Annotated in this window: 34 protein-coding genes and 1 rRNA gene; 18 read left to right on the forward strand and 17 right to left on the reverse strand. The window is 68.2% G+C overall.

Going from position 1 to position 43,368, the window contains the following annotated elements:
- The 9 genes from VD964_RS23885 to pseI form a co-directional block, all read right to left on the reverse strand.
- The coding region (locus VD964_RS23885; RefSeq protein ID WP_414637253.1) for a flagellin at nucleotides 1-894 on the reverse strand (894 nt) is incomplete at its 3' end.
- A 203-nt stretch (nucleotides 895-1,097) separates the two neighbouring features.
- Nucleotides 1,098-2,156 carry a ketoacyl-ACP synthase III gene (locus VD964_RS23890; RefSeq protein ID WP_324870993.1) on the reverse strand — a complete coding sequence of 353 codons (1,059 nt, stop codon included), beginning with the start codon at nucleotides 2,154-2,156 and terminating at the stop codon, nucleotides 1,098-1,100.
- 56 nt (nucleotides 2,157-2,212) lie between these two features.
- Entirely contained in the window at nucleotides 2,213-2,986 is a 774-nt protein-coding gene (locus VD964_RS23895) for an SDR family NAD(P)-dependent oxidoreductase (RefSeq protein ID WP_324870994.1), read from the reverse strand.
- Nucleotides 2,983-4,161 carry an AMP-binding protein gene (locus VD964_RS23900; protein WP_324870995.1) on the reverse strand — a complete coding sequence of 393 codons (1,179 nt, stop codon included), beginning with the start codon at nucleotides 4,159-4,161 and terminating at the stop codon, nucleotides 2,983-2,985. The genes VD964_RS23895 and VD964_RS23900 overlap by 4 nt, the downstream gene beginning before the upstream one ends.
- Nucleotides 4,158-4,436, reverse strand: coding sequence for an acyl carrier protein (locus VD964_RS23905; protein WP_324870996.1), 279 nt, complete (start codon nucleotides 4,434-4,436; stop codon nucleotides 4,158-4,160). The genes VD964_RS23900 and VD964_RS23905 overlap by 4 nt, the downstream gene beginning before the upstream one ends.
- Before the next feature lie 6 nt (nucleotides 4,437-4,442).
- Nucleotides 4,443-5,288: an alpha/beta fold hydrolase gene (locus VD964_RS23910; protein ID WP_324870997.1), complete on the reverse strand. Its 846-nt coding sequence runs from the start codon at nucleotides 5,286-5,288 to the stop codon at nucleotides 4,443-4,445.
- Between the two features lie 3 nt (nucleotides 5,289-5,291).
- On the reverse strand, nucleotides 5,292-5,525 hold the full coding sequence (locus VD964_RS23915) for an acyl carrier protein (protein ID WP_149228899.1): 234 nt from the start codon (nucleotides 5,523-5,525) through the stop codon (nucleotides 5,292-5,294).
- Nucleotides 5,526-5,635: 110 nt separating this feature from the next.
- Nucleotides 5,636-6,382 (reverse strand): glycosyltransferase family protein, encoded by a 747-nt coding sequence (locus VD964_RS23920; protein WP_324870998.1) that lies wholly within the window; start codon nucleotides 6,380-6,382, stop codon nucleotides 5,636-5,638.
- Nucleotides 6,375-7,430, reverse strand: coding sequence for a pseudaminic acid synthase (pseI, locus tag VD964_RS23925; protein ID WP_324871023.1), 1,056 nt, complete (start codon nucleotides 7,428-7,430; stop codon nucleotides 6,375-6,377). Before pseI ends, VD964_RS23920 begins: the two co-directional genes overlap by 8 nt.
- A 333-nt stretch (nucleotides 7,431-7,763) precedes the next feature.
- Between pseI and VD964_RS23930 the strand changes: the two genes are divergently transcribed.
- Nucleotides 7,764-7,982 carry a hypothetical protein gene (locus VD964_RS23930; RefSeq protein WP_324870999.1) on the forward strand — a complete coding sequence of 73 codons (219 nt, stop codon included), beginning with the start codon at nucleotides 7,764-7,766 and terminating at the stop codon, nucleotides 7,980-7,982.
- Between the two features lie 15 nt (nucleotides 7,983-7,997).
- On the opposite strand, the gene VD964_RS23935 is transcribed toward VD964_RS23930, so the two are convergent.
- The 4 genes from VD964_RS23935 to VD964_RS23950 form a co-directional block, all read right to left on the reverse strand.
- Nucleotides 7,998-9,293: a pentapeptide repeat-containing protein gene (locus VD964_RS23935; RefSeq protein ID WP_324871000.1), complete on the reverse strand. Its 1,296-nt coding sequence runs from the start codon at nucleotides 9,291-9,293 to the stop codon at nucleotides 7,998-8,000.
- Between the two features lie 61 nt (nucleotides 9,294-9,354).
- Nucleotides 9,355-11,628: a hybrid sensor histidine kinase/response regulator gene (locus tag VD964_RS23940; RefSeq protein WP_324871001.1), complete on the reverse strand. Its 2,274-nt coding sequence runs from the start codon at nucleotides 11,626-11,628 to the stop codon at nucleotides 9,355-9,357.
- A 542-nt stretch (nucleotides 11,629-12,170) separates the two neighbouring features.
- Nucleotides 12,171-12,515 (reverse strand): hypothetical protein, encoded by a 345-nt coding sequence (locus tag VD964_RS23945; protein WP_324871002.1) that lies wholly within the window; start codon nucleotides 12,513-12,515, stop codon nucleotides 12,171-12,173.
- Nucleotides 12,516-12,534: 19 nt separating this feature from the next.
- A complete protein-coding gene (locus tag VD964_RS23950) occupies nucleotides 12,535-13,239 on the reverse strand; it encodes a helix-turn-helix domain-containing protein (RefSeq protein ID WP_324871003.1) in 705 nt (234 codons plus the stop codon).
- Between VD964_RS23950 and gpmA the strand changes: the two genes are divergently transcribed.
- Complete coding sequence (gpmA, locus tag VD964_RS23955) at nucleotides 13,238-13,996, forward strand: 2,3-diphosphoglycerate-dependent phosphoglycerate mutase (RefSeq protein WP_324871004.1); 759 nt, start codon at nucleotides 13,238-13,240, stop codon at nucleotides 13,994-13,996. The two genes, VD964_RS23950 and gpmA, sit on opposite strands and share 2 nt — an antisense overlap.
- 88 nt (nucleotides 13,997-14,084) lie before the next feature.
- Here gpmA and VD964_RS23960 read toward each other — a convergent pair whose 3' ends face one another.
- Entirely contained in the window at nucleotides 14,085-16,385 is a 2,301-nt protein-coding gene (locus tag VD964_RS23960; RefSeq protein ID WP_324871005.1) for a helicase-related protein, read from the reverse strand.
- 408 nt (nucleotides 16,386-16,793) lie between these two features.
- Here VD964_RS23960 and VD964_RS23965 point away from each other — a divergent pair, with 408 nt between their 5' ends.
- The 5 genes from VD964_RS23965 to VD964_RS23985 all read left to right on the forward strand — a co-directional run bounded on the left by VD964_RS23965 (nucleotide 16,794) and on the right by VD964_RS23985 (nucleotide 25,261).
- A complete protein-coding gene (locus VD964_RS23965; RefSeq protein WP_324871006.1) occupies nucleotides 16,794-17,618 on the forward strand; it encodes a WecB/TagA/CpsF family glycosyltransferase in 825 nt (274 codons plus the stop codon).
- A 3-nt stretch (nucleotides 17,619-17,621) separates the two neighbouring features.
- Nucleotides 17,622-19,964: a polysaccharide biosynthesis tyrosine autokinase gene (locus VD964_RS23970; RefSeq protein WP_324871007.1), complete on the forward strand. Its 2,343-nt coding sequence runs from the start codon at nucleotides 17,622-17,624 to the stop codon at nucleotides 19,962-19,964.
- Between the two features lie 141 nt (nucleotides 19,965-20,105).
- Complete coding sequence (locus VD964_RS23975; RefSeq protein WP_324871008.1) at nucleotides 20,106-21,389, forward strand: endo-1,4-beta-xylanase; 1,284 nt, start codon at nucleotides 20,106-20,108, stop codon at nucleotides 21,387-21,389.
- Nucleotides 21,390-21,557: 168 nt separating this feature from the next.
- On the forward strand, nucleotides 21,558-22,523 hold the full coding sequence (locus VD964_RS23980) for a class I SAM-dependent methyltransferase (RefSeq protein WP_324871009.1): 966 nt from the start codon (nucleotides 21,558-21,560) through the stop codon (nucleotides 22,521-22,523).
- A gap of 221 nt (nucleotides 22,524-22,744) precedes the next feature.
- A complete protein-coding gene (locus VD964_RS23985; RefSeq protein WP_324871010.1) occupies nucleotides 22,745-25,261 on the forward strand; it encodes a cellulase family glycosylhydrolase in 2,517 nt (838 codons plus the stop codon).
- A gap of 89 nt (nucleotides 25,262-25,350) precedes the next feature.
- On the opposite strand, the gene VD964_RS23990 is transcribed toward VD964_RS23985, so the two are convergent.
- On the reverse strand, nucleotides 25,351-25,998 hold the full coding sequence (locus VD964_RS23990) for a serine acetyltransferase (protein WP_324871011.1): 648 nt from the start codon (nucleotides 25,996-25,998) through the stop codon (nucleotides 25,351-25,353).
- 33 nt (nucleotides 25,999-26,031) lie between these two features.
- The gene (locus VD964_RS23995; RefSeq protein WP_324871012.1) at nucleotides 26,032-27,510 is read right to left on the reverse strand and encodes a lipopolysaccharide biosynthesis protein; all 1,479 of its coding nucleotides are present in this window, start codon (nucleotides 27,508-27,510) and stop codon (nucleotides 26,032-26,034) included.
- A gap of 850 nt (nucleotides 27,511-28,360) precedes the next feature.
- Here VD964_RS23995 and VD964_RS24000 point away from each other — a divergent pair.
- From VD964_RS24000 to VD964_RS24050, 11 genes are all read left to right on the forward strand, one after another.
- Complete coding sequence (locus tag VD964_RS24000; RefSeq protein ID WP_324871013.1) at nucleotides 28,361-29,812, forward strand: exopolysaccharide biosynthesis polyprenyl glycosylphosphotransferase; 1,452 nt, start codon at nucleotides 28,361-28,363, stop codon at nucleotides 29,810-29,812.
- Between the two features lie 272 nt (nucleotides 29,813-30,084).
- Complete coding sequence (locus VD964_RS24005; protein WP_324871014.1) at nucleotides 30,085-31,413, forward strand: O-antigen ligase family protein; 1,329 nt, start codon at nucleotides 30,085-30,087, stop codon at nucleotides 31,411-31,413.
- Between the two features lie 88 nt (nucleotides 31,414-31,501).
- The gene (locus tag VD964_RS24010) at nucleotides 31,502-32,533 is read left to right on the forward strand and encodes a glycosyltransferase family 2 protein (RefSeq protein ID WP_324871015.1); all 1,032 of its coding nucleotides are present in this window, start codon (nucleotides 31,502-31,504) and stop codon (nucleotides 32,531-32,533) included.
- Nucleotides 32,534-32,557: 24 nt separating this feature from the next.
- Entirely contained in the window at nucleotides 32,558-33,760 is a 1,203-nt protein-coding gene (locus tag VD964_RS24015) for a glycosyltransferase family 4 protein (RefSeq protein WP_324871016.1), read from the forward strand.
- A 378-nt stretch (nucleotides 33,761-34,138) separates the two neighbouring features.
- Nucleotides 34,139-35,308, forward strand: a complete 1,170-nt coding sequence (locus VD964_RS24020; protein ID WP_324871017.1) for a glycosyltransferase family 4 protein — start codon at nucleotides 34,139-34,141, stop codon at nucleotides 35,306-35,308.
- Between the two features lie 86 nt (nucleotides 35,309-35,394).
- On the forward strand, nucleotides 35,395-36,327 hold the full coding sequence (locus VD964_RS24025; protein ID WP_324871018.1) for a polysaccharide deacetylase family protein: 933 nt from the start codon (nucleotides 35,395-35,397) through the stop codon (nucleotides 36,325-36,327).
- Between the two features lie 331 nt (nucleotides 36,328-36,658).
- Nucleotides 36,659-36,952: an acyl carrier protein gene (locus VD964_RS24030; RefSeq protein ID WP_014188245.1), complete on the forward strand. Its 294-nt coding sequence runs from the start codon at nucleotides 36,659-36,661 to the stop codon at nucleotides 36,950-36,952.
- A gap of 37 nt (nucleotides 36,953-36,989) precedes the next feature.
- Complete coding sequence (locus VD964_RS24035) at nucleotides 36,990-38,771, forward strand: class I adenylate-forming enzyme family protein (RefSeq protein WP_324871019.1); 1,782 nt, start codon at nucleotides 36,990-36,992, stop codon at nucleotides 38,769-38,771.
- Between the two features lie 80 nt (nucleotides 38,772-38,851).
- Nucleotides 38,852-40,891 (forward strand): asparagine synthase (glutamine-hydrolyzing), encoded by a 2,040-nt coding sequence (asnB, locus tag VD964_RS24040; RefSeq protein WP_324871020.1) that lies wholly within the window; start codon nucleotides 38,852-38,854, stop codon nucleotides 40,889-40,891.
- A 55-nt stretch (nucleotides 40,892-40,946) separates the two neighbouring features.
- Nucleotides 40,947-41,951 (forward strand): NAD(+) synthase, encoded by a 1,005-nt coding sequence (gene nadE, locus VD964_RS24045; RefSeq protein ID WP_324871021.1) that lies wholly within the window; start codon nucleotides 40,947-40,949, stop codon nucleotides 41,949-41,951.
- Entirely contained in the window at nucleotides 41,948-43,054 is a 1,107-nt protein-coding gene (locus VD964_RS24050; protein ID WP_324871022.1) for a GNAT family N-acetyltransferase, read from the forward strand. The genes nadE and VD964_RS24050 overlap by 4 nt, the downstream gene beginning before the upstream one ends.
- A gap of 174 nt (nucleotides 43,055-43,228) precedes the next feature.
- Here VD964_RS24050 and VD964_RS24055 read toward each other — a convergent pair.
- Nucleotides 43,229-43,368: ribosomal RNA gene (locus VD964_RS24055) — 23S ribosomal RNA — on the reverse strand; the annotation flags it as partial.

Raw genomic sequence — 43,368 nt, forward strand, 5'->3', positions numbered from 1 at the left:
GCTGAAGGTCTGGCCTTCGACCGTGATGCTGAAGATGTCGCCTTCTTCGACGGTGCCCTTGACGTTCACACCCGATGTCTGCGGGTTGCCAGCCGTGGCGGGCGTCGCCAGGTTGGTCGTCATCGTCTGGGTGTTGTCGAAGTAGGAGATCGTGCGGCTTTCGTTGCCGTCCGACACGATGAAGTCGCGGGTGCGGCCGTTGGCGCCGCGGACTTCGATCTGGACGCCGGAGAAGCTGCCCGACGTGCTGGACATCGTGCCCGACAGCTTCAGGCCGGTCAGGCCATGGGCGTTCTCGGCCTTGCCGATGTCGGCGGTCTTGCCCTCGATCGAGCCGTCGCCCTGGATGCGGATCGAATAGGTATCGGCCCGCTGGACGTTGGTGACGCGGGCGTTGTCGACGCCGGTGATGGTGTTGACGGCGGCACGGGACTCGCTGGTGCTGTCCATGCTCATGCCGTTGCCGGCGATCAGGTTCTTGCCGCCGTAACCGCTGTCGGCGGCCAGCTTGTCGATCTGCCCGCGCAGCGTGTTGAACTGGGCGGCCAGCGACTTGCGGGTGGCCACGGAGGCGGCGTCGTTACCCAGTGCGGCGTAGGCCGCGGTGGTCAGGCCCTTGGCCTGGTCCACCATGGAGTCGATCGAGCTCAGGCCCTTGTCGGCGGCCTGGATGGTGCTGATCGACTGGCCCATCGCGTCCTTCAGCGACGTCAGGTCGCCGGCGCGCTGGTTCAGGCCCTTGGCCGAGAAGAAGGCGGTCGGGCCGTCGAGGGCGGTGTTGACCTTGTTGCCCGTCGACAGGATGTTCTGCTTCTTGTTGATCTGTTCCTGCGTGCTCTGCAGCTGCAGCAGGTTGGTCCGCATGGAAGCGGAGAGGGTAACGTTGCCAGCCATGGTAGCCACTCCTTTTGGAGGATCAAAGTCCGGCGGCACCCCTCTTTGGAGGCGCCGATTGCCGGAAGGGGACTAATTCCCCCTGCCAAAGGGGTAGGCAAGAAGCGGGCCAGTTCAAATTTGCCGGGGTTCCTTGGTAATCCGTACCGGTAGGCAGAAAAGCACCCGGCAAAATTTGCCGACCTCCCGGCAGAATCTGCCGGTCAGGCGGCAGGGCTTGCCGGGGCGGCAGATTCTGCCGGGTATTTCCTGCCGGGCAGGACAACCGTTTCGCACATCGCGAGCGGCCCGACGGCGATTGCGGCACTGCCCCAGGACCAGCCGACGCCAAAGCCCGACAGCAGCAGCCGGCACGTCCCCGCCGCAAGCTGCGTCGCCAGCGCGCCGGCGATCGCCAGTGGGATGGAGGCGGAACTGGTGTTGCCGACATCCCGCAACGCCACCACGGTTCGGTCGGCCGGCACCCCGAGCTTTTGGCCGAGATGGCGGATCATCTGCGCGTTGGCCTGATGCAGGACGAGGTGGTCGACCGCCTCCATCGTCCAGCCGGCGGTATCGAGCGCAGCCCGCAAGCTGCCGGGCACTTCGCGCAGGGTGAAGGCGAAGACCTGGGTTCCGTCCATGAACAGGCGCGCCGGCCGGTCGGGACGGCGCATCGCCCCGCCCTCCGCCGTCAGGTAGGGAGCGCCGGCACCGTCGCTGCCGAGGTCGAACGCCATCGGCGCCGCGGTGCCGTCCAACTCCAGAGCGGTCGCGGCGGCGCCGTCGCCGAACAGCGGCGCAACCGCACGGTCGTCCGGATCGACCAGACGGGACGTGGTATCGCCGACCAGCAGAAGCGCCCGCCGCCCGGCGGCCTTCAGCAGCCCCGCCACGGTCCACAGCCCATAGACGAAGCCGGAACAGCCATGGGTGAGGTCCAGCACGGCGGCCCCCTTCCGCAGCCCCAGCCGCCGATGCAGGAGCGATGCGGTGCCGGGAAGCATGTGATCGTGGGTCTGGGTCACCAGAACCAGCAGATCGATGCTGCCGGGCTCCCAGCCCAGCCCGTCGAGCAGACGGCGCGCCGCGGCTTCGGCAAGATCGCTGGTGCATTGGCCGGGGGCGGCGATCCGCCGTTCCTCGATGCCGGTGGCGGCGGCGATCCGGCGCGCCGCGTCCTCGCCGAAGCGGCGGGCGAGGTCGTCGACCGTCTCGCGCCCTTCCGGCACGCAGCCGACGATGCCGCGCACGCACACTCCGTCGATCCGGCTGGCGACCATCTCCGCCTCTCCCCTGTCACTTGCGGCTGTCACCCACGGCCTGAACCGGCCACGCCTCAGCAGGTGATGCCGCCGTCCACCGTAAGGGTCTGTCCCGTGATGAAACCGCCGCCGTCGCCCAGCAGGAACCGGACCAGCGGCACCACGTCCGCCGCGGTGCCGAGCCGGCCGAGCGGCGTGCGGCGCACGATCTGGTCGCGCTGCCCGTCCGACAGGGTGCCCGACATTTCGGTGTCGAGATAGCCCGGCGCCACCGAATTGACGGTGATCGCCCGCCGTCCGACCTCGCGCGCCAGCGCCCGCGTCAGGCCGTCGAGACCCGCCTTCGACGCCGAATAGGCCGCCAGCCCGACATAGCCGCGCTGCCCGATGATGGAGGAGACGTTGACGATCCGTCCACCCTTCGCACCGGCGCCGCGCTCCACCAGCTTGGCGCGCAGGAAGGCGCGGGCGGCCTGGAGCGCTCCGGTCAGGTTGGTCTGGATCACCGCCTCGGCATCCACCTCCGGGAAGGTCGCCAGCACGCCTTCGCGCGCGATCCCGGCATTGTTGACCAGCCCCCACAGCGGCGAAGCGCCGCCCCAGGCGACGGTGGCGTCGAAGAAGGCGCGCACCTCGTCGCCCTCGCCGATGCGGCAGGACCGCCAGAACAGGTCGGGGCCGGCCAGCCGCTCCAACGCTTCGGAGGACGACCGGCTGCAGGTGGAAACCCGGTAGCCGTCGGCCAGCAGCGCCTCCACCAGCGCAAGGCCGAGGCCGCGGCTGCCCCCGGTGACGATGACGTGACGCTTCGGTTCCATAAATGCGGCTGCGGCTGCGGGCGCGGTCATGCGGCTCCCTTTCGGCTTTTCTTGCCCGCCGCACTCAGCGGGATATGGTCGGCGAAGGTCAGGGCGCGCGGGCGCGCGGCCGGCGGCAGGTCGGCGGTCGCCGCGCGCAAGGCGGCACGCAGGGCCTCCCCGTCGACACCCGGCGCCGGCACGATGGTGGCGGTCAGGAGATGGCCGGTGATCGGGCTCGGCACCGCCGACACGGCGGCATCGGCCACCCCGCCGACAGCCAGCAGCCGGCGCTCCACCGCTTCGGGCGAGACCTTCACCCCGCCGACATTGACCAGCCCATCGAGCCGGCCGGCGAACAGCACGCGGCCGTCCTGCCGTTCCACCAGATCGCCGGTGGACAGCCAGCCTTCCGCATTGGCGATGCCCGGTGCCGCACGCGGGCTGCGCACCTCCAGCACGCCATCCGCGATGCGCAGGGCAAGCCCGTCCGGAGCCTCCTCCAACCAAGCCGCCGGGAAGCCGGCGCGGCCATCGGCGACGGCGAACAGCGCCCCCGCCTCGGTCGAGGCGTAGATATGGCGCAGGCGCGCGCCGGGAAAGCGCTCCGCCAACCGGTCGAGCAGCGGCTGGTCCGCCGCCTCCCCGCCCAGCGTCACCGCCCGGAGCGGCAATTCGGCATCGCCCAGCGCCATCAAGAAGGCGCGCCAGAAGCTCGGCGTACCGCTGACATGGGTCACGGCATGGCGCCGCGCCGCCTCCGCCAAGCCGGTGATGCCGCTGGACGCTCGGGGAGGCACGGCGATCAGCGACGCCCCGGCCGCAGCCGCGGTCAGCACCACCTGCAGGCCGGCGAAGGCGCCCGGATCATAGGTCAGCAACCAGCGCGCGCCCTCCTCCGCCACGCCGCGCAGTCGGCCGCGCAGACGGTCGAAGTCGTGGCACAGGCGCTTGGGCGTCCCGGTGGTGCCTGAGCTTTCCAGCGTGACGGAGAACCCCTGCCCCTGCTGCCAGCCGTCCGGATCAGCGGCACCGCGGGCCAGCAGCAGCCCCCGGCCCGCCTCCTCGGCGGCGGCCAGGGCCGCCAGCACGCGCGACGGCCGGTCGGCCTGCACCACGCCGCCCGCCGGCACCGCCAGCCCGGCAAGCTCCGGCCAGCCGAACCGCTCTTCCCCCTCGATCAGGCGGAAGGCGGGATGGATCCAGGCGGGGCGGCGCCCGGTCATGCCGGGACGGCGTAGAGAGCCACCAGTTCTCCGACCGTGGTGAACTGGCGGAAGCCTTCGCGGAAGGGATCCTGGCCGGTCCGCTGCTCCAGCACCACCAGCAGCGTCGCAAGGTCGAGGGAGTCGATGGGAAGGCCGCCATCGAGGAACCGGCTGTCGGCGGTCAGCGGCGGCAGCACCTCCCCCTTGTCGGCGGCGATGCGGCCGAGTTCCTCGGCGATCAGGGCGAAGATGGGGCTGGCGGCAGGATGGTTGGCGGCGGGATGGTGGGTCATGGAAGCTCAGCTCTGGCTGGGGGCATCGTCGCAGCCGTCGAGGAAGGCCCGGATCGCGGCGGTCACCGGACTGGCGGCTTCGATGTGCGGCAGGTGTCCGGCGGTGTCGAAGACCCTGAACGGGGCGCCCGGCGGCAGCCGGTCGGCGGGCGGCAGCGGGATGATCCCGTCGGCGCGGCCCCACAGGACTTGGATCGGCATCGGGTAGGCGCTCCAGTCCACCGGCGGGCCGCCACCGTCGGCGTGGGCGGCGAAGGAGACGTCAATGATCCGTTCCAGCCCTGCCCGGCGGACCGGGTCGGCACCCTGCGCGTACAGCACCTCGCCGAAGCGCGGAATCAGCGGCGACGGGCCGGCGAACAGGCGCGCCGCGCAGGCCCGCCCCTCCTCCACATCGGCCGGCGCGATGGCCCGCCTGAGGAAGCCGAGGTCGAAGGGTGTACCCAGTCCGGCGCTGGCCAGCAGGGTGAGGCTCGCCACCCGGTCCGGCGCCAGGAGGGCAAGCTCGCGCCCCACGTAACCGCCCATCGAATGGCCGATCACGTGCACGCGCGCCAGTTCCAGCGCATCGAGGAATTCGACCAGCCAAGGGGCGAAGTCGGAAACCCGGCCGCTGCCCACGTCGGGGGTGGAACCGCCATGGCCCGGCAGGTCCACCGCAACCGCACGCCGCCGGGACGACAGGGCCGACAAGTTGAACTGCCAAGTCAACCGGTCGCCGCCGAAGCCGTGCAGAAGCAGGACGGGCACGCCGCCGCTGCCGACCGACAGGTAGGCCGCCGGACCGCCGGCGACGGTGGCGACACCGGCGCGCAGGCGGCTGCCTTCCGAAACGGGCTTGGAAACAGGCACCGGTCAGGCCGCGACCGGGGCACCCGCCAGGGCCAGCAGATCGGCGACCGTCTTGGCCTTGGCCAGCTTCTCGCCTTCCACCACCACGCCGGTCTTCTCGTCGACCAGCGCGATGAAGCTGATGACGGCCAGCGAATCCCAGGCCTCCAGTGATTCCAGGGCCTCGTCGCCGGTCAGCGTGCCGGGATCCAGTTCAAGCATCTCGTCAAGAGCGAGCAGGAAGTCTTTGCGATCCATAAGCTGATCTCCTTGATGGGCCTAGTGTAGCCGGATCGGTGGGTTCCGGTGGTGGGTTCCGGTGGTGGGTTCCGGTTGGGCAGCCCCTTCTTCCGGACGGGCGTGTCTCGTCAGTGCAGCGTCTTTTGCCGGACCGCACGGTTGATGTCCATCCAATCGGGGTGGTCGCGAAGCAGTTTGCAACAATCCTGCCAGCCGAAGGCGGGATTGGAGGGCAGCAGAGCCTCGAGAATGCGGCGGACCAGCTCATAGTCGGCGGGCTCGTCGACGCACCAGCGCTGGTCGGGCGGCTCGACCGGCTCGACCGGCACCAGTGCGGTCCCCAGGCGGAAACGCTCCGGACGGCGGTAGATATAGGGGGTGACATGCTCCCGCTCGGCCGGATCGGTGGCGTTGGCTGCCGCCTCGTCCAGCAGGCGGCGCGGGAAGACCTCCGCATCCAGTCCGCGCGGATACCGGGTGCTGTCGATCGACAGATAGTCCAGCGACGGATCGTCGCGGAAGGCGGCGATGAGGCGGCCGACCAGCACCGGATCGATCAGCGGGCAGTCGGCGGTGACCCGCACCACCTGATCCGCCCGCGCCAGAGCCGCCGCACCGGCGAATCGGCCCAGCACATCCTGCTCGTCGCCCCGGAAGACCGCGACGCCCAGGCTCTCGGCGCACTCCGCCACCGGGTCGTCGGTGGCGTTCACCGTCGTCGCCAGCACCACGGCATCCAGGCCGGGCGTCCGGGACAACCGGTCCAGATGGTGGGCCAGCAGCGGCCGGCCGGCGGCCGGCATCAGCACCTTCCCCGGCAGGCGGGTGGAGGTCATGCGGGCCTGCGATATCGCGACGACGCGCGGCTTATCCATGCGGATCCTCTCCTCGCGGCGCCAGCATGTCCCAGCCCAGCGGCTCCCCCCGGCGCAAGCGGCGGGCAGCACACCGGCCCAGCACGTCGGGCAGGTGTTTCGGCGCCATGCCGAAGCCGGGCCGGATGGAGCGGACATTGGCGGCGGTCAGCGGCTCCCCCGCCTCGACGTCGGCGACGACATAGAGCGAGCGGCGATAGTCGCGCCCACCGGCCTCGCTGGGCTTCACCGTGTAGTCGACCCGGCCCATGGCGGCGGTCGCCGTACGGACGGCCTCGGCCATCGCCTTGAATTCCGCCGGCTCCAGGGAAAAGGCGCTGTCTACACCGCCGTCGGCGCGCGACAGGGTGAAGTGCTTTTCGATCACCGAGGCGCCCATCACGGCGGCGGCGACCGGCACGGCGATGCCCTGGCTGTGGTCCGACAGGCCGGCGGTGATGCCGCCGAAACATTCCGCCAGATGCGGGATCGTCCAGAGATTGCAGTCCTCCGGCGGCGTGGGATAGCCGCTGACACAATGCAGCAGGGCCAGCGGCACGTCGCCGGCGGCCGTCACCGCCTCCTCGATCTCGCCAAGCGTGGCGAGGCCGGTGGACATGATCAGCGGTTTGCCCGACCGCGCGGCGCGGCGGATCAGCGGCAGATCGATCAGCTCGAAGGACGCGATCTTGAAAGCGGGCGCGTCCAGTTCCTCCAGCAGTTCGACGGCGGTCTCGTCGAAGGGGGAGCTGAAGATGGTCAGCCCCAGCGCCCGCGCCCGCTCGAACAGCGGGGCATGCCACTCCCACGGGGTGTGCGCCTCGCGGTAGAGGTCGTGCAGGGTGCGTCCGTCCCACAACCCGCCCTCCAGCCGGAAACCGGGACCGTCATGGGCGATGGTGATGGTGTCGGCCGTGTAGGTCTGCAGCTTGACCGCATCGGCCCCCGCCTCCTTCGCGGCCTCCACCAGCGCCAGGGCCCGGCCCAGGTCGCCGTTGTGGTTGCCCGACATCTCCGCGATCAGATAGGGCGGATGACCCCGCCCGATCGGCCGGCCGGCGATGGACATGGGGGGCCGGGCCATTGAAGGATCGGCCTTGGGGGGATGGGCGGAGCCAGTGTTCGGCAAGGGTCGGCTTTCCAACGGGATACGGGGCGTACTGGATCAGTCTTCCATGAAAACGTGAAGGAAGGTTAATTCGTGCCGGCGCGTTCGGCGCGCAACAGCGCCCGCACCTCCTCAGCCCTCCCGTGTGTACTGCCGCCGCCCGCGGCCATGCAAGCGGGCCTTGCCGGAACGCGAGAGCACCCCTCTCATTGTGCGGCGCAGCAGAAGACGTTGCGCCGCAAGCAGGAATGCGACACACTCGCCAAAGACCACAATTTTATAATGGATGTTCCCATGGCTGGTTTCGACAGCGCCGCCGGCCCTGCCGGCGTGGTGACCGGACTGATCGAGAAGGCGGCGGCGGAGTTGGACGCGATGTCCGATGCGGCAGGGGAGATCGCTCCTGAAGTCGGGGATCTCACCGGCATTCTGGTGGAGGCGCAGCGCGTCGCCGACCGCGCCGCGCTGGAACTGCGCCGGCTGGCCCGGAAGGTGACGCGCGCGACGGCCTGATGCCGCGCAAGCCGCCTACAGCTTCAGACCGGCAACCCCATCCAGGATCGCCCCCTCGGCCAGCGATCGGCGCTCCAGCTTGGCGCCGAACAGCTTGGCGCCGGTAAGATCCGTGCGGGCGAGGTCGCAGCCGCGCAGGTTGGCGAAGGACAGATCGGCGTTGCCCAAGTTGACCGAACGCAGGCAGGCGCCGCTGAGGTCGGCGTAGCGCAGCTTGGCCCCCGACAGGTCGGCGGGGCGGGAGCGCTGCTCGTCGAACACCAGAGGCCGAAGGTTGACGTTGCGCAGGTTGGCGTTGTTCAGCTTCGCATGCCGCAGGCTGATGCCACGCAGGTCGCCGTCGGCAAGGCTGGCGCCGCGCATGTCCGCCTTGTCCAACACCGCCGCCTGCAATTGAACGCCCGACAGGTCCAGGCCGTAGAGCGTCGCCCCCTGCGCCCGCAGCATGGTCAGGCACAGGTGGGCCAGCGACGGCGCATGACGCAGGTCGAAGCCCGACAGGTCAAGCATCGCTCCCTGTGCCCCGCTCGACCCCACCCATGCCATGTGGTCGGCCAGCAGATCCTCCAGTGACCGCCCGAGTTCCGCCACCACGCGGCCGACGGGCTTGTCCGTGAGCGCTTCCTCCATGTCGGCATCGGTCAGGTCGGTCATCACCATGGTGGCGCCGGTCAGCACGGCCCCGCGCAGGCAGGCGCCGCGCAGGTCGGCGCCGGACAGGTCGGCGCCCTCCATGTTGGAACCGGTGAAATTGGCGCCGCGCATGGTGGCCCGCACCAGCTTGCAGCCGCGCATCACCGCGTCGGAAAAATCGGTGTGGATCGCCATGATCCCCGACATCCGGGCGTTGGTCAGGTTGGCGCCGGACAGGTCCGCGCCATCGGCTTCCGCCGGGCTGGTGTCGATCTGCACCATGTGCAGATGGCCGGACCGGTCCTTCTCGGCCAGGGAACCGTCGCGCAGATCCGCCTCGAACAGGTTGGCGCCGACCAGGATGGCGCCGCGCAGACAGGCGCCGCGCAGGTCGGCCTTGATCAGGCTGGCGCCGTCGAAATTCGCCTGCCGCAGATCGGCGACGAAGAAGGAGGCGCAGTCCAGCCGCGCCCCCGCCAGGTTGGCGCCGCGCAGGCCGGCCCCGACGAAATCCGCATGGGCAAGGTCGCGGCCCGACAGATCGAGCCCGGACAGATCGCAGAAGGACAGGTTGGCGCGCGCACCGCCTACCCGGGCATTGCGGAACATCTCGTGCCGCCGCACTGCCTGATCGAGTTGCGTCTGGTCGAGACGCTTGAGAGTGCGATTCTGCACCATGGCCCCATGAACTCCCTTTCCGGCACCAGTTTGGCAGCGTCCGGCTTCAGAAAGGGTTAATTCAGGCCACCGACTGGTCTTCCAGCGTCTGTTCGCCGCCGTCGGCCGGCCGGCCGGCCGGCCGTTCGGACAGGATTGCGGCGATGGCGTCCCGCAGATCGTCCGGCGTCACCGGCTTGTGCAGCAGGCGGCAGCCGGTCGCCACCGCGTCGCGGATGCGCTCCGGCGCGGTATCGCCGGTCAGGATCAGGCCCGGAACGGCACGGCCCAGCCGCTCGCCGACTTTCGTCACCGTCTGGACGCCGGTGTACCGGCCGGGAAGGCGGAAGTCGCTGACGATCATGTCCGGGTTCGGCATTTCGGGCACCTCCCCGGCACTTCCCGCGAACAGGGATAGCGCCGCCTCGCCGTCGACCGCTTCGATCACGCGGTGCCCCCAGCTTTCCAGCAGCAGGCGCACGGCGTCGCGCTGGACCGGATCATCCTCCACCACCAGGATCAGCCGGTCGCCGGTTTCGGCCGGGGCGGCTTCCTGAACCATCACCTGCGCCTGCAGCCGCTCGGTTCCCACCACCGGCGCATTGACGGCAAAGACGGAACCGCGGCCGGGAAGCGACCGCACCTCCACCGCATGGCCCAGCAGCGCCGCCTTGCGCCGCACCTTTGCAAGGCCGAGGCCGAGCCCCTGCCGACGGTCGCGCTCGGGATTGCCGAGCTGCACGAAGTCCTCGAAGATGTTGTCCAGCTGTTCGGCCGGAATGCCGGGGCCGGTGTCCCACACCTCGATGCGCAGCCAGCGCCCCCGATGCCGGCAACCGATGGTGACGCGCCCGGCGTCGGTGAAGCGGATGGCGTTGCGCACCAGATCGCCCAGCATGCGGGTCAGCAGCGTCCGGTCGGTGCGGATCACCATCCGCGCCGGGATCGCGCGCAGCACCAACCCCTTTTCCGCCGCCATCCCGCGGAACTCGTTCGCCAGATCCTCGAGCACGGCAGAGACCGGCACGTCGGCCAGCTGCGGCCGCACCACGCCGGCATCGAGCGTCGCCACTTCCAGCAAGGCATGCAGCAGCTTTTCCCCGGCATCCAGCGCCTCGCCCATCTTCTCGGCGATTCCGCGGTCGCGGGGGTCGGCCAGGCGTTCCATCAGAATGTGATGAAACAGCCGTAACGCCTGGAAAGGCTGTCGTAAATCGTGATTGGCGGCGGACAGGAAGCGGCCCTTGGCCTGGTTCGCCCGCTCCTTCTCCTCCAGCGCCCGGCTCAACTTCAGATTGGCGGAGCTGAGGGCGGCCGTGCGCTCCTCCACGCGCTGCTCGAGCTGAACGTTCGCCAGTTCCAACTGGGCGTTCGCCTCGGTCAGCGCATGGCGGGCGGCGGCCTCGCGCCGCAGGCTGGCCACCCCCAGCAGGGACAGTCCGGCAAGCGCCGCGACACCGGCGACGATGACCACCAGTCCCCGTTTCAACCGGGTATACCACGGAGCCAGCACGGCCGGCCGCGGGATCGCCACCGCCGACAGGACCGGCAGGCGCGTCATCCGCTTCAGGCCGAGGACCGACCGCTCCCCACCGACCGTCCACTCCGCCTCCACCCGCTCCGCCCCCGGCTCCAGCCGGGGCAATATGCCGAGCGACCCGGCAGACTCGCCGGCGAGCCGCACGCCGTCCGGACGGTACAGCCCGACCACGCGCTGGGTGTCGTCGGCGAAGGCGTTCAGCACGGGAGTCAGGGCCGACACCGGCACCGCGACCAGCAGCGCGCCGTCGAGAGCGCCCGTCACGCCGTGGATGCGGCGGGCAAGGAGAATGGAGGGCTGGCCGGCCATGTGACCGGCCGCCGACTGGATCGCATGCTCCTCATCCGGGGGCAAGGGACGGACCAGCAGGGACAGGCCGTCGGCGGTCTCGGGCTCCGCGAAGGCGACGGAGTGGCCGAACTGCACCGACCCATCGGCGCCGATCAGGGTCATGCGGCCGAATCGTTCGACCGCCATCGCTTCGGCAAGGCTGCGCTCGGCCCAGGCCGCAATGCCGCGGCCATCCATGCGGCCGGCGACGCGCTCCAGCAGATTGACGCTCGATTCCAGCACGCCGCGCGCATGGCTGTCGAACAGGACCGCGGCCTGGCGCGCGTCCCGTTCGGACCGCTCAAGCGTATCCTGGTAATCGAGCACCGTCACGGTGGCCCAGGAAGCGGTTCCCAGCAGCGCCAGCGTCGTGCACAGAACGGTCAGCAGCGCACGGGGGGAAGAGGCGATCCGGCGTAGAAGCGTGGAAGAGCGCCGCTGACTGTCGGCGGCACCCTCGGGAGATGGCATGCGGAGGTCGGACATTCGATGTGATGACCCGACCCGGTCAGGCCGGCGCCGGCAGGACCGGCGGAGCCTGCCGGCGCTGCCTCGGCAGCAACGGCTTCGGGTGCGGAAAAGTCATCAGGGAGCGGTCCTCGACAATGGCGTGGGCAGGCTGCGATCCGATCTGGATCAACAATCAAAGGTTCAGCTGAAGAAAACCGATCCCGACAAGGTGAAGCTTACGTTCTCTCGAATGTTCGACAGCCAAGCCGGCAGAGCGTCACCCATTGGTCGAATGCTTTCGGAACAATAGCTTAGCTCTACCGGACCAGGGAACAATATCACACGAAGAAATGCAGTGCGATCCACCTTGGCGACTATGACCATCATCATAACCGATGCATCCATTGAGTGAATGCACCGTCGGTCCAGCTTTACCTTTGGGAAAGCCCCAGAAGGTGCTGCGAGGGAAGGCAAAAAAAGCCGCACGCGCAAGATGCGCGGCGGCTTCCGACAGGGACAGGCCATGTCCGGTTGGGAGAAGGTGAACCGGAACGATCACGGTTCAGTAGGACTGCGGCTCAGGGCGGCGGGGCGCTTGTGGCGGTTTCGCCGCGCACGATCAGGATCAGTCCGTCGTCGGCCGCCTCGAGCTCCTTCCCGGCGTCGCGGGGAATGGGAACCTTCTGGCGGCGGCAGAACAGCAGAAGCAGCGCCAGCGTCTTGCTGGGCGTGAAGACGACCTCCCGCGACTTGGAGGCGCCGCTCTGCTGGATTTGTACCGACAGTCCGCCGTCGGGCTTGGGCGCCACCGAAGTGACGACGCCCAGAGGCAGGTCCGTCTGGTTGGGGGCCTTCTGGTACCAGGCGATGGCTTTCTTCAGGGCGGAATTTGTGAAGAACAGTTCACGGGTCTCGACGATCATTCCATCCCTGACCAAACACTCAGGCCCGGCCGCCCTCCAGTCCCGGATTCAGCCGGAACGTGATCGCGCGCCCCAGTTTGGATTCCCGCAGAAGGATCTGCTTGGTTTCCAGCAGCTTGATGGCCCGGTTCACATTGGGCCGCTGCATGCCCAGCGCATCAGCCAGTTCGGACTGGAGCACCGGAACGGAGCGATCGAAATGGAGCCTCCGGCTCAGATAAGTGAACACACGAAGCGCCTCCAGAGTGATCTCTCGGTCGGTCGACACAGCTCTGGAGATGACGTCATGATGATGCAGCATCGTGGCCTCGGTACGCAAGGTTGTCAGGTTGCTGGTGCGATAATCGGAAAGCGTGGGCGCGCCCCGCAGGCCCGCTGTGCGGCACGAGGAGAGCTGCGTTCCGGCATCCGGTTCCGCCATCGTCCCTTTTCCTTCCGCAGGGGCCGGCTGGGCCGGCAATTTCGACAGCACAGACGCTACCGCACGATTATTGTCCGAGTATGTCGCCATGATTTCGCGGCTGACATAATTGGTGTCTCCGGAAGCAATCATGAAATCGGACTGAAACGGACCCCGTTCCGGCCACCCCAAGCCGAACCGCTGCGGCGATCCGCCGCGGGAACCCGCGTGTTGCGGCCCCGTTTCAAACCGGATGCGTCCGGCCGCGGCACGCCGCCCGACATGCCTGCCGAACTGCCTGCCGAAGCAAGGGAGACCCGCCATGCACCGACTGATCCTGCTGCGCCATGGCCAGAGCGTCTGGAATGCGGAAGACCGTTTCACCGGATGGACCGACGTCGGGCTGACCGACCGCGGCATCGCCGAAACCCGTCAGGCGGCCGAACTGCTGAAGGGCGCCGGCATCGATGTCGACGTCGCCTTCACCTCGGTGCTGAGCCGCGCCATCGAGACGCTGCACCTCGTCCTGCGCGACATGGACCGGCTGTGGCTGCCCGTGCACAAGCACTGGCGCCTGAACGAACGGCATTACGGCGCGTTGCAGGGATTGAACAAAGCGGAGACGGCCGAACGCCACGGGGCGGAGCAGGTGTTCCAGTGGCGGCGCAGCTGGGACATCCCGCCGCCGCCGATCGAGCCGGACGATCCGCGCTCCGCCGTCACCGACCGCCGCTATGCCGGACTAGCGCGGTCGAACCTGCCGCGCGGCGAAAGCCTGAAGGACACCACTGCCCGCGTCGTTCCCTTCTGGACCGAGGCGATCAGCCCGGCGCTGCGGCTGGGCGCCCGCGTCCTGGTATCGGCGCACGGCAACAGCCTGCGCGGGCTGGTCAAGCATCTGGACAACGTCGCCGACCACGACATCCCGTTGTTCGAGATCCCCACCAGCCGCCCCCTGGTTTACGAACTGGGCGCCGACCTGACGCCGCTGCGCCGCTACTTCCTGGGCGAAAACGGAGCGGTGGAGGAGATCACTTGGCCTAAGCACGAGACGGGTCGGGATAGCAGCGCGGCGGCGTAATCCCCCTCTCCCCCCGGGGAGAGGGTCGGGGTGAGGGGGATGCACAGGATGGATTCTTGATGGAGGGCCGCCGCGCGCCCCCCTCACCCTAACCCTCTCCCCGGGGGGGAGAGGGGACTCCGCTTCGTCGCTTGGGACCGCCACGACCGGTGCGGGGACCACCCCGCCCGGCATCGCGGCCCCCCTCCTTCGCCACCGGGTGGTGGAAATGGTGCTGGTGACCCGGTGCCTTCTCGCCGTTGCCGCGCGCCGGCCCGCCGCGATGGCCGCCGCGGCGTTCCTCGACGCGGCTGCTGTAGCAGTTGTCGCAGACGCGGAACCGGTGGTTGGCCTTCAGCCGCGTGCCGCAGACCGGGCAGGCGCGGGCGAGCGAGCGCTCGGCGAGCGTCCGCTCGATGAAGGCGTTCAGATGCGCCCGGCGCTCCTGGCACAAATCCATCTCGGGATAGGCGTCGGGGAAGCGGTAGGCCAGCCAGGCGTAGGCGGTCAGCTCCTTCACCGCGCGCTCGGCCTTCTCCAGTTCCACGTCGGTGCCGACGCTGTGGCGGAACCGCTCGGCCGCGTCGGGCGCGGCGTTGGGGATGCCCCTGCCCTGGTTGACCGCCCAGCCGCCGAGAAGGCGCAGGTTGTTCTGGTCGCGCGTGTCGATCGGGCAGCGGGCCAGCATGTCGCGCTGCGCCAGCGGCAGCTTGGCGCGGTCCACCGCGGCGGCCGCCTGGATGCGCTGCTCCAGGTCGGTCATGCGGAAGGTCTGGTTGGCGCGCAGCAGCTCCTGACCCGCGGTGCGCAACACCTTGGCGAGGCTGTCGGTGTCCAGTTCCTGCGCGATGGCCTCGACATGGCTGAGGTTGGGCGAAATCCACGAGCGCGGGTCTTCCGGCGGCACCGGCGGCGAGGTCAGCGCCCGGCGCACCGGGTTGATGTTCTCGCCGTCAAGCACGGCGACGCGGCCTTCCTCATGCATGCCGAACCGGCCGGCGCGGCCGCCGATCTGGCGGATCTCCGACGCGGTCAGCTCGCGCTCCTCCCGCCCGTCATATTTGCGGGTGGTGGACAGCACGACGCGGGCGACCGGCAGGTTCAGCCCCATGCCGATGGCGTCGGTCGCCACCAGCACGTCGGCGGTGCCCTCGCGGAAGCGGCGCGCCTCGGCCCGGCGGACCTCCGGCGACAGGGCGCCGTAGATCACCGCGACATTGTGGTTGCGGCCCAGCAAGTCGTGGCGGAGCGCCATGACGTCCTTGCGCGAGAAGGCGATCAGCGCGTCGCCGGACTTCACCTCCTCCAGCTTCACCCGCTCTTCCTGGACGCGCAGCGGCGACTTTCGGGTGAATTCGACGACCTCCAGCTCCTCGCCCATCGCGTCGGCCAGACGCTTGACGTAGGGGATGGCGTCGGCGGAGCCGGTCATCAGGATTTCCGGCGCCGCCACGCCGGCCACCGCCTGGGTCCAGGCCCAGCCTCGGTCGGGATCGCCGATCATCTGGATTTCATCGATGACACAGGCGCCCCACACCTTGCTGGTGTTCACCATCTCGATGGTGGAGGAGGTGAAGGCGGCACCCGGACGCACGTCGCGCTCCTCGCCGGTGACGAGGCTACAGGGCCGGCCGCGCGTCTCCAGCGCCTCCTGCCCTTCCAGCGCCAGCAGGCGCAGGGGCGCCAGATAGCAGCCGCTCTCCGCCTCGGCCAGCCGGTCCATCGCCGCGTGGGTCTTGCCCGAATTGGTCGGGCCGACATAAAGCCGCAGCTTGCGGATCATCGCGCGGGCGGTGGTGAAGCTGTCCAGATAGACGCCCATGCCGGACGCGTCCTCCAGCCGCTCCCGCCGAACCTTCAGGCCGGCGCGGGATGCTGCGGTGGAGAATGCCTCCTCCATCGCGTCGAGCAGGGTCTGCAGGCGCGGGATCCGGCCGCCGAAGCCGACGACGCGGCCTAGCTCGTCGGCGAAGCCCTTCGGCCGCCAGGATTCGCCGAAGCCGGACGCCCGCTGCTCCATCGACGCGAACCAGCCGTCGACCCGGTCCCTTGCCTTGGCGATGGCGGGGGAGGACAGGCAGGCGCCCTTCACCCGCTTGCCCAGCGCCTTGGCCTGCGGCCGGCCGACCCCCTCGTCGGTGGTCAGCAGGCCCCACAGGTCGGCCTCGATGTCCGGCAAGGGACCGAGCGCCACCTTGAAGCGCAGCTTCAGCTTCCGGTCGGTGCCGGGGATTTGGACGACGTGGTTGACCGCGACCGACCAGCGCGCGGGGGTGCTGTCGGAGTCCACCTCGATCCCGTCGCCGCGCACCACGGCGGCCACCGCGCGCAGGGCGACACGGCGGTCGAATTCGTCGGCAGTGCCGGGAGTACGGCCCGAGCGGGCGTTGTCGGAAGTGTCGTCGGTCATGATCGTCTTTTCTTGGATTTGCCCTGGTCATGCAAGCGCTTCACCCGGCCACATCGGCCGGGCGGCCTGTCCGGCAGGCCGGGGCAGAGGCGCCCTCCAACAACAGCCATAGAGCGCCAGGGTCTCTCTTTATGGCCGGGGTCTCTCTTTATGGGTCGGACCGGCCGATTCGGCAAGCCGAATCCCCCGAAGGGAGCAAGCCCGGGCTAATTCGAATCCGTCGCCGTTTCGCCGATCTCGCCCGTGCGAAAAGGGGGGAGCACCGGCCACATAGAGCCACGCAGGTTTGGTGGTCCGCCCCCAACGGGTTAGCCGCCGCTCACCGGCAAACCGGTTGGCCGGATCGACAACAAGATCCGGCGCGAAACGATCAACGCTTTGCTCTGATTAATTTTCTGGGAGATGCGCATGCCGAATCCTCGTGAGGTCCTGGAACTGATCGAGCGCATGCGGTGCATTTCGAACGACGGCGAGCGCCGGGCCCTGGTCGATCGGCTGGGCGCGGTGGACCGTCCGACGGTGCTGTCCTTCCTGAACGCGCACGGGCTGAACGTCTGCATGGGGTCGGACGAGGCATTGGCCGCGTTCGCCGCCTCGGACGTGCTGCTGCGCGACGGGATCGGGCTGCAGGCGGTCCTGCCGGTGCTGGGCATGCCGGCCGGACTGAACATGAACGGCACCGATTTCATCCCGCTGCTGCTGAAATCGCTCACCCCCCGCACCGTCGCGATCTACGGCACCGCCACCCCTTGGCTGGACCGCGCCCGCGTCGTGCTGGAGGAGGCCACGCCGCACCGCTACGCCGACCTGCAGCACGGTTTCCACCCGGTGGAGCATTACATCGCCCAGGCGCGGGCCACCCGTCCCGACGTGATCCTGCTCGCCATGGGCATGCCCAAGCAGGAACAGGTCGCGGCGGAGCTGAAGCGCGCGCTGGACCACCCGGTGCTGATCGTCAACGGCGGCGCCATCGTCGATTTCCTGGCCGGCCGCTTCAAGCGCGCCCCGGAAGCGGTCCAGCGTTCCGGCATGGAATGGGCCTTCCGGCTGGCGCAGGAACCGCGCCGTCTGTTCCGCCGCTACTGCATCGGTGCCTTCGGCTTCGCCTGGTGCACCCTTCGCCTTCGTCGTGCCGCATCCCTCCGCACCCGCGAAACGGGCGCCGCAGCGCCCGATCAACCCCGGATCCCTCCGTCGCCGATCCGGCGGTCGCCCATCCAGAAGGAGCTTTGAGACGTGGAAAATCTTCCCCAGATCAATAACGGAGGCCATGGTGGCCCGCCGGCTCCGGCGTGGCCCACCCAGGTCGGCCACCACATGCCGCGCGAGTTCGACGGCCCCGCTCCGGCCATGGGCCCCGACTTCCGGTTCATCCTGCGGGTGCTGGCGGCGCACAAGACGCTGATCGTCGTCATCGTGCTGGCGCTGACGGCCCTGTCGGCCTTCGCCGTCTCGCTGATGAAGGACAAGTACACCTCCGAAGCCCTTCTGCTGGTCGACAACCGTCAGGTCCGGGTCGTCCGGGCGGAAGACCAGGCGCTGAACGCCATCACGCCGGAAGACGGCGCGATCCTCAGCGAGATCGAAATCCTGAAGTCCACCGCCGTGCTGAGCCAGGCCGTCGCCGACCTGAAGCTGGCGACGAACCAGGAGTTCAACCCGCCGGTCCAGGCCGACGAGACGAAGCCTTTCGTCGAGCGCGCCACCGCCTGGACGCGCGAACAGGCCCATGCCGTGTTCGGCCCCGAGCTGCCGGGCGTCGTCCAGGCCGTGCTGGCCCACGGCGACGACATGACCAAGGACACCCAGCTGCGCGAGACGCGCGCCGCCGACAGCATCGACGGCGTCCTCGACCGCGTCCGCCGCAACCTGGAAGTCGGCGTCGTCGGCCGGTCGCGCGTGATCCAGGTCCGCTACACCGCCCGCGAACCGGAGATCGCCCAGAAGGTGGTGGACACCGTCGTCCGCCGCTACATGGAAACCCGCCAGCAGATGGACCGCGACCTGTCCACCAGCGCCGTCGCCTGGCTGGAAGACCGCATCGCCACCCTGCGCCGGGAAGTGGCGGAGGCCGACACCAAGGTCGATGCCGTCCGCTTCAAGGCCGGCCTGGTCAAGAACGGCACCAACGGCCTGATGGCCACCACCGAGCTTGAACAGGCCCGCTTGCGCCTTGCCGAGGCCGCGGCGCTGCGCGCCCGCGCCGTCGCCCAGGCCCAGACGCTGGAGCGCAGCTCCGGCAACGGCGGCAGCCTCGCCTCCCCGGTCGTGGCCCAGCTGCGCGCCACCGTCGCCTCCATCTCCACCGAGCTGGCACAGCTGTCGCGCCAGTACGGTCCGAAGCACCCGCGCATCCAGGAACTGCAGGCCCGCCTGAACGAGGCCAACTCGTCGCTGCAGCAGGAGGTGCGCCACGAGATCGCCGGCGTCCGCGAGGCGGCCAACGTCGCCATCGAGCAGGAAAACGCCCTGAAGAGCATGATCGCCAAGCTGGAATCCGGCTATCAGACCATGGCCGTGGAAGCGGTGCCGCTGCGCACGCTGGAGGCCGAGGCCCAGGCCAAGCGCCAGCTGCTGGACAGCCTGCTCGGCCGTCTGGAAGAGGTGCAGGCCCAGCAGGACAACCGCGCCTTCCCGACCGCCGTCAAGCTGGTGTCGGCGCCGCAGGTCCCGCATGAGCCGTCGGGTCCGTTCCGCATGCTCCTGCTGCTGGCCGGCTTCGTCGCCTCGCTCGCCGTCGCCATCTTCATCGTCTTCGGCATCGAGCTGTTCCAGCGCCGCATCCGCACCCCGGACGCCGTCCGCCGCATCCTGGGCGTCGGCACGGTCCACATCGTCCCGCACCACTCCACCCGCGGCACCCGTGGCCGCCTGGACCAGATCTTCCAGAACCACCCCTTCTCGCTGTTCTCGGAATCGATGCGCGCCCTGTTCCGCAACCATCTGTCGGATCTGGGTCCGGTCGGCTCCATCGCCGTCACCTCGGCCCGCCCGCAGGACGGCAAGACCTCGATGAGCCTCGCCGTCGCCCAGGTCGCGGCCCAGGCCGGCCGCCGGGTGGTGGTGGTCGACACCGACTTCCGCCGCTCGCGCATCGACGGCCTGTTCAACCTGTCGGCCAAGAAGGGCCTGTCGGACTGGATCGCCGGCACCGCCACCCTGGACGAGATCGTGCACAGCAGCGACCAGGCGCCCTACGCCATGATCCCGGCCGGCCGCCTGATGCCGGAGACGCTGGACCGCTTCAACGTCGACGGCCTGATCCACCTGATGGCCGGCCTGTCGCCGCACTTCGACCTGGTGGTGTTCGACACCGCCCCGGCGCTGGCCGTGTCGGATGCCCGCATCGTCTGCGGCGCCGCCTCCAAGGTGCTGTTCGTCAGCCGCTGGGGCCACACCACGGCCAGCGACCTGCAGGCGGTCGCCGACCTCGGTCCGATCGACCACTCCAAGTTCGTCGCGGTCATGACCGACGTGAACCTGAAGAAGGCGGCGTCCCGCGGCTACCAGGGTCCCTACAACAGCTACATGGCGACCCGGAAATACTACGGCGACACCACCCTGCGGACCGCTCCGTAAGCGGCACGTGGGCTCGGTGACCCGAAAAAGGTGACCTGAAGCTCCTTCGACCCCGAGGCCCTTTTCCTCCGGACGCTGCGGCGCCCGGAGGAAGGGGCCTCTTCATGACGGGAAACCGCGACCAGAAGAGAAGCCCTCCCTATGATCACGTTTCCGAAGCCCAGCCTTCCCAAATGGCGCCCCTCCCGGCGCGAGCTGCTGTGGACCGCCGCCGCCGGCGCCGTGCTGGCCAGTTGCCGCGGCGCCTCCGGCCCGACGCCGGCCGAGGCCGCTTCATCCCATGCCGCCGGGGCTGCGGAGCCGGCGGTGACGCTGCGCGACGCCTGCCGGGCGCTCGGCATCCGCCACGGGGCGGCGCGCGACCACTACATCGATCCGGAAGACCCGATGCTGGACCGGCTGATGGCGCGGGAATGCGACGTCGTCACCCCGGAAAACGGCGGCAAATGGGGTCTCTTCCAGCATACTGAGGGCAATTACGACTGGCGCCGCTTCGATGCGGCGGTGGAACTGGCACGCTCCATCGGCGCGGCGCCGAACTGGCATACGATCATCTGGCAGCATATGGGCATGCCGCCCTACATGAAGCTTCCGGCATCCCGGCAGGCGGAGCTGGGCATCTCGGAAAGCGCCTATTTCTCGCCCGAGGGCACGCTCAGCGAAGAAAACGTCTGGCCGCGCTTCACCGGCGTGGTGGAGGCGGTGCGCCAGCGCTACGGCGACATCTTCTACCGCATCGACGTCGCCAACGAGGTCTTCTTCTGGGAAACGGTGGAAAGCCACCCGCGCCAGCAGGACCGCTACGGCTTCCGCCGCGGCATGTGGTGGGTGGCGGCCGGCGGCGCGGAGAAGGGGCCGGAATGGCTCGACCCCTTCTTCCATCACGTGCACAAGGCCTTCCCCAAGGCGAAGCTGGTTCTGAACGAGTTCGGCATCGAGATCGACGAGGGCTGGCAGCAGCGCAAGCGCGCCTATCTGCTGGACTGGCTGACCGGAGCGGTGAAGCGCGGCGTGCCGATCCACGGCCTCGGGCTGCAGAGCCACCTGATCGGCGGCAAGCCCTATGACAGCGCCGGCATGCGCAAGTTCCTGCGCGCGGTCGACAAGCTGGGCCTGTCCGTTCACATGACGGAGACGGACGTCGACGAGACGCGCCTGCCCCGTTCCTGGTCGCGGGCGGAGAAGGACCGGGCGATGGCCCTGCTGGCCCGCAATTATTTGGCCGATGTGCTGGACAATGCCCGGCTGGATGAGTTGTGCTGGTGGCACCTGCGCTCCGACCTGAATTTCATTGCCAGGGAGCATGCGGAGCTGAAGCCCCACCCCTCCCCCTATGATGCGGATTCCCGGCCGTTGCCGCTCTATGCGGCGGTGGTGGACACGTTGCAGGACAAGGCGCGGACCGGCAGGGCGCGGTCGGGCTGAGCCGCCTGCGACCTGAAGCGGTGCGGTGCGCAGCGGGGGTACGCCCTTCTCGGCTTCCACCCCCTCCGATAGGCCCGCGCTCCCGCCCCTTCGCGTGCGAGCGTCCGCTTACGCTCCCGTTTAGAGTCCCTCAAAGCGTCCGGCACCCCCCTGAAGGAGAGGTCGATCGTGCAGAACACAGCCGACACATTGCCGATGGATCGCCTGCCCGCCGACCAAGCGGGCGGAGACGCCCTCGTCGAACGCTACCGGCGGAAGTTCCACCTCTCGCCGACCTATCCGCTGACGGCGGAGATGGTTCACCGGCACTGGGACCTGGAACGGCGCCTTGCCCGCGAATTGCTGGCGACCAAGCCCGAAGAGCGCTGGGACGCCTTCGAGCAGGCCTACACCACGCTCTACAGCAGCTGCCCCTGGCTGAACGAGGCGGAGGACGACGCCCACACCCGCAACGACGAGTTGGACTTCCGCCACTTCCTGACCCTGCTGGGCGGGCCACAGGACGTGTACGAGGTGGGTTCGGGCAAGGCGCGGCTGCTGCGCTATCTCGCCCGCCACGGCTATCGCTGCGTTGCGACCGAGGTGACGCGCGAACGCGGCGCCAGCTGGATCGAGCAGGACTCCAACATCACCTGGAAGAACAGCGACGGCGTGCATCTGGCCCGGTTCGAGCCGGCCGACCGCTATGACAGCGTGATCTCCACCCATGTGGTCGAGCACATGCATCCCGACGACGTCGTCACCCACATGACGAACGTCCAAACCATCCTGAAGCCGGGCGGGAAATATGTCCTGAGCATGCCGCACAAGTTCGCCGGCCCGGCCGACCTGTCGGAGGTGTTCGGCCTGGACGAGCCGGTCTGCATGCATCTGCGCGAATACCGCTGGGCCGAGACGGCGGCGATGCTGCGCCAGGCCGGCTTCGACCGCGTCGAGGCGGTCTACGTGGTGCCGATGGCGGTGCGCCGCCGGCTGAACCTGCATTTCGCAAGCCGCGCCTATTTCGGCTACGTGCGCTTGGTTGAGGCATTTTTGGGACGGCTTCCATTAACCCTTAATCGCAAGCTCGGAAGGGTTGGGCAGCTCTTTATGTTCCGGCCAGAGGTGTTCGTGGTGGCGCACAAGCCCAAGTGACACCTTTTCGCTCGCCGCTAAAGCACTGAAAAGCAAAGCGCCAGGGACACGATCTACCCCTTTGTTGCAGCAATGCATCGACAAAGGGGTTTTTCGTGTCCCTTTCTTTTCACAGGAGACAGTGGCATTAGAGCCGCATTTCCCTAAAATTTGAAATACCTCGTTAACCTTTTCCGGCCAGTCTGGGCTCCAGCGAAAACACGGAAAAGAGGATACTTCCAATGGCAACGAACCCCGTCGATATGACCTTCGTCGTCAATGCCTCGGGTGTGGCTGCCGGAGGAGTCTGGCCGCACTTCAAGTTCCTCGTCGACGGCGTCTCCGTCGGCCAGGCGACGGTCAATTCCACCAGCGCAGGCAAGTACAGCTTCACCACCAAGGTGGCGCCGGACGCCGCGCACAAGGTTCAGGTCGTGTATGACAACGACTGGCTGTCGACCGACAAGGCCGGCATGTACCGCGATCTGATCGTCAAGTCGATCGAAGTCAACGGCAAGACCATCGCTTCCAACAGCTCGACGGTCTCCTACGCCGCTGATGGCCAGGGCACCCTGTCCGGCCGCGAAGTTCTGTCCTGGAGCGGCTCGCTCGACTTCAACATGTCCAAGGACGTGTTCGCCGGCGCCGCCGGGACCCCGACCACCCCCACCACGCCGACCACCCCGACCACCGGCGGCACGCCGATCGTCGTGAACGCCTACGGCAATGCGGCCGGCGGCGTGAACGCCCACTTCAAGGTCCTGGTCGACGGTAAGGTGATCGGCGAAGCCACCGCCGGCACCGCCGCGAAGGACTTCACCTTCAAGGCCAACGTCAGCGCCGACGTGGCCCACAAGGTCCAGATCCAGTACGACAACGACGGCGTCGTCGGCGGCATCGACCGCAACCTGCACGTCAACAAGATCACCATCGGCGGCCACGCCGTCGCCCCGACCGACAGCGTCGTGTCGATCGACAAGGGCGCACTGGACGGCAAGGACATCATCGCCGGTCAGAAGTCCCTGTGGTGGAACAGCACCATGGAAGTGAAGGCCGACAAGTCCTGGTTCGCCGGCAGCACCTCCACCCCGACCAACCCGACCGAACCGGCGACCAAGCTGACCCTGTCGGTCAACGACGTGTCGGTGACAGAGCCGACCGGCAGCACCACCTCCGGCGGCATCCAGGGCTTCCTGAGCACCAAGGGCAACCAGATCGTCGACGAGGCCGGCAACACCGTCCGCCTCACCGGCATCAACTGGTTCGGCGGCGAGGGCTACAACTACGTGCCCGCCGGCCTGTGGGCCGACAGCTACCAGGGCCACCTGGAAAAGATGAAGTCGGTCGGCTTCAACACCATCCGCCTGACCATGTCGGACGAGATGTTCGACAGCTCGGCGGTGACCAACGGCATCGATTATTCGAAGAACCCGGATCTGGTCGGCCTGACCCGTCTGCAGGTCTATGACAAGGTCATCGACCATGCCGGCAAGCTCGGCATGAAGGTGATCCTCGACCACCACCGCAACGACGGCGGCGCCGGCACCAACGAGCACGGGCTGTGGTACACCAGCCGCCACCCGGAATCGACGGTGATCGCCAACTGGAAGATGCTGGCCAAGCACTATGCCGGCAACGAGACCGTCATCGGCGCCGACCTGCACAACGAGCCGAGCGTCACGGCCACCTGGGGCGGCAGCGCCGCCACCGACTGGGCCTCGGCCGCCGAGCGCATCGGCAACGCCATCCAGACCGTGAACAAGGACTGGCTGCTGTTCGTCGAAGGCACGGAGTGGAGCAGCACGCTGGCCGGTGCGCAGTCCCGCCCGATCCATTTCGACACCCCCAACAAGCTGGTCTATTCCCCGCATGCCTACGGCCACAGCGTCGGCAACTTCAGCTGGCTGAACGACCCGGCCTATCCGAACAACCTGCCGGCCCAGTACGACAAGATGTGGGGCTACCTGTACAAGAACGACACCGCGCCGATCCTGCTCGGCGAATGGGGTGGCCTGTTCAACAGCTCGGCCGAGCAGACCTGGGCCCGGACCATGGGCAAGTACCTGAACGGCGACTGGAACCTGGACGGCAAGAGCGACATCGCCGCCGGCGACAAGGGCATGAGCTGGACCTTCTGGGCCTGGACGCCGGAATCGGGTGACGTGGGCGGCATCCTGATGGACGACTACAAGACCATCAACCAGTCCAAGATCAACCTGATCAAGCCCGCCATGGAAGGTGCCATCTTCGATACCGCCGGCGGCTCCAGCACCCCGAACACCGCCAACGCCACCTTCACGGTGAAGCTGTCGGCAGCCTCCGGCACCCCGGTCACGGTGGATTACGCCACGGTGGACGGGACGGCCAAGGCCGGTTCGGACTACGCCGCCACCAGCGGCAAGCTGACCTTCGCCGCCGGCGAAACCACCAAGACCGTCTCGGTCAAGGTGCTGAGCGACAGCGTGACGGAAGGCAACGAGACCTTCAGCCTGAAGATCTCCAACTCGACCGCCGCGACCATCGCCGACGCCACCGGCACCGGCACGATCACCTCGGCCGCCGCCAAGGCCGCCGCCGCGTCGCTGAGCTCGGCCGACCTGCTGGCCCACTCGCTGACCACCGCGAGCAGCACCGCCGCCGACCTGCCGACGGCGTCGGTCGCCAGCATCGACAGCTCGGTCACCGACCTGTCGCACGCCGCCTACGACACCGCTTACCACGGTGCGGAGTGGCACGACCCGATGGCGCACGCCGCCTGACGGTCGGTCCTTCGGGGCGAACCACGGTTATGGGAAAGGGCCGGCAGCATAGCTGCCGGCCCTTTTTCCGTGTGAGGCGTGCTTCAGCTTCAGCCCGGAACCGGCGAGGCGGCGGCGGTTGCCGCCACCGTGGCTGCCGGACCGACCGGCGCCGGATGCGGGATGTCGGGGATGGTGACCTCCGCCACCGCCTTGCCCGGATTGCCGGCGACGACGGTGCGCCGCGGCATCGGCTTGGTGACGACGGAGGACGCCGCGACGATGCATTCGTCGCCGATGGACACGCCGATCACCACCGCATGCGGCCCGACCCAGACGCCGTCGCCCAGTTCCGGATAATGGGTCACCCGCCCGCTGGGAAGCAGATCGTCCTTCTGGCCGAGCGTGACCCCATGGAACAGGGTGACGTTGGCGCCGATGCGGGCGTTGGCGTTCACCACCAGCCCCCAGCCGTGCAGGATGCGCAGGCCGGGACCGACCTCGGTCTCCCACGGCAGGTCCATGGCGGCGGAATGCTGGGTCCAGCGGTGCAGCAGCCGGCAGGCGGCCAGCAACGGCTTGCGCAGCGGCCCGGCCATCCGGTTCGCCGCCTGGCAGCTGCGCAGGGTGAAGGTCACCCGGAACATGCGGTTGCTGGCCAGCAGTTTCAGCACCGCCCCGAGGCCGGAGCCGCCGCCGTAGCGGACGGCGTCCGCCGCGACGGTCTGCCGATAGGTGTAACGGGGAGCGTCCTGCATCGCGGTGTGATCCTCCCGGGGGTTCAGGTGTCGTCACGCCGTCTGCGGACGGCGAAGAAATCGGCCGGCCATACGGAACAGCATCGCACGGTCGGTCTTGCCGAAGCTCGGCCCGAACAGGGCGACGATGGCGAACAGCATGGTCAGCCCGACCTTGGCGGCGGTGTAGGTCGGGTTCACCTCGAACTCGAACAGGGCCAGTCCGGCCAGATAGGCGACGGCGCCGGGCGCCAGGATGCCCAGGATGCGGAGCACGCTCAGCGGCGGCTCCTTCGGGCTGAGGCGGCGGCACAGCGCCTCGGTGGCGCCCAGCATCACCAGCTCGCGACCCAGCACGCCGATGGCCCCGCCCATCAGGCCGAGCGGCCCCAGGGTGACGGCCATGATCAGCACGCCGACCGCCAGCCCGCCCAGCGAGATCGCCGGCAGCACGCCGACCTTCTTGGTCTTCACCAGCCCGACCTCGGCATGCATGCGCACGCCGTGCACCACATAGGCCAGCACCAGCAGCGGCATGCAGGGCAGCACCGTGTCGTACTCGCTGGACGCGATCAGCCACAGCACCTCCGGCGCGGTCAGCGCCATGCCCAGTGCCGCGGCCGACAGCAGCACGACGAACAGATAGAAGACGAATTCCGACTGTTCCCGGCCGGCGGTGTTGTCCTGCGCCTCGATCCGGCTGACCGACCAGATCTGCAGGAAGGACGCGGTCAGGAACATGTAGAGCATGGTGGAGAGCCGCAGCCCGAAGGACAGCACGCCGACCGCCGCCACGCCCATCAGCAGGTTGACCAGATAACGCATGGCGAACTGGTTGCCCATGTCCAGCATGGTCTGCGGCATGAAGGGCAGGCCCAGCACCGTCACCCGCTTCAGAAGCCCGAAGGAGAAGCCGAGGCCGTTCGCCGCCAGGATCGCCACGGTCAGCCCGACGCCCAGCCCGACGAAGGTGATGGCGTTGGCCAGGAAGATGCCGGTAACGCCCAGGTCCATCCACAACAGGAAGCTGAGGTTGAGGCCGATCAGCCCGACCGCCTTGCCGACGGAGATCAGCAGGCAGGTGCCCGACCGCTTGTGGACCCGGTAATAGGCGAGCGCCAGTTCGAACACCGCGCTGAAGGCGATGCCGGCAAAGGCGAAGGCGATGATCGGTCCCTGGTCCCGGCTGCCGAACAGCAGCTCGCTGGCGCCCCAGCCGGCCGGCAGCGCCACCGCCAGCAGGGCCAGCGAGGCGGCCCACAGGCCGATCATCGTCGTGCTGACCACGCGGGACCGGCCGCGATCGTCCGAATGTTCGAAATAGACGACGGTGAAGGCGTTGATCATTCCGATCATCAGCATGACGGCGACGATGTCGCCCACGACGCTGATCAGGGCGTAGACGCCGAACTCCGCCGGTGACAGGACCTTGGCATAGAGCGGCAGCAGAAGCAGTCCCGCGGCGCGGTTGACCACATTCGCCACCATGAACATCCAGCCATGCTTGATGATGGTGCCAGCTTCGAGAGCCATCCGGTTTCCTTCGCCCCCTGTTACCCACCGTCCCTCCCCGGCCCCGCTCGCCCCGGTCCCGCTCGGGATGGGTAGGCGGCGTCCGGTGCATCACACAGGCGCACAACGGGAATGGAGCGCGGGAAAGGACCGCGCCAAATCTCGGCGGCGGTCCGGAAAGCGTCAATTCGGCCTTGAAGCGACGGCGGCACTCTTCGGTGCTAGTCACCACGGCTTCGGTCAGCGGACCCGCCAGAGAAACCGGACCTCCGGATTAGGCTTTCCGGCGGACTGGCACGCTGCCTCCTACGCCCTGCAACAGGCAAGGGTGCGTTCGCGCCACGCCTTCGCTCGGAATCGTTGACCATCCTCCATCGGGAAAACCGGGGGGACACCCCTCCCCGCAAGTTTGGAGATCGCCCCCTTCCGCGCCCCGGCAATCCGACCGGTCGAGGGAGGCCGCCGCCCGCTTCTACCCACAATTCGCGGTGCATTCAGGTGTCGACAGGGGTGCGGCACCACCTTGCCCTTACCCCGAAACGCTATCCCTGCCGGGTAAAGCATCCAAAAGTATCCCCATTAATATTCGGGTGTGCGCACCCTTTGAAACTCCGGTGGTATCGCGGACGCGAAATCAACGTCCGTATGCACTGTTGCTGCCTGCGCCTCCTCATCCTAATTCGTCCTCAACGAACCGCGGATCGGCTGACAAAAATCATGAAAGAGCGATCTTTACACAAATGCGCCTCTGCAGACTTCGCGGCGCAGCAAAGTAAAGACGGGCCGTTTCCCAAGAGACGCTGATGACGAGCGACCACCCGCACGAATGGCCGTGCGGTGGCTGGCATTCCCTTCAACCACGGGACCTGCGATGAGCAAACTGGACCCAGAAGCGGTCATTGATCTGACCTCGGCAAAGAAGGCGACGTTCCCGACGATCGCCCCCGGGCTGTTGCTGGCACTCTCCGATGGCCTCGTTCTCGCCCTGGTGGGTTGGACGCTCAACCATTTCCTCGGCACCGACCCGCTGATCGATCCGGTGGAGGCCGCCGCCTGGCAGCGGTCGCTGGTCACCGGCCTGATGCTGGTGCCGCTGGTGAAGTCGGTGTTCGGCATCTACACCCTCGGTCGTTTCGACTACATGGAACGGACGAGGCGGACCTTCCAGGCGGCCTTCCTGTGCTGCGCCGTCCTGGCCGTGCCCTTCATCGTGATGGAAGGCTTCCGCTCCTTCTTCGTGGAGGCGCTGTCGATCGCGCTGCTCGGCTTCGCCGTCACCTATGTGGCGGACCTGCTGCTGATCCAGGGGCTGCTGTCCAGCGCGCTGGACTGGCGCACGCCGGTGATGATCGTCGGCGCCGGCCCGCAGGGCGCCGCCATCGCCGAGAAGCTGCAGCGCCTGCCCTGGCTCGGCATGCGTCCGGTCGGTTTCGTCGACGACGACGACAGCCTGTGGCAAACCCGCGTCGCCGGCCTGCCGGTGATGGGTCCGGTCGAATTGCTGGCCAAGTCGCCCGCCGTCGCCCGCCAGGCCACCGCAGCCATCGTCGCCGACATGGGACGCCACGGCAGCGATCTGACCGGCCTGGTCCGCACCCTGCCCTTTCGTCAGGTCTACTGCGTGCTGGGCGAGGGCAATGTCAGCGCCGTCGACGCGACCTATCACAACCTGCACGGCTCGCTGGCCCTGCGCGTCAGCGTCCGTCCGCCGACCGGTTACCTGCGCATCCGCCGCGCCATGGACATCGTGCTGTCGGCGATCCTGCTGGTCGTGGTGGCGCCGCTGATGCTGGGCCTCGCCGTCGCCATCAAGCTGGACAGCCCCGGCCCGGTGATGTTCCGCCAGAAGCGCTGGGCCGGCGGCAAGCAGACCTTCGACCTGCTGAAGTTCCGCTCCATGCATGTCGATGCCGAGGAGCAACTGCAGCAGCTGCTGGAGAACGACCCGGTCGCCCGCGAAGAGTACATGACCTACCACAAGCTGACGGTCGATCCGCGCATCACCCCGCTCGGCCGCTTCCTGCGCAAGACCTCGCTCGACGAGCTGCCGCAGCTGTGGAACATCCTGATGGGCGACATGAGCCTGATCGGCCCGCGTGCGTACATGCCGAAGGAACTGCCGGAGGTGGGTGACTCCGCCGCGGTGATCGGCACCGTCCGTCCCGGCCTGACCGGCTACTGGCAGGTGTCCGGCCGCCACCGCACCACCTTCCAGGAACGCGTGTCGATGGATGTCTTCTATGTCCGCAACTGCGGCCTGCTGTTCGACTTCTTCATCCTCTGCAAGACCGCGGTGATGGTGCTGAAGGGCGACGGTTCGTAAAGCCGCCGCCATCCCGGACCGAATGCCAGCCGGACCCCCGCGCCACCCGCGCGGGGGTCTTTTTTTCGTCCACGCTGCGCCGTTCCTGAAAATGCTTAGGGTCCATTCCCTTTTTCGGGCGGTAACGGGAGCGGGAAACGCGATTCCGGCTACCCCTTTCGGGCGCGGCCTCCTTCGGTCTAATGCCACCGCCCGGCTACGAGATGGGGGGTGGCAATCGCATCTTCAGTGCTGCAAAGCCGAACCCGGTACGGCAGCCTAAGGGAAAGCCGATGAAAATCCTCGATTTTCTGGAAAAAAGCATCGCCGTCATCGGCATCATGGCCTTCGGGGGCTCGGTGCTTCCGCTGATGCTGACCGGCGGCGACCCGCTGGCCGGCGACCTGGAAGCGGCCGGGGTCACGGTTTTTTACGGCGGCATCTATGTCCTGCTGCTTGCGGCGATCGCGCTGAGGCCGGCGATCGCCTTCCAGATTCCCTTCGCCAGCCCGGCACTGACGGCGATGATCGCCTTCGCCTTCCTGACCGCATTGTGGTCCCTTTTCCCGGACGTGACGCTGCGCCGGTCTATCGCCTTCCTGTTCACCACGGTGTTCGGCATCTGGCTCGGACTGCGGTTCCGCTTCCCGGAGATCATGCGGCTGATCGTGGTCGGGCTGTCGGCGCTGATGTTCGTCTCCTTCTTCATGATCTTCGCGATGCCGGAGATCGGGCTGGACAGCGCCCAGCATGTCGGCGCCTGGAAGGGCGTGTTCTTCCAGAAGAACGTGACCGGCCGCATGATGGTCTGGCTGATCCTGGCCCTGGTCTGGCTGGACTGGCAGAAGGAGCAGAGCCGCTGGGTCACCCGGCCGCTGATGCTTCTGGCGATGCTGCTGATCGTCATGAGCCGGTCGGGCACCGGCCTGATCACCTCCATCCTGGTGTCGGTGGCGCTGCTGTCCACCACCATGCTGCGCGGCAGCATCCGCAACTTCGCCCCCACCATGGCGCTGCTGCTGGCCCTGCTCGTCATCATGGTCACGGCGGGCGCCACCTTCTGGTACGACGTGCTCTACGCTCTGGGCCGCGACCCCACCCTGACCGGACGCACCGTCCTGTGGGAGCACATCGTCCATTCGGTCGGCGAGCGTCCGCTGCAGGGCTACGGCTATGCCGCCTACTGGTTCGGCTTCAACGGTCCTGGGTCCAGCTTCACCCGCGACTGGGGCATCACGTCGGCCCACAGCGGCTGGCTGGAGCTGACGCTCGACCTCGGGCTGGTGGGCGTGGCGCTGGTGCTGGCGTTGCTCTGCCGCCTGCTGTTCCAGGGCTTCTTCGCCGCCCGCTACGGCAACAGCCGGCCCGAGGCCGCCTGGACCTTTGCCGTCGGCTGCGCCCTGCTGGCGGTGTCGGTGTCCGAGAGCGTGTTCGCCGAGCGCCATTCCATGAACTGGGTGATCGCCACCGTCGCCGTGGTCCGTCTGGTTCAGCAGAGCCGTTGGCAGCGGCTGCTGAACGACCGCGCCGCGGAACGGGCCCGACTGCACGGGCATGCCCCGGCCGGGATGAACCCCTCGGGCATGGGTCCGGCCTACGCCACCCAGAGCCGGGGGCTCTAGCCGCCGCATCCGGCCTTCGAACATCCGGCCTGCACAAGGCCACGTCATCAGCGACCTTTCCCATTTTCCTTCGACCGAAGGCAGACCCATGAGCCAGAAGAACGAGCCGGCAAGCTTCAACCGTCCGGCAATCGGCAAGCAAGGGGCCGGCAAGCAAGGGCCCGGCGAACAGGCGGCCAACGACGAGGCGGCGCCCAACGAGCAGGTCACCGTCGTCATCCCCACGCGGAACCGTCCGGACATGGTGATGCGGGCGGTGCGCAGCGCACTGGACCAGACCTATGGCGACCTCGACGTCATCGTGGTGATCGACGGCCCGGATCCCGCCACCGCCTCCCATCTGGCGACGCTGGCCGATCCGCGGCTGACCGTGATGGAACTCGAGACGAACCACGGCGCGGCGGAAGCCCGCAACATCGGCGTGCGCAGCGCGCGGGGCGACTGGATCGCCTTCCTCGACGACGACGACCATTGGATGCCCGAGAAGGTGGAGCTGCAGATGGCGGCCCGCCCGGCCGACGTCCGCTTCCCCATCATCAGCTGCCGCTGTCAGGTGGTGACCGCCCGCGGGACCTTCGCCTGGCCGCGCCGGCTGTCGACGCCCGCAGACGCCATCGGCGACTACCTGTTCGTCCGCCGCGGGCTGTTCAAGGGCGAGACCTTCGCTCCCACCACGACCCTGCTGACGCCCAAGGCGCTGCTGCTGCGCAATCCCGTTCCCAAGTCCCGCTTCGACGATTGGGAATGGCTGATCACCTGCGGCCGGATCGACGGCGTGGCGCTGATCCATATCCCCGACGTGATGGCCGTCCATTACACCGAGGAGAACAACCGGGTCACGCTGTCGACCTGCCACAACATCAACCACGCGCTGGAATGGGCGGAGGAGATGCGCAACCACCTCTCCCCGCGCGCCTACGCCAGCCTTCTCCTCCAGGCGACCGGCGGCGAGCAGGCGGCACGCACCGCGGGCACCCGCTGGAGAATCCTGAATTCCGCCTTACGCGACGGGCAGCCGACGCCGATGGCGCTCGCCACCTTCACCATGCACTCGCTGATGCCCGTCGGACTGCGACGCCGGCTGCGCCAAGCCCTGTTCTCCGCGTCCGACGCTGCCTGAGCCGGAAAAAGGACCCTGACGCCTATGGACAGCATCAACGACAGCCGTGCCCCCAGCCGCCAGCCGGAAACGGCCAAGCGCACCGTCGTCGTCTTCGCGACGCCGGGTGCGCTCGACGGCGGCGGCGGCATCGGCCGCATGACGGGCTATGTGGTCGACCAGTTCGACAAGACGGGGACGACCCAATCGATCATCCTCGACACCCGCGGCACCGGGAGCGTTCTGCTGTCACCCTTCTACCTCGGCTTAACCCTGGCGCGGATGGCCTGGATCCTGGTCCGCCGCCGGGCCTCGGTCGTGCACATCAACGTGTCGGAGCGCGCCAGCTTCCTGCGCAAGGCGGCGGTGCAGGCGGTGGCCGGGCTGCTGTCCTGCCCCACCGTCGTCCATCTGCACGGTGCGTCCTTCGTCGAATATTTCGAAGGCGGCGTCTTCGCCCGCGCGATCAGCCGCTGGCTGTTCAACCGCTGCGGGCGGGTCGTCGTTCTGGGCGACAACTGGCGGGACTATCTGGTCCAGTCGGTCCGCACCGATCCCCGCAAGATCCGGGTGCTCTACAACGCCGTGCCCGACGTCGGTGCCGATCTCGGCCCGCGCAGGCCGCCGGAACCGGGGGCCGTCCTGTCCCTGCTGGTGCTCGCCAACCTGTCCGAACGCAAGGGCATCGGCACCCTGCTGCGCGCCTGCGCCCTGCTGAAGGAGCGCGGCCAGCCTTTCCGCGTCACCATCGGCGGCGGCGGCGACGTGGACGGCTACCGCGCCATGGCCGCGGAACTGGGGGTGGCGGAGGAGTGCAGCTTCCTCGGCTGGATCGGCCGGGAGGAGGCGCACGCCCACATCCGCTCCCACGACATGCTTCTGCTGCCCTCGACCCATGAAGGTCTGCCGATGGTGATCCTGGAGGCGCTGTCGGCACAGCTGCCGGTGATCACCACCCCGGTCGGCTCGATCCCGGAGGTGCTGGCCGACGGCGAGACCGCGCGGATCATCCCGGTCAACGACGCCGCCGCCCTGGCCGGCGCGATCGTGGAGGTGGGCAGCGACTCGGCGCTCTACAGCCGCCTGGCGGAGCAGGGGCGCCGGCTTTTCCTGAAGCAGTTCGTGATCGACGCCTACGCCAAGTCCCTTTTGGCCATCTACCAGGAGCTCGACCGCAGCGGAACAGAGCTGTCGGGGGAACTGGACAAGCTGGCCGGATCGGCCGCCACGGCCTCCAAACGGAGGTGACGGCGACCCGCCTCCGGTTCGGTGATCGGGGTAGGAAACAATCAGGAAGCATATAACCGGAATGGAGATTGTACATGCACAGGTTGGGTAACCATACCGGCAGGCCAACCCGTTCGGTCGCTCCACAGCGTGCGGGTGCGGCATCGCGTAAACTTGCACCTGCGTGTCACCCGGCCTCCGGCCGCGGGACATTCCAACCGGCGGCAGCCGATCGGCCGCACCACAGCTTGCAGTTCTCCGGCGCCTGATCGACAGGCAAAAGGGATAGAGGCCGAAAACAAAACAAGCCCGCCGCAGCCGTCGAAGGACGGACGTCACACGGCAAAATGCCGGGACGCGAAAGAGGAAAGGCGGGCAGGGAAAGGATCAGGAGTGGACATGATTTACATCGTCTCCCCCGGCGGTACCCAGGAGAAAGGCGGAATGGGCCGTGTGGTCGACAACTTCACGACCGATCTCCGGCAGAACTGCCCGGATGTGAAGTTCGAGGTGGTCGACAGCTACGGTCCGGGCAAATTCCACCTGATGCCCCTCTACTTCGCACGGGCCACCGCCCGCCTCGCCGGCTGCTTCGTCGCCGGAAAAGCCGATCTCGTCCACATCCACATGGCGGAATATGGCAGCGTCCTGCGCAAGGGCATCCTGATCGCCATGGCCCGCGCCTTCGGCGTGCCGGTCGTCCTGCACCTGCATGGCGGGCGTTTCCCGAAGCACTTCAAGGACTCCAGCCCGATCATGCGCTGGGCGATCCGCCGCATGATGGCGATGACCAGCGAGATCGTCGTGCTGGGCGAATTCTGGCGCGACTGGGTGGCCGAGGCCTTCGGGCCGGAGGCGCGTCAGCGCACCACCCTGCTGCACAACGCCGTTCCGGGCCCGGTGAAGCCCCCCGTCCGCGACGACGCGGAGGACGGCTTCTCCGGTCCTGTGCGCCTGCTGTTCCTCGGCCGCCTGATCAAGCTGAAGGGGATCGACGTCCTGCTGAACGCACTGGCGTCCCCCGCCTGCCGCGACCGCAACTGGCAGGTCACCATCGCCGGCGACGGCGACCTGGAGACCTACCGCAGCCTCGCGACGGAACTGGGCATCGCCGACCGCGTCACCTTCACCGGCTGGCTTGATCAGACCGGCTGCCGGCGCGAGCTGGCCAACGCCCATGTGCTGGTCCAGCCCTCGATGTTCGAAGGCCTGCCGATGTCGGTGCTGGAGGCGATGGCGGAAGGTCTGACCATCGTCGCCACCCCGGTCGGCAGCGTTCCCGACGCCATCGCCGACGGCGAGACCGGGCTGCTGGTGCCGCCGGGCGACGTCGCCGCACTGGCCGACACGCTGTCGCGGGTGATCGACGACCGCACCCTGCGCCGCAACCTCGGCGCCGGCGCCCGCGCCCGGTGGGAGCGCCAGTTCGACGTCGCGGTGTTCCGCGAACGGCTGCTGGAAATCTACCGCCGCAACGCCCGCGGCAGCCTGAGCACGACACCCGCCGTCCCGGCGGGGCCGGTGCCGGCCTCCGGGCCGACCGGCCACTCCAAGAGCACGACCGGCTGAAGCGACGTGTCCAGCCTTGCCCCCGGCCCGGAGATCGGGTCTCCCGGCACGGACCGGGGGCATCGACAAGAAGGAGGGTATGCACCATGAAGAACGCCATCGCCAATCTGGTGCGCTGGTCGGGGTTCGGTGCGATGCAGCGGTTCCTGAAGGCGCGCCACGGGGTCACGATCGTCGTCTACCACGACCCGACCCCGGAGGTGCTGCGCGAGCATATGCGGTGGTATTCGAAGCACTATGGCTTCACCACGCTGGACGCGGTGGCGACCGCGATGGAAACCGGCCGGTGGGACAAGCTGCCCGCTTATCCGCTGGTGATCACCTTCGACGACGGTCATCGGAACAACACGGAACTGGCGCCGGTGTTCCGCGAATTCGACCTGCGTCCGACAATCTATCTCTGCAGCCAGATCGTCGGCACCGCCCGCCCCTATTGGTGGAAGACCCCCGCCGCCGACGGCATCGGGGTGGAACGGCTGAAGCGGGTGCCCGATCCCGAACGCCGCCGCCTGCTGGCGGAGGCCGGCAACGACCCCGACCGCGACGGCTCCGACCGCCAGGCGATGACCTGGGACGAGATCGCGCGGATGACGGACGTCGCCGATTACGGCGCCCACACCCGCACCCACCCCATCCTCCTGCAATGCGACGACGGCCGCTGCGCCGACGAGATCGCGCTGTGCCGCACCGAGCTGGAGGAGGCGCTGGGCCGGCCCTGCCGCCACTTCGCCTTTCCCAACGGCGATTTCAGCGACCGCGAGGTCGAGGAGATCCGCCGCGCCGGCTACCGGACCGCGCGCACCATCGATCCCGGCTGGAACGACGCTTCCACCGATCCCCTGCGGCTGAAGGCTTTCCCGGTGTCCGATGACGCGACGGTGGAATGGCTCAGCGTTCAGCTGACCGGCATTCCGGCATGGCTGCGCAAGCGCAAGGGCGGCACCGGCGGCGCCGAGGCCGGAGAGGTCATGTCCGGATGGTCGGGGCCGATGGCGAAGCCCAAGTCTGCAGGCGTATGACCGCCAATTACTTTCGCACGCCAAAGGTCAGGACACCGTCATCTAGCCCTATAACCAGACAACAGAGTGGCTAACCACAGACTTCAAGGCACTCCTATCCTTTGATCCCTCGCAAAGCAGCGCGATCGTCACAATAAAATTGCATATCACGCTGATGCGAAATCGAAGGCCGGAACGACGAAAGGACAGCACGCAGGGGGTCAGCCGGAACCCGCCCCCGGACAGTCCCTACGAAGCCCCAGGACCCGGTTTCGACCGAACCCTCTTTGCCACAGAACCCCTTTTGCGACGCAACCCAAGTCGACCGAACCCAGCAGGAGTTTTCAGAGACATGCGGACCGCCACCCTGACCGACACGACCCTGACCGCTCCCGCCCTGCCGGAAATCCGCGCGTTCATCGTGGAGAACTTCCTGCTCGGCAAGGACTCCGGCTTCGACAACAGCGAATCCCTGCTGGAGTCGGGGATCATCGACAGCACGGGCATCATGCACGTCGTCGCCTTCCTGGAAGAGCGCTTCGGCATCGCCGTCGATGACGACGACATGATCGCCGACAACCTGGAATCCGTGGACCGCATCGCCGCCTTCGTCGGCCGCAAGCAGGAACTCCGCAACGCCGCCTGACCCCGCGGGAACGACGGCGGAAGCGGCCAAAGCGGACATGGCCAAGACGGACATGGCCAAAGCGGACTTGGCCAAGACGGGCGCGGCCAAGAAGACGGGCAAAGGCAAGAAGGACATCCTCACCATGGCCCATCTGGTTCACCAGTTCCTCACCGACACGGCCCGGCGCGATCCCGACCGCACCGCGCTGATCGCCGGGGATGCGCGCCGCAGCTTCGCCGAGCTGGATCGTGAAAGCGACGCCGTCGCCTGCGCGCTCCAGTCGGCGGGGATCGCCCGCGGCGACCGCGTCGCGGTGATGCTGGAGAACTCCATCGAGTATGTCGCCGGCCTGTTCGCCACCCTCAAGGCCGGCGGCGTCTTCGTCCCCGTCAATCCGTCCACCAAGGCCGACAAGCTGACCTACCTGCTGGCCGATGCCGGCGTCCGGGTCCTGATCGCACCGGCGGCGCTAGCCCGGCAGGTCCTGCCGGCGTTGGAGGCGGTGGAAACGCCGCCGGCCGTCCTGTGGGTCGGCGCCGGCCTTCCGACCGGTGCGGCGGGGCTCCTCCCAGGCCTCCGCTACGCCGACGCGGTGGCGGGCCAGCACCGCCAGCCGGTCGATCCCGGTCTGATCGACCAGGATCTGGCGGCGATCATGTACACCTCCGGCACCACCGGGCGCCCGAAGGGCGTGATGCTGACACACGCCAACTACGTCAACACCAGCTGGGCCATCTCGACCTATCTGGAGAACACGCCCGACGACGTGGTCATGTGCGTCCTGCCGCTGACCTTCGGCTATGGCCTGTCCCAGGTTATGACCGGGGTCCGCGTCGGCTTCACCCTGGTGCTGGAGCGTTCCTTCGCCTTCCCGATGGAAACGCTGAAGCGCATGGTCCAGCATCGGGTCACCGGCCTGCCCGGCGTGCCGACGGTCTTCTCCACCCTGCTGGGGCTGGATGCGGCGAAGACCGCCGATCTCGACTGCCTGCGCTATCTGACCAACGCCGCCGCTCCGCTGCCGGCCGCCCATCTCCGCCGTCTGCGCGAGCGGTTCCCGCAAGCCGTCTTCCATTCCATGTACGGCATGACGGAGTGCTGCACCCGCATCAGCACGCTGAGCCCCGCCGAACTCGACGCGAAGCCGGCCTCCGTCGGCCGCGCCATCCCCAACTGCGAGGCCTTCGTTGCCGACGAGGAGGGCAACCGCCTTCCCCCCGGCCAGGTGGGCGAGCTGGTGGTGCGCGGCGCCAACGTGATGCGCGGCTACTGGAACCGGCCGGAGGAGACCGCCCGCCGCCTGCGCCGCGGTCCCCAGGGCGAAACCCTGCTGTTCACCGGCGACCTCTTCACCCAGGACGCCGAAGGGCATCTCTACTTCGTCAGCCGCAAGGACGACGTGTTCAAGTGCCGCGGCGAAAAGGTCAGCCCGCGGGAAGTCGAGAACGCACTGTACGAACTGGACGGCGTTCTGGAGGCCTGCGTGATCGGAGTCCCCGACGATGCCGACGGCTTGGCGGTCAAGGCCTTCCTCGTCCCGCGCGACGGTGCGTCCCTGTCAGAAGCGGCGATCCGCCAGCACTGCCGCGGCCGTCTGGAAAGCCACCTCGTGCCGAAATTCATCGAGTTCCGCGACAGCCTGCCGAAGACCGACTCCGGCAAGATCCGGCGCGCGGAACTGGTGGAGGAGACTGCAACGGCCCCCTCCCCATCCCTCCCCCGCTCTCAGCGGACCTACGGTCCGCCTGCCGCGTCAGCACAAAGCGGAGCTTTGTGCGAGAGCTTCGCGGGAGAGGGGGCACGTCCGGCAGCAGCATCCGTCCCCTCTCCCGCGTAGCGGGGGAGGGTTAGGGAGGGGGCAAAACGCCTCCGATACCGACCACCACCAACACCCACCCCAGGACAGAGAGCACGCTCATGTGTGGTGTCGCCGGAGTTCTCGCAGGATCGCATGCCGAACCGCCCGGTCTGGACGAGCTGAAGTGCATGATCGCCATGCTGGGCCACCGCGGTCCGGACGGCTACGGCTTCTATCGTGACGACCGGATCGGGCTTGCCCATGCGCGGCTCAGCATCGTCGGCCTCGCCGGCGGCTTCCAGCCGATCCACAACGAGGATCGCACCCTCTGGATCAGCTTCAACGGCGAGATCTTCAACCACGTCGAACTGCGGCGGGATCTGGAGGCGCGCGGCCACCGCTTCTACACCCGGACCGACACCGAGGTGATCGTCCACGCCTTCGAGGAATACGGCCCCGCCACCTGGGCCAAGCTGAACGGCCAGTTCGCCATTTGCCTGTGGGACACCAAGCGGCGCGAGTTGTGGCTGGTCCGCGACCGGCTGGGCATCCTGCCGCTGTTCTATGCCCGCCGCGGCGACCATCTGGTCTTCGCGTCGGAGGCCAAGGCCCTGTTCGGCGGCGGCCGGGTGACGCCCGCATTCGACCCGGCCCGCCTCGCCCAGGTCTTCACCCACTGGAGCACCGCGCCGCACGGCAGCGTGTTCGCAGGCGTTGAGAGCGTGCCGGCGGCCACCGCCATCCGCATCGACTCCACGCTCGCCCTGCATGTCGACCGCTACTGGCAGCCCGACTTCGCCACCGATCCGTCGCTCGCCAACCTGTCGCTGGACGAGGCGGCCGACCGGCTGGAGGAGAAGCTGCTCGACGCCATCCGCCTGCGTCTGCGCGCCGACGTGCCGGTCGGCGTCTACATCAGCGGCGGGCTCGACAGCTCGGTGATCGCCGCGCTGGCCCGCAAGCTCGACACCACCCACATGCACAGCTTCGGCGTCCGCTTCACCGATGCCGGCTTCGACGAGACGCCGCAGCAGCGGCTGGTCGCCGGCCATGTCGGGACCGAGCATCACGACATCCTCTGCAGCCCGCAGGACATCCAGGCCGCTCTGCCCGACGTCATCCGCCATGGCGAGACGCCGCTGGTCCGCACCGCCCCCGCCCCGCTCTTCCTGCTGTCCCGTTTGGTGCGCGAGAGCGGCATCCGCGTGGTGCTGTCCGGCGAGGGCGCCGACGAGTGGCTGGCCGGCTACGACATCTTCAAGGAAGACAAGGTCCGCCGCTTCTGGGCGCGCCAGCCCGACAGCAAGGCGCGGCCGAAGCTGCTGGGCCGCATCCATCCCTTCGCCGCCGTCAACGGCCAGAAGGACAGCCCGCTGTGGCAGGCCTTCTTCAAGCGCGGGATGATGGATACGGAGGAGACCTTCTACGCCCACCGCACCCGTTGGCGGAACACCGCCTGGTCGCAGCGTCTGCTGTCCGCCGACGTCCAGGCCGCAGCCGACGATGCCGCCTTCGAGGCGCATGTGGCGGCCCATCTGCCGGACGGCTGGTCGCGCTGGTCGCCGCTCGCCCGCAGCCAGTGGGCGGAGATATCCTCCTTCATGACCCCCTACCTGCTGTCGGCCCAGGGCGACCGCGTCGCCATGGCCAACAGCATAGAGGTCCGCTATCCCTTCCTCGACCCGGCGGTGGACGACCTCTGCGCCGCCCTGCCGGACCGGGTGAAGATGCTGGGGCTGCGCGACAAGCTGGCCCTGCGCCGGCTGGCCGCCCGTCACCTGCCGGCCGAGATCTTCCAGCGGCCGAAGCGCCCCTACCGCGCGCCGATGACCACCGCCCTGTTCGGCGACGGCGCCCCGGACTATGTGCGCGACCTGCTGTCGCCGGACGCGCTCGCCCGCTACGGCCTGACGGATGCCGAGGCCGTATCCGCCCTGGCCGACAAGGCTCACCGCCAGAACGGCCGCATGGCCGGCGAGCGGGAGGAGATGGCGCTGGTCGGCACCCTGACCCTGCAATTGCTGGCGCATTACGTCCACGACGAACTTCCCCGGCGCATCCGCGACCAGCGGGCCGCCCTGGACCGTGCCGAAATTCATGTGCTGGAGGATCGGGCCGGCAACGCTCGGACCGCCACGCCCCAGCCCACCGCGGCCTGACCGCCGCGTCTCTTTTTGACCGACGATGCATCAACCCCCATCGGGAACCGTGACCATGCTGAACGCCCTTTCCTCGTTCGACTCCAAGGCCCTCGATCTGGATTGCGCGGCCGCGGCGCGCGAGATCGAAGACGCCATCCAACGCATCGTCGCCCAAGATCTGCGCCGCCAGGGCATCGTGCTCGGCGTGTCCGGCGGCATCGACAGCTCGGTCTGCGCCACGCTCGCCGTCCGCGCCCTGGGGCCGGAGCGCGTGCTGTGCATCCTGATGCCGGAGAAGGAAAACTCGCCGAAGAGCACCCGCCTCGGCACCCTGCTCTGCGAGCATCTCGGCGTCACCCCGGTGATGGAGAACATCACTGGTCCGCTGGAGGCGCTCGGCTGCTACGAGCGGCGCGACAACGCCATCCGCCGGCTGTTCCCGGAATTCGGTCCGGGCTGGAAGCAGAAGATCGGTCTCGCCGGCAACCTGCTGGACGCCGACCGCGTCAACTACTTCACCCTGACCGTCGAATCGCCGGAGGGGGAGCGCCAGACCAGCCGCATGCCGGTGGACGTCTATCTCGATGTCGTCGCCGCCACCAACCTGAAGCAGCGCATCCGCAAGACGGTCGAATACACCCACGCCGACCGTCTGAACTACGCCGTGCTCGGCACGCCGAACCGGCTGGAATATGAATTGGGCTTCTTCGTGCGCGGCGGCGACGGTCTGGCCGACCTGAAGCCGATCGCCCACCTCTACAAGTCCCAGGTCTACCAGATGGCGGCCTATCTCGGCCTGCCGGCGGAAATCCAGGGCCAGTCGCCCAGCACCGACACCTACACCCTGCCGCAGTCGCAGGAGGAGTTCTACTACGCCCTGCCCTACGACAAGCTCGACCTTGCGCTCTGCGCCTACGGCCGCGGCGCCACGGAAGAGGAAGCGGCGGCGGCCCTGGACCTGACGGTGCAGCAGGTCCGCCGGGTCTACAAGGATATCACCGCCAAGCGCCGGACCTCCGCCCGCATCCTGCGCGATGCCCATCTGGTGCAGCCGGTGTCCGTCGGGGATGAAGCATGAGCGTCATCGACTGGAAACAGCGTGGCGTCGGACGGTACGAGCCGGATGACCGTGCCGCCCTCGACGCGTTCCAGCGGGCGCATTTCGGCGCCGAGGCCATCCAGCTGTGTCCCGACCACTTCCACTGGCTGTTCGAAGAGCCGCCGGAACGGGAGCACGAGGGGCCGCAGCTCTGGCTGTGCAAGCGCAACGGCGCCGTCGTCGGCCAGCAGGGCGGCATTCCGTTCGCCCTGAAGGTCGGCGACCGCAACCGCCGGGCCTCCTGGGCGATCGACCTGATGGTTGCCCCGGAATGGCGCCTGCGCGGCGTCGGTCCCGCCCTGTCGGAAACCCATTCCAGCGCCAGCGATCTCGCGGTGTCGCTGTCGATGACGGAGGCCGCCTACAAGTCCTACAAGCGTGCGGGTTGGCTCGACCTCGGCAACGTGCCGACCTATCTGCGGGTGATCGATCCGTTGCGCTGCCTGCGCGTCAGCCCCTATGGCGGCGGACTCGCCAAGCTGGTCGCCCGGATCGGCAAGCCGGCACTCGCCGCCGCCTCGATGGGCTACGGGCTGTCGGCCAAGCTGCTCGGCGCCAAGCTGGTGGAGATCGACCGCTTCGACTACCGGGTCGACGATCTGTGGGAGGCCGCCTCGCCGCAGCATCCCGTGATCGCCCGGCGCGACTGGGCCTTCCTGAACTGGCGTTTCGACACCACACCGCAGGCCGACCGCTTCCGCCGCTTCTATGTCATGCGCGGCGAGACCGTGCTGGCCTATGTCGTGCTGCGCGTCGATCATTGGAAGGGGGAGCCGGTCGGTGTGATCTGCGACTATCTCGCCCGGCCGGGCTGGCTGGTGGCGGCCTTCTCGCTGATGACTGAGTTGGCGCGCCGGCAGGGGATGGTCGCGCTGATGTGCCGGACTCTGAACGCCCAGGCGGCGCGGCCGCTGTCGATGATGGGCTTCCTGTGCCTGAAGAACGGCCTGCACACGCCGACCCGCATGATGGTGCGCCCGGCGCTGGACCAACCGGAGTTGGCCGGGCCGACCGGCGATCCGAAGAATTGGTTCGTCACCGTCGCCGACAGCGACATGGGCTTCAAGGGGCTGGGCGAGTAGAAGAAGCCGGAAATTCACTTGCACTGCCTCACTTGCACTGCCAAACGCGAAAAGGCCGCCTTCCCACAAGGGAGGCGGCCTTTTCGCTGTTCGCGATAAAATCGAGTTTCAAGTGACGGGGTGCGTCTTCGATGAGGTCCATGGAGCGGCTTACCGCTGTGCATGGCGCTCGGTGAGATCAAGCCGATCGAGCGATTAGTAAGGCTTAGCTTCAGGCATTGCTGCCCGTCCACATGCCTCCTATCGACGTGATGGTCTGTCACGGCTCTCAAGGGAGCTCTGGTTTAGAGGTGGGTTTCCCGCTTAGATGCTTT

This window comes from Azospirillum sp. (assembly GCF_035628975.1).
Taxonomy (GTDB): domain Bacteria; phylum Pseudomonadota; class Alphaproteobacteria; order Azospirillales; family Azospirillaceae; genus Azospirillum.

Excerpts from the sequence above, each read along its gene's own strand:
- VD964_RS23890 (WP_324870993.1), bottom strand. The coding sequence starts at position 2,156 with ATGGTCGCCAGCCGGATCGACGGAGTGTGCGTGCGCGGCATCGTCGGC.
- VD964_RS23895 (WP_324870994.1), bottom strand. The coding sequence starts at position 2,986 with ATGACCGCGCCCGCAGCCGCAGCCGCATTTATGGAACCGAAGCGTCAC.
- VD964_RS23900 (WP_324870995.1), bottom strand. The coding sequence starts at position 4,161 with ATGACCGGGCGCCGCCCCGCCTGGATCCATCCCGCCTTCCGCCTGATC.
- VD964_RS23905 (WP_324870996.1), bottom strand. The coding sequence starts at position 4,436 with ATGACCCACCATCCCGCCGCCAACCATCCTGCCGCCAGCCCCATCTTC.
- VD964_RS23915 (WP_149228899.1), bottom strand. The coding sequence starts at position 5,525 with ATGGATCGCAAAGACTTCCTGCTCGCTCTTGACGAGATGCTTGAACTG.
- VD964_RS23920 (WP_324870998.1), bottom strand. The coding sequence starts at position 6,382 with ATGGATAAGCCGCGCGTCGTCGCGATATCGCAGGCCCGCATGACCTCC.
- pseI (WP_324871023.1), bottom strand. The coding sequence starts at position 7,430 with ATGTCCATCGCCGGCCGGCCGATCGGGCGGGGTCATCCGCCCTATCTG.
- VD964_RS23930 (WP_324870999.1), top strand. The coding sequence starts at position 7,764 with ATGGCTGGTTTCGACAGCGCCGCCGGCCCTGCCGGCGTGGTGACCGGA.
- VD964_RS23935 (WP_324871000.1), bottom strand. The coding sequence starts at position 9,293 with ATGGTGCAGAATCGCACTCTCAAGCGTCTCGACCAGACGCAACTCGAT.
- VD964_RS23940 (WP_324871001.1), bottom strand. The coding sequence starts at position 11,628 with ATGTCCGACCTCCGCATGCCATCTCCCGAGGGTGCCGCCGACAGTCAG.
- VD964_RS23945 (WP_324871002.1), bottom strand. The coding sequence starts at position 12,515 with ATGATCGTCGAGACCCGTGAACTGTTCTTCACAAATTCCGCCCTGAAG.
- gpmA (WP_324871004.1), top strand. The coding sequence starts at position 13,238 with ATGCACCGACTGATCCTGCTGCGCCATGGCCAGAGCGTCTGGAATGCG.
- VD964_RS23950 (WP_324871003.1), bottom strand. The coding sequence starts at position 13,239 with ATGGCGGGTCTCCCTTGCTTCGGCAGGCAGTTCGGCAGGCATGTCGGG.
- VD964_RS23960 (WP_324871005.1), bottom strand. The coding sequence starts at position 16,385 with ATGACCGACGACACTTCCGACAACGCCCGCTCGGGCCGTACTCCCGGC.
- VD964_RS23965 (WP_324871006.1), top strand. The coding sequence starts at position 16,794 with ATGCCGAATCCTCGTGAGGTCCTGGAACTGATCGAGCGCATGCGGTGC.
- VD964_RS23975 (WP_324871008.1), top strand. The coding sequence starts at position 20,106 with ATGATCACGTTTCCGAAGCCCAGCCTTCCCAAATGGCGCCCCTCCCGG.
- VD964_RS23985 (WP_324871010.1), top strand. The coding sequence starts at position 22,745 with ATGGCAACGAACCCCGTCGATATGACCTTCGTCGTCAATGCCTCGGGT.
- VD964_RS23990 (WP_324871011.1), bottom strand. The coding sequence starts at position 25,998 with ATGCAGGACGCTCCCCGTTACACCTATCGGCAGACCGTCGCGGCGGAC.
- VD964_RS23995 (WP_324871012.1), bottom strand. The coding sequence starts at position 27,510 with ATGGCTCTCGAAGCTGGCACCATCATCAAGCATGGCTGGATGTTCATG.
- VD964_RS24000 (WP_324871013.1), top strand. The coding sequence starts at position 28,361 with ATGAGCAAACTGGACCCAGAAGCGGTCATTGATCTGACCTCGGCAAAG.
- VD964_RS24005 (WP_324871014.1), top strand. The coding sequence starts at position 30,085 with ATGAAAATCCTCGATTTTCTGGAAAAAAGCATCGCCGTCATCGGCATC.
- VD964_RS24010 (WP_324871015.1), top strand. The coding sequence starts at position 31,502 with ATGAGCCAGAAGAACGAGCCGGCAAGCTTCAACCGTCCGGCAATCGGC.
- VD964_RS24015 (WP_324871016.1), top strand. The coding sequence starts at position 32,558 with ATGGACAGCATCAACGACAGCCGTGCCCCCAGCCGCCAGCCGGAAACG.
- VD964_RS24020 (WP_324871017.1), top strand. The coding sequence starts at position 34,139 with ATGATTTACATCGTCTCCCCCGGCGGTACCCAGGAGAAAGGCGGAATG.
- VD964_RS24025 (WP_324871018.1), top strand. The coding sequence starts at position 35,395 with ATGAAGAACGCCATCGCCAATCTGGTGCGCTGGTCGGGGTTCGGTGCG.
- VD964_RS24030 (WP_014188245.1), top strand. The coding sequence starts at position 36,659 with ATGCGGACCGCCACCCTGACCGACACGACCCTGACCGCTCCCGCCCTG.
- VD964_RS24035 (WP_324871019.1), top strand. The coding sequence starts at position 36,990 with ATGGCCAAGACGGACATGGCCAAAGCGGACTTGGCCAAGACGGGCGCG.
- asnB (WP_324871020.1), top strand. The coding sequence starts at position 38,852 with ATGTGTGGTGTCGCCGGAGTTCTCGCAGGATCGCATGCCGAACCGCCC.
- nadE (WP_324871021.1), top strand. The coding sequence starts at position 40,947 with ATGCTGAACGCCCTTTCCTCGTTCGACTCCAAGGCCCTCGATCTGGAT.
- VD964_RS24050 (WP_324871022.1), top strand. The coding sequence starts at position 41,948 with ATGAGCGTCATCGACTGGAAACAGCGTGGCGTCGGACGGTACGAGCCG.